The sequence below is a fragment of the Vibrio sp. 1874 genome (genome assembly GCF_033344395.1).
Taxonomy (GTDB): domain Bacteria; phylum Pseudomonadota; class Gammaproteobacteria; order Enterobacterales; family Vibrionaceae; genus Vibrio; species Vibrio alginolyticus.
Genome location: NZ_JAWPOR010000001.1, coordinates 288358 through 346028, shown reverse-complemented (window position 1 = coordinate 346028; position 57671 = coordinate 288358). Strand labels below are relative to the sequence as shown.

Below are 57671 nucleotides of genomic sequence, written 5' to 3'. Positions count from 1 at the left end.
AGCTAGCTTAACCTCAGTAGACTTGCACCGCTTTACATCGGTTGAGATGGACAAAGAGCAAACGTCGACCTATCAACATCAGGAAGGCGGCATGGTATTCATCCATGGTAACCCTCACACGCTAATAAAGTTGGCTGATAGATTTTATGGTGCAAGTGCAGAGCGTTCAGCCGCTACTCTGACGGCCAGTGACTTACGTTTACAAGAGCGCATCAGTCGAATCATCATCGGTTGGCTTGCTCCTGGTGAAATGTGGGACACGGGTGAGTATGAGACCCCAAGAGGTATTGGCATTAACGTTCAATTAAACATTGCGTTTGACGATCATCAAGGCTCAATTCATCTCAAGCTAGATGGTCATCTTATTCAAACGCTAATCGAGCAGCTTGAACTGCAGCCTGATACCGATTTGTTTCAACCTTTCTGTCGTTCTTTAGAGACGACCCCCGTTCGACTGAACGTTGTTCTAAGTAAAAAGAAGATGCCTTTAAGTGATGTGGTTGGCTTACAACCCAACGATATTTTACCTATTGAGCTTCTTAACACGGTTCCAGTAAGCATTGGCAACCAATCTCTATTTACAGGTCGTATTGCCGAGCAAGACGGCCAACTTGTTTTGATCTTTAACCCTGATAAGGAACCGCAGCGATGAGCGAAGCGCTAGAAACTAATGCATTCGACGCAGAAGAACTGAACTTTGATGATTTTCAATTAGAAGACTTTGAAGCCGAAGATACGCTCCAACAAGAACCAGCCACTGCGGAACGTGACCTTAGCTTTTTCAAAAGCATTCCTGTCACAGTCACGCTGGAAGTTGCGAGTAAGGAGATCCCACTTGGGGACTTAATGAAAGCGGGTGAAGGCACGGTTATCGAGTTGGAAAAGCTCAATGGCGAGCCTTTAGACGTGAAAGTAAACGGTTCTCTTATGGGCCACGCTGAAGTTGTCGTTGTCAATGATAAGTATGGACTTCGTCTGATCGATGTACATGACTCTGCATTGAGTGGCGTTGGTCAATAATCTTAGGTAGGCATCACAATGAAAAATCTGAGCGCTTGGCACCGTTGGTTACCTCTTTTGGTATTGGTGTCACTTTTGTTTGCTTTCCCAACAATGGCGGCTGACAACGGCTTAACTATCTTGTCCGTTTCTGATGGCGACACACAACAAGAATACAGCGTTAAACTGCAAATTCTGTTGTTGATGACGGCGCTCAGTTTTCTTCCAGCATTTATTTTGATGGCGACGAGCTTTACTCGAATTGTCGTTGTCCTTGCGATTTTGCGCCAAGCTCTTGGTCTTCAACAAAGCCCACCTAACAGAGTGTTGGTCGGGATCGCTCTCGCATTGACGTTACTGATTATGCGCCCTGTCTGGAGCGATATTTATGAAAATGCGTTTCAGCCATACGACAACGGCGAAATCACGCTAATACAGGCTTTTTCTGTTGCAGAGAAACCAGTGAGAGAGTTCATGTTGGCACAGACGCACCAAAGCTCTCTTGAACAAATGTTACGTATTGCCAATGAGCCTCTCGACCAAAACGTTGAGGATATTTCATTTGCCGTTGTCTTGCCTGCATTTGTCATTAGTGAACTGAAAACCGCCTTCCAAATTGGTTTTATGCTTTTCATCCCGTTTTTGGTCATCGACTTGGTTGTCGCCAGTGTCCTGATGGCAATGGGTATGATGATGCTATCACCTTTGATTGTCTCACTTCCCTTTAAGTTGGTGGTATTTGTACTCGTGGATGGTTGGGCAATGACAGTTGGCACCTTATCTGCCAGCTTCGGTTAACTAGGAGCAGTTATGACCCCAGAACTAACCGTAACGTTATTTTCCGATGCAGTATGGCTGATCATTTTGATGGTTGCCGTATTGGTTGTTCCAGGCTTAATTGTCGGTTTGTGTATCGCCGTATTTCAGGCTGCCACACAAATCAACGAGCAAACACTCAGCTTTTTGCCACGTTTGCTCGTTACCTTATTAATGGTGATTTTTGCAGGTCACTGGATGCTACGTAAGATCATGGAACTGTTTGATTTCTTGTTCCACAACATACCAGGGATGATTGGCTAATGGCCATCACATTTGCAGAGCTCTCGGCGATACTCGGTCAACTCTGGTGGCCGTTTTTTCGTGTGGGGGCCGTATTTATTTCAATGCCTTTCTTTGGTGATGCGATTATTCCTGTTTGGGTTCGTACTTTACTGGCCCTCTCGATCGTTGTCATTACTGGACCGTTAATGCCACCCATGCCACAAGTCGAGTTATTCTCTATGACTTCCCTGTTCCTTGCTTTTGAGCAAGCTATTTGGGGAGTAATGTTTGGGTTAATTTTGCACATGCTCTTTAACGTTTTCACCATGCTTGGCCAGGTGATTTCTCTGCAAATGGGCTTAGGTATGGCGATGATGAATGATCCTATTAACGGGCTTTCTGTCGCCATTTTGGGACGCATATTTCTGATTTTCTCAACCTTGTTGTTCCTCGCGCTAGAAGGACACTTACTCGTCATAGATATCGTGATTCAAAGCTTTGTTGTTTGGCCAGTCGGATCTGGTATCACATCGCTTTCTCTGCAAGGTGTTGTCAATATTTTCGGTTGGATGTTTGCCTCTTCACTAGCTTTGGCTTTGCCCGCTATTGTTTCCATGCTTCTAGCCAACATCAGTTTTGGTGTAATGAACCGAGCCGCACCATCACTTAATGTCTATGCGTTAGGTTTTCCTATGACGATGCTGCTGGGTCTATTCAGCGTATTAATCTCAGTTTCTGGTGTTCCTGGTCGCTACACGGCGCTCGTTCACGACACCATTAGACACTTGAGTAACTTTATGTTGGGGGGAGCATGAGCGATCAATCTTCTCAAGACAAAACTGAAAAAGCCTCACCGCAGAAGGTAAAGAAAGCCCGCCAGGAAGGACAAATTCCTCGCGCGAAAGAGTTTACTACTGCGGTGATATTTCTAGCGGTGGCGCTCTACTTTTACTCTCAGCTTAATAGTATTTGGGAAAGCATGTCGGGGATCTTTCGCTACAACATGATGCTGACGCGAGCCGACCTAGAAAATCCTAAACAACTTGTCGAGCAATTGGGACAAAGTTTAGCGGTCATCATAGACATGCTATTACCATTGTTTACCGTCATTATTATCGTGACCTGTGGTAGTAGCCTTGTGCTAGGCGGCTGGATGTTCCGTCCCGCGAACGTAATGCCAAAGCTCAGCAAAATTAATCCTTTGAGCGGGATAAAGCGCATTTTTTCGACCCGCTCAGTGGTTGAGCTCTTAAAGTCGACGTTCAAAGTAGCCGTGATCTTCGGCATCTTATATGGCTATTTAGACAACCACTTACAGCCATTACTTGGCATGCAAAACCTCCCACTCAGCCAAGGTTTTTCTCTAGTAATGTCAATTCTGTTTGAAGGCTTACTCTTAATGGGCTTCGCCTTGTTGTTATTTGGGGTTATCGACATTCCTTATCAGCGTTGGGAACACCTAAAAGAACTCCGCATGACGAAACAAGAATTGAAAGAGGAATTTAAAAATAATGAAGGTCGTCCGGAAGTAAAGCAACGTATTCGTCAAATACAGCAGCAGTTTGCGCGCCGTAAGATCGATAAAATGGTGCCGACGGCTGACGTGATCATCACAAACCCAACGCACTATGCAGTCGCACTGAAATACGAGCCTTCACTTTCTGACGCGCCCTTTGTCGTCGCAAAAGGTGTAGACGAAACCGCTATGCACATTCAACGTATCGCCCGAGAAAACAAAGTGGAAATCATTAACTCCCCGCCACTTACCCGTTCGATTTATCACACGACGGCGATTGAACAAGCAATCCCAAGCCAACTGTACATCGCAGTGGCACATATTCTTACTTACGTTTTGCAATTGAAAGCCTTTCGTAAAGGTGAGGGAAAAGAGCCAATTCCTTTACCTCATTTTTCGATTCCAAAACATTTGCAGCACTGATTAACCCGCGTTTATCCAAGGACACGAAAGTATGCTTAACCGGTTAAAACAACTTCAAACATCAACCAAAGGCTACGTTGGCATTCCAATCGTCTTGCTAATGATATTAGCAATGGTGATTCTTCCTTTGCCTCCTCTGCTACTGGATGCGCTGTTTACCTTTAATATCGTCTTAGCAATCCTAGTATTGCTGGTCAGCACAACCGCAAAGCGACCATTAGATTTCTCTGTTTTTCCAACTATTTTGCTGGTCGCAACATTATTACGTCTCACATTGAACGTGGCTTCTACGCGAATTGTACTCCTAGAAGGACATAATGGTGGTGACGCAGCGGGTAAGGTCATTCAAGCATTCGGTGAAGTCGTCATTGGCGGTAACTACGTCGTTGGTATGGTGGTGTTCGTCATCTTGATGATCATCAACTTCGTCGTAATCACCAAAGGTGGTGAACGTATTTCTGAGGTTTCAGCCCGCTTTACGTTGGATGCTTTACCAGGCAAACAAATGGCAATTGATGCCGACTTAAACGCTGGCCTTATCGATCAGGAAACGGCTCGCTTACGCCGTAAAGAAGTCGCCAACGAAGCCGATTTTCATGGTTCGATGGATGGTGCATCAAAGTTTGTGCGTGGCGATGCCATCGCAGGTTTGTTGATTCTGTTTATCAATATCATTGGTGGTATCAGTATTGGTGTCTTCGAGCATGGACTCGCTGCGTCTGACGCCTTTAAAACTTATGCCCTACTCACAATCGGTGATGGTCTAGTTGCTCAAATTCCTTCACTACTATTGGCAACGGCTGCCGCGATTATCGTTACGCGAATTAATGATAGCGATAATGGCATGTCGGAAACCATGCAAAAGCAATTACTGGCAACTCCTGCAACGCTATTTACTGTCGCAGGTATTATGGCGGTAATCGGTATGGTACCGGGTATGCCACACCTAGCCTTTTTTGCGTTTGCTGGCGCATTAGCGTTCGCAGGGTGGCGTCAAACCAAGAAGCCAGTGCAAGACTCCCAGATCGAAGAGGTCGAAGCACTTTCACAAGCAATGCAAGACGATGATACACCGCTGACATGGGATGATATTCCTCACGTCCAAACATTATCACTTGCGCTTGGTTACCGACTCGTCCATCTAGTCAACAAAGAACAAGGGGCACCCTTATCACAACGAATTCGCGGTGTGCGTCGAAACCTTTCTGAACAAGTTGGCTTTTTATTACCTGAAGTTCGTATTCGTGACAACCTGAGCCTTAAGCCAAACCAATACACAATTTCTCTAAATGGCGAAGTCATTGAGCAAGGCTTTATTGAACCAGAGCGTTTAATGGCGATAGCGGTTGGCGAAACTTACGGTGAGGTAGATGGCATTTTGGGTAGCGATCCTGCTTATCAGTTGCCAGCTGTGTGGATTGAGCATCAAGATAAAGCAAAAGCACTTAATATGGGTTACCAAGTTGTCGATGATGGCACTGTTATTGCCACTCATATTAGTAAAATCATGAAGACAAACCTTGCAGAATTGTTTACGCACGACGATGTGGAAGCAATAACCCAGCGTTTGACACAACAAGCCCCGAAACTAGCAGAAGCATTAGCAGCAGCACTTAATCCAGCGCAGCAGCTGAAAGTATATCGTCAGCTTTTATTAGACCAAGTGCCACTAAAAGATATTCGCACGATTGCCAACACAATGTTGGAATCCGCGGAAAATACAAAGGACCCGATCCTACTTGCATCTGATGTGCGCTGTGCACTAAAGCGTACGCTTGTTAACTTAATTGCAGGGCAAAAGAACGAGTTAAATGTCTACGCACTGTCTGATGAGTTAGAACAAATGCTACTAACTTCACTGCAACAAGCACAATCTTCTGGTACGGTAACACTAGATAGCTTCCCAATTGAGCCAAACATTCTTGGTCAGTTCCAACAAAACTTGCCATTGATCAGACAACAGCTTAAGCAACAGGGGCTACCTCCGATCCTTCTCGTTATGCCACAGCTGCGCCCTCTTCTAGCGCGTTACGCTCGTACATTTACACAAGGGCTGGCAGTATTGTCTTACAACGAAATCCCAGAAAACAAACAAATCAATGTGGTAGGAAACCTTGGTTAATCTTATTTCAACACATGCGATGTACGAACATTTGGTTGGTCTCGCAGTACAACATATCGTCACGGATGACGATCAATTAGTCTTTGATGCTTTAAAACACAATGATGTCCAACACGCATGCCAAGCAATTAGGGAAGCTCAATCAGGAGAAGTAGAATTCCAACACCTGACGTTGAGATTTGGTATGCGTGGAGAACAAAGTGTCTATCAATTCAAACTCTCTGAACAAATGCAGTACTGCCTGGATTTGTTCAGTCTTTACCTTGCACTAAGACAAACACAATTTCAGTTAGAAGCCTTTCATCACGACTTGATTAGTAATGTTGTCGTGCCGATTCGCGTGGATGCATTACTGTGGGAGCCTGGGGTTTATTTTCTCGAACAGACGATTCAATTCCACTCTTCTGCTTTTCAACATGTGATTCCTTCTCTTCAAGCTGATGAAACGTTATGTGATCGTGATAAAGTCGCCACACTCACCAAAAAGTTAAAAGAGAATGCATATTCACTTTGGTTTGAAGTCGCGACATCGCAAGTGAACTTCGAGCGCGTCGCAGACTTTAGTCCCGATATGATCAAATTGTCAGTCACACTAGAAGATAAAGAAGAAAGACACGCTTTCCTACCTATTGCTAAGTTCTTAAGAAAGCATAAATATACTTGGGTTGCCGGACGTGTAGCGAGTCAAACGGAACTTAACCGCTATCGTTTATTGGGTGCCAGTTATTATTTTGGTTATTTCAGCGATATCCCAACCTCTCTCTCCTTTCAGTCTTTTGATGAGGAATAGTTGAAACTCAACCATTTATATTTAAAACAGCACGATTTATTCGTGCTGTTTTTTTATTTATAACGGATAACCACAAGATCATTGGGCAATAGTTTCTTTAACTTAACTAAAAAATTTAGGCTTATATGATGATTTTCCCGGTTTTCATGGAATACAAATCACTAAAAATCATCAATTTTTATCTTTTTTAGAAATTTTTTAATTTTCAAATTAATCATTAAAGCCGACCGACCGCCTCTAGTTAGTGACAAGGGAATATCCCGAGGCCTGAAAGATATAGTGACTAACTAAGGAGACTAAGATGGCTTTATCAATGCACACTAACTACGCTTCGCTTGTAACTCAAAACACAATGAACACAACAAGCGGACTTCTAAACACAGCAATGGAACGTCTAAGCACAGGCTACCGTGTGAACTCAGCTGCTGATGACGCTGCTGGTCTTCAAATTGCTAACCGTCTAGAAGCGCAAACACGCGGCATGTCAGTAGCAATGCGTAACGCACAAGACGGCATCTCTATGATGCAAACTGCTGAAGGTGCGATGGATGAAATGACAAACATCGTTTACCGTATGAACGACCTTGCTACACAATCGTTGAACGGTTCAAACAGTGCAACAGACCGTGCGTCTCTTAACAAAGAGTTCACACAGCTTACTGCAGAACTAAACAACATCGTAGACAACACTAAGTTCGGTGGTCAAAACCTTCTTAAAGGCGGCGGCTTCGGTGCAGGTGACGTAACATTCCAAATCGGTGCATCTTCTGCTGAAACATTGACTGTAAGCGCAAGCGCAGGTATCGGTGAAATCACTACTATTCTTGCTGATGCAGCAATTACAGATGGTATCGATGACGCGACTAAAGCAAAAGCAGCACTAGACAAAATCAGCGGCGCTGACGGTCTAGTAGAAAAAATTGGTAGCTCTCGTGCAGACTTCGGTGCGAACATCAACCGTCTTGAGCACACTATGGCTAACCTTGGTAACATGGTAGAAAACGTTACAGCATCTAAAGGTCGTATCATGGATACAGACTTTGCAGTAGAGTCTTCAAACATGACTAAGAACCAAATGTTGATGCAAGCAGGTACAACTGTTCTGTCTCAAACTAACCAGCTTCCAAGCATGGCAATGTCACTACTACGCTAATTACTTAGTTAATAGTGCGCTTAATTTAAATCGTCTTAATTATAAAGCCTTCCTATGGAAGGCTTTATTTTTATCTACGAATATAAATAGAGCTCGTATTATCTTTGTGAGATTCAGGCACTCTGAATCCGAATTTCAACATAATATTAAATAAAACCTTATTAAACAGTTCTAATTCTATCGTCTCTAATTTGCTTCCTATTTTACTATCTCTAAGTTCAGGAAAATTGAACTTAGCTTCCTTTAAGATACTAGCTATCTCATCAGAATTGATGCTCTGTTTACTTAATAGTTTTTTGTTAATGAACTCTTCATATGCACGAGCACATTTCATCAATCGCAACGCAAATTCATTCATAACTGACATTCTTTGAAACGTAAAAAATTTAATTTTTAGTGAGAACACTTGCACTTCGCACTATCAAAAATAATATCAGAACGCAATTAATGCACTCTGTAAGAATTATCTGAATCAAGCTGAAGTAAAGGCTGAATATAACGTCTAATTAAAACATCTCTCCTAATTAGAACCGTCAATACAATTAAATATTTTCTTTGTTTAGGTCGCCTTTTCTTATAAGGAAATTACTTTTTCCATGGAGGAAGGCGGAACAAACAAGGTGGAAACACCACTTCCTCCCAAGAAAACAAAATAGCTTTAAACCTTTGTTTTAATTGAATTTAATATACGGCACGCATCTTGCCACTGATAATTAAACTAAGGCGTAGCATTCAAAGTATTCAAGCCAATAAGAGATGAGAGGAGCACACCTCATGAGTTCTTTAGACCCAGTAAAAATGGCAACCCAATTCGCACAATTGGACACAAACCCATTCAAAAACCGTTACCAAGCGCAAGCTAATGTGTACCAGTCACAACTGTCAGCTTTTAATAAAGTTGAAAGCGCACTACGTGATTTTCGTACTGCAATGAAAGAGATGAATAACAGCACAAACAGCATCATCAAAAACAGTGCGACACTCTCTCAAGAAGGTAACTTTACTGCAAACGCGGATGCTAAAGCGCTAACGGGTAACTATCAGATTTTTGTAGAAAAAGTGGCAACGGCGCATCAAGTATCTACAGGAATGCCTGCAGACCTTGAGGCAACGACAGAAGTACCAACTACTGGATCTTTAGAATTCACCATCAACGGTGAAACAATGACTCTAGACTTGTCCTCCGTTGATGTTAATGGTGACGGCACTGCAACGATCAGCGATTTAGCCAGTGCGATTAACAATCACACGGACAACCCTGGCGTTAACGCCACTCTAGTTCGCTCGAATGGTCAAACACACTTTATGCTATCGAGCACTGAGACTGGTGTCGAAAATAAGATCAACGTATCTGCATCGGGTACTGGCCAAGCGTGGTTTGAAGACGCCTTCACCAACCTCAAGCAAATCAACGCTCCGCAAGATGCGGTTATGTGGCTAGGTGCAAAAGACTCAGGCCTGAAACTAACCAACGCAAGTAATACTTTTGAAGGTGTCATCGACGGTGTTGACATTACCGTATCTAAACCGCAAGCCGCGGGAGATTCTCCAATCGGTTTAAAAATTGGAGCTGATAGCGAAGGCACTAAAGAACAACTAGATAAGTTTGTGGAAACCTACAATGCCCTTGTTTCGACTATCGATCAGTACACCCAAATTGGCGGTGAAGATCAGAAACGCGGCGTGCTCGCTAGCGACTCGACATTGCGTTCTATTGAGAGTCAGTTAACGGGGTTAATCCGAGGTGAACACAATGGTATGCGCCTAAGCGAAATCGGCGTGAGCCTAGACCGCAACGGTAAAATGAAAGTTGATCAAGAAAAGTTCAAAGAAGCTCAACAAACAAACAGCGCAGGCTTAGAGGCGTTGTTTAATGGGGATGACGCTTTGCTAGATTCTCTTGACGCGATGGTAGAGCCTTTCTTGAAATTCTCATCAGGTACCTTCAGCACGCGTAAAGACGCAATACAGTCAAGCTTAGACCGAATCAAAGATAAACAAACCAATTTAGAGCGTAAGTACGAAATGTCGTACAACCGCTATCTCAAACAATTCACTCAAATGAATTCAATTATGACCCAAATGAACCAAACCATGTCCATGTTTAATGCTCAAAAATAAGACATTTGGTTCCAAATTTAGGAGAAATATTCATGCTTATGGATTCTGGTTACGATTCGTACCAACAAGTCGATCTCGACGCTCAAGCGGCAGCAGCAAATCCACACCAATTAGTCATCATGTTAATCGATGGCCTACTCGATGAAGTTGAACGTATTCGCGGCCACCTAGCCGCAAATCGTTTGGCCGAGAAAGGGAATGGAATCAACAAATGCATGAACATCTTGATTGGACTAACAAGTGCTCTAGATGATGAAAACGGCGGTGAAATTGCGGAAAACCTACGCCAGCTTTATGACTTCTGCCAAGTCGAACTTTATTACGCTAGCGTGCAAAACGATGCAAATCGCTTGGTTAACGTTGAGCGTGTAATGGGTAACATTCGTGAAGGTTGGATGAATTTTGGACAACAAGCATAAAGTATCGCCAGAGCGATTCCGTCATTTATCTCAGCTCATCCAGTTCGCCGCAAAAACGGCCGATTGGCATGCGCTCAAGCGGTACGACTTGCAGTTGCGAGAGCTTTTGATCAGTCACAAGCCTTTTTTGAAAGATCCTAAGCTTGCACCTGAAATCCAGCGAGCGAAAACAGTGCACGCTAATGCCTTCGCAGTATTAGAGAAGTCGACCAACGAGTTGAAAAAAGAGATGAACATGGTCAATGACCATCAAGAACGCGCTATGGCCTATCAATTAGCAATGACCATGGAGCTAACTCAATGATCATACCTTCTTCAACTCAGCACTCGGGTAATTCGCCAGCTAACAATGAGGGTCACATCAAGCAAGCGAACTCGGTACACGGCTTTTCTCATGGTTTTAAATCAGGGAACAAGCAGAATGGTGAGCAAGACTTTAACTCTGCGTCAGCGGTACCGAGTTTTCACCTTACGGCCTCTACTTTGAACAACGCAAACAAAGTACAAAATCATGGTTTTGATACTGATGACCGCTCAGCTTCAGATCCGGATGCCAACTTGACCAGTACACCAGGGTTAACAGAATCGACTGATCTTGCAGCGCAAGCTCAAGCTTTAACCCAGGGTATGATTACCATGGCAGAGAAGCAGGCTGAGAAACTAGGAAAAGCGTCATCTTTAATGACTGCGAGCGAAGTTAAGTCTGTTACTCAAGATTCGTCTAACGCTATGTTAAACACATCATCAAAACAAGATGTGAAGCAAAGTCTGCCGACTTCATCGAGTTCGCGTTTGCCTATCTCCGGTGCTGAGTTTCAAACTCTTTTGAATCAACCTGTTCAAGGGCAACCAACCGCATCTCTACTTCAAGCACAAGCCCCTACAACACAATCTGCACATTCACCGGTTGCGACGAGTCATGTTCAAGCTCAAGGCTCTGAGTGGGCAGCGGTGCGTGTTGATACCACTGCCGGAAAGTGGGGGGAGCAAATGATGCAAGTATTACATGATCGCGTGACGCTCCAAGCTCAACAAAATGTACAAGAAGCAAAAATCCGCCTAGACCCACCAGACTTAGGGAAATTGGATTTACTTGTACGTGTTGAAGGTGACCGATTGAGTGTCCACATCAACGCCAATGCCGCAGCAACACGAGAAGCTTTAATGCAAGTTTCGGAACGATTGCGTACTGAGTTACAAGAGCAAAACTTCGTTCATGTCGATGTCAATGTTGGCTCTGATCAAAACCAAGGTCGAAATGACCCACATGCAAACGAAGAAGACGCCAATATTTTCGCCGCACGAGAATCTGGTGCATTCCAAACCACGACAACAACTAACTATTCAGAACACTGGCTAAGCACTCAAGCTTAGTAAATCTTCGAGGAAAAAGGTTATGACCAAACAACAAATGATCGCCCTGTTTATCGCCATGATCATCACCAGTGCCCTCGTTTCGGCCGTCACAATTATGGGCGGAATCTGGTACTTAAACAAACACGCTCAAGAGTCACCTGACTCTGGTTCACTGATCGAAGACTCTCCACTGTCTTTTTTGGTCACAGAACAACCGACAAGTAAAGGTCCTAGCTTCCATCCTTTGGACAAAGTCGTTTTGACCGTTAAAGGCAAGAAACAGACTCACTTTGTGATGCTAGAACTGGCAATTGAGACACGCCGTCCAGAGCGTATCAAAGAGATCGATGAATACATGCCTATGGTACAAAACTCTCTATTAAAACTGTTTAGCGACAAAACGTTTGATCAGTTACAGCAAGCGGGTGCCATCGATATTCTGCAAGACGAAGTGAAGCAAACGCTTCTACTCGCTTTTGCTAAAACAGACATCGTCCGAGAAATCGACGATGTTTTGTTGACTAAATATGTTGTGCAATAACGGAGCACAACCATGTTAGACATGAATGTACAAGACACTTACACCACAGAAGAGGAAGTGACAACACCGTCACGACCAATTGATGAAAACGCATTGCTACAACGTCATCAGGTCATGGTAAAACGCGTAGTTAACCAGCTGCGCGTTCATGCCACTTCTCACTGTAGTATTGAAGATATGCAGCAGATAGGCCTTATCGCTCTAGTCGAGGCTGGACGCCGATATGGCGATGTTGACGATCCTCACTTTCCTGCTTTCGCCGTTTGTCGAGTTCGGGGAGCTATTTTAGACGAATTACGCCGACTAGATTGGCGTTCACGTAAGACTCGTCAACAAGCCCACGAGCTCAACGACGTGACTCGAGATCTCACTCGAACGTTAGGTCGAATGCCAACGGATGCCGAAATCATCCAGGCTTTAGGGACGAATGAGCAAGATTATTACAACCGCCAAAATGCCGCTCTCGCAGGCGAGATGCAAAGCCTTGACCAACTGATGGAGAGCAGCGGTGATAGCTACATTGGCGGGCAATACGATGGCATGGAACATGAACATATTCGTCGTAGTTTAGACAGTGCTTTGGGTAAATTACCTAAGCGCGATCAACTGCTCCTGACTCTGTTCTATCAACATGAACTCAACTTACACGAAATAGCTCTGGTATTGGATCTGACACCACCTCGTATATGTCAGCTTCACAAACAAGCGCTGAAACAACTCAACCAATTAATGTCCTCTTAGGAGTCACAAGATGCAAAAGTTTTTTGGAGTGCTCACTATCCTGGTGTGCGTCTTCGGTGGATATATGTGGGCCGGTGGTAGCTTAGGTGCTATCTGGCAGCCAGCCGAATTCCTTATCATTATTGGCGCCGCTGCTGGTTCTCTGATCATCGGTAATCCGCCTCATGTACTGAAAGAAATGCGTCGCCAAGTGCCAGCGACCATTAAAGGTCCAACAGAAGAGCATGAGTACTACATGGAATTAATGGCACTACTCAACAACTTGCTAGAGACAGCGAGAAACCGCGGATACAAGTTTCTGGATTCTCATATTGAGGCTCCGGAGCAAAGCTCTATGTTCCTCGCTTACCCGACGATCGCAGAAGATCATCGCCTAATTTCTTTCATTACTGACAATTTACGTTTAATGGCAATGGGACAGATGTCGCCTCATGAATTAGAGGGACTGCTAGAGCAAGAAATCGAAGCAATACAGAACGAAATGCTTTTACCTTCACGCTCACTACAGCGTACAGCTGAAGCACTACCTGGCTTCGGTATTCTTGCAGCAGTTGGTGGCATCATTATCACCATGCAAGCTATTGATGGCTCAATCGCTATGATTGGTTATCACGTTGCGGCAGCTCTCGTTGGTACATTCATTGGTATTTTCGGTTGTTACTGTGGCTTAGATCCACTAAGTAACGCCATGGCTCAGCGAGTAAAACGTAATATGACTGCTTTTGAGTGCGTTCGTGCAACCTTGGTTGCCTACGTAGCGAAAAAGCCGACATTGCTCGCCATTGACGCTGGTCGTAAACATATTCAGCTAGACATCAAACCAACATTCAACCAAATGGAGAAGTGGTTAGCTGAACAGGAGGGATAATGCAAAAACAAGAGCATGTAGTGTTCAAACGTGCCAAAGTATACAGCCATGATGAGTCGTCTCATGGCGGCGCGTGGAAAGTCGCGTTTGCTGACTTCATGATCGCCCTAATGGCGCTGTTTCTTGTACTTTGGGTTATGCAGGTGGTAGACAAAGAAGAGCGTAAAGCGATTGTTGCCCACTTGCATAGTTCAAGCGTATTCGACAAGAGTTACGGCAACCCATTTGATACGTCACAAAGTATTTCTCCTATCGACTTGGCACAGGACTCTTCTGTGCCAAGTAAACACAACTCCAACCATGTGGTAAGCTCTTACTTTAAAGGTGATGGGGATGGACCAGAAATTGATTCTTTGATTCCTGGTAACTTCGATACTCAAGAGCAACTTGCCGCACTAGCGAAAGTAATTGAGCAAATGACTGCCCAAATTAATGCGCAGGGAAATGTAAACGTCACGGTGACACCACAAGGTTTGCGTATCGTCCTTCAAGATGATTACAAACAGCATATGTTCAGCCGTGGTGGTGCAGAACTTACTCCTTTTTTTGAAGATTTACTGCTCGCACTAGCACCTGTATTTCATCGTGTTAACAACCCTCTGATCATCAGCGGACACACAGATGCAATTCCATTTAAAAAGCGTTTTGGTCGTCAATCTAACTGGGCGTTATCAGCCTCTCGAGCAGACGTAGCAAGAAATACGTTAGTTGAAGGCGGTATGCCGGACGATAGAGTAATGCAGGTAACGGGTATGTCAGATAGAGCGCTGCTTAATCCTGATGAGCCAGATTCTAGCGAAAACCGTCGTATTGAGCTGTTTGTTTTAACGACTCCTGCCGCTAAAGTGCTTGAGACCCTTTTTGGCAACCACCAAGAAAGCGAACTGCAAAAAGCGAAAGAGAAGGCTGAATTCAACCAACCAGTCATTCGTCAAGAAGTCATCAATTACTCCGGCGATACCGCCACCAGCGAAGTAAAAATTCAAGAATTATAATCTTAAAAGGTCACCACTCTGATGGTGACCTCTCTAACCAAAGCCTCTGTTACTGTGACTTTTTAGTTGAGTTCTATATGCACATAACATCATCCGAAAAAAGAAAAAGCGACTTACTAAAGAAAGCCTTTTTATGGCTCATTGTCTTCGATTACCTTTTATTGGCGTTTTTCTTAACTCAGCTATCAAGTATGACACTAAACAGCGGAACCATGATCAGCTTGTTACTTGTTGTTTATAACGTCTTACTTGTTTCGCTATGTTTTCAACGAACCAACAAGCAGGACTCTTACATTATCTACCCTGTTTTGTCCGCAACGTTATTAGCATTTGTCTGCTTTCTTTACTTCTTTTTTTTAATTTAGCTCCCCGACTCGACCATTGATTTTACTTTTACTGCTTTTTCGAAGTGGTCGAGCTGATGAGTCTGAATCCACCACGTAGCCGCTTCCATCAACAGCTCTGGGTCGTCATTTTTATTAGCGAAAAACGCATAAAATGAGAGACCAACCAATTCACCTTTACTCGCGATCTTTTAGTCACAGACCTCTATAATTTTGTCTCTCAGCGAAGCTCTCATTTCTAATCCCTTAACCTAGTACATACTCACTAACCATACGGTTGAAAGAAATCAAATCAAACGAGCCTTTAATTTCAAAACGCACTCTTCCCACCTCACTCATGAAGAACTCGATTTCACAATCCAAATCAAAAGTACCAGAGGTCTCGATAGAAAATGCATTGATCTTACTGTAAGGCAAAGAAGTGTAATCCACTTTTGAGCCGGTAATCCCTTGCACATTTGCCGCTATCACTCGCTTGTTCGTAAACACCACTTGGTCACGAACTGTTTTAAAAGCAGCGAAAATAGTCTCACCATCAATCAAGAACTTAAGGAAGTCTTCTCTGGCATTAGAAACGTCAATCGGCTTAAGCTTAAATACAGAGGAATTGTCGAAATCAATCATAATTAATCCTTTGAGTGGGCGTTAGAACGAATTATCAACGTATCAGATAGCACCACTTTTGCCTACTCGCAACGCACGTTTCTGCTTGATTCGCCCAACAACGAAGCGTCACTCACTTCCACCCTTGCATCCATTGCTCAGAGTCTTTTAGGTCTTGCCAGTTCATCTCTCGGTCGCGTTTACTCATGACTGCCTCGATGACACATCTCACAACGTTACCATCTTCATCTAGTTCCATTTCTGTCACGACAAAATGCTTCTCTTTGTTTTTAGGTGAAATTGCCGTCCATTTACTGTGCAATAGTTTCTTAGGGTGGATTCTGTTCATCGCATTGTACCAATTTAACTACCATGTTGATGTATACGACTGAATACCAAGAGAGAATCAGATTTTGTTTTTGCAAACCTACAAAAGATAAAACCGCAAAAGAGATCACTCCCTTTCGCGGCCCTAACTACAACCCGACTAGGTCTTCTGACCATTCAATCGAGGGTTTAAGTACTGACTTTGGAGCAACTGTAGCCCTTTACCGACCAGAACAATCACTACCGCGCCAATCAGGACAGGCGTGAAGAGAAAACTCCATCCCTGCCCAGACGCCATGATCAAAATTGGATTTGCACCCGCAGGTGGATGAGTGGTCTTCGTAATCAGCATCGCAGAAACACCTAGCCCCGTCGCAATCGCGAGCGTGACCGGCGTGACGTCAACATACTGGCTAAACGCAATACCGATAGATGCCGTGATGAAGTGACCAATGATCACGTTTTTTGGTTGAGCGAGAGGGCTGCTAGACACCCCAAACACCAGTACTGCGGTAGCACCAAATGGTGCCATCAGGAGTACAACCTCCGTCAGTGATACCTCAGCGTAGGACAATACGCCAATAGCCAACGTAGCGCCAAGCCCGGCAACCAACGATAAAATTAAATTATTCATAAACACCTCAAAGTAGACCGAATTGTCTACAAAATAAAATAGACAAATCTGTCTACCTTTGTCAATATGTGTTTATGGAACTTTTTGAGGACGTAGTTATGAACAAAAAGAAACAGTTATTGATCGACACAGCTTTGTCACTGTTTTATAAACAAGGCATCAACTCTATTGGCATCAATGAAGTCCTCAATGTTTCCGGCGTGGCTAAACGCACGCTATATAACCATTTTGAGAGCAAAGAAGCGCTTATCATCGCCGCATTAGAACAACGCCACCAAGTATTTATGGAATGGTTGGAGGAAAAGCTTTCTTCAGCACAAACGTGCGCGGAGGTGATCGATCAGTTATTTACAGCACTCAACGGCTGGTTTCATGGCTCTGAAGAAAAGTTGGGCGAGTTTCGCGGTTGCTTTTTCATCAATACGTCCGCGGAATTCAGTGACGACAGTGGCGAGATCGCAACGTATTGCCGCTACCATAAGCAGCAAGTCAGAGAGCTAATTCAACACTATCTCAAATCAGACAACGCTGCATTACTCGATGCCATTTGCATCATGAAAGAGGGCGCGATCACTACCGCTTACATGACGAAAGAGTACGACAACATCACGAAGAAATGCGTGACCATTTTGCACAAGCTTTAATGCGTTCAGGTATAGTCATTTGCGGATTAAGTATTCAAACGAAAGGCACCAATCGGTGCCTTTTTCTTTACTTAGTGAGTGAACTTACAGCTCGTGCTCAGTACGTGCGATGATGTCGTCTTGCGCATCTGGTGATAGCGCGGTGAAGAAGGCTGAGTAGCCTGCAACTCGCACAACCAGATCACGATATTGTTCAGGGTTCTTCTTCGCTGCTAGCAAGGTCTCGCGAGAGACGATGTTGTACTGCACGTGCCAACCTTTGTGGTGGTTGAAGAAGGTACGAATCAACATAGAAAGCTTGAGTTTATCCCCTTCAGACTCAACCGCTGCCGGGCTTAGCTTCTGATTAAGCAGTACGCCACCAAGGATCTTATTTGCTTGGATCTTACCCACTGAGTTATACACTGCGGTTGGACCTAAACGGTCTGAGCCAGATGACGGGCTCGCACCTTCTGCCAATGGCGTTTTCGCTGTACGACCATCTGGCGTTGCCATGGTTGAAGCACCGAATGGGACGTTTGCCGAGATACTTGATGTACCTGCGTAGTAACCGCCGCCAATTGGACCACGCCCATGACGCGTATTAACGAACTGCTCTAGCTCATCAATGTACACTTGGTAAGCGTCTGCCAGTAGTTGATCTACCGCATCATCATCGTTACCGTATTTTGGTGCAAAGTTGATAAGACGTTGGCGAAGCTGTTCGTTCTCCATGCCATCGAAATCTTCTGCCAATGCTTTTGCTAGCTGTTGTTGTGAGATAAGGGGCTGAGTGATTTGCGCGTCATCGAAAACAAGGTGCTTGATGGCGGCTAGGCTGTTACCCAAGTTCGCGATACCGACTTGCAAGCCAGATACCCAATCGTATTTCGCGCCGCCTTCTTTCACGGTTTTACCGCGAGCCAAACAGTCATCCACCAGCGTTGAACAGAAGATGTCTTGAGCTTGCTGTTCAAGTACGCTGTCGACTACCGTATCAATCTCAATCGATTTACGGGTGTAGTAGCGGATTTGCTCTGCCCAAGAAGCCGTCACTTGCTCAAAGCTCTCAAAGTTGCCTTTTGCTAATGACTTATCGTGTGGCAAGAAAGCTTTACCCGTTGTTGCATCCACACCTTCGTTCAATGAAGCGAGCAGGATACGAGCGAAGTTAATGAAGCTCATGCCCGTACAACGGTAACCCCATTTGCCCGGAACCGCCGTCTCGATACAGCCGATAGAGGCGTAGTTGTAAGCGTCTTCTTTCTCTACACCAAGCTTGATGAATTCAGGGATGACAATCTCATCGTTGTTGAACGCTGGCATACCGAAGCCGCATTTAATCACTTCAATACAGCCCATTAAGAACTCTTGGTTTAAACCTTCATGGTAACGCACACTCAAGTTAGGTTGCGTCGAACGTAACTGACCACAAGATTCCAGAATCGCCCAAGAAAGGGGATTCACTGCATCTTCAGGCTCACCCTTTTCATTCAACTTCTGACCGCCGATACACACGTTTTGATACAGCGGAGAACCTGCCGATGCTTTTGAGTGTGCACCAGAGCGAATCTTGTTTACTTCAAGCAACTTCAACCAGCAGCTTTGTAAAAGCTCTAGTGCGAAGTCTTTCTCAATCGTGCCGTTTTCGATATCGCGAACATAAAATTCGTTGAGGAATTGGTCCATACGACCGAAAGAAACCGAGTGACCGTTCGATTCGATTTGTAGCATCAATTGAACGAAGTAGCTCAATTGCAGTGCTTGCCAGAAGTTTTCCGGCGCATCACTCGCGACATGACGACAGTTTGCCGCAATGCTTTCTAACTCAGCTTTGCGCAGCGGGCGCGTCTCTTCTAACGCCATTTTTGCCGCCAATTCAGCGTAGCTCACCATGTGATCTTGAATCGCAAGCAGTACGATTTCGACTGATTTATAGAACTGCTCTTTCTTCAAGCCTTCAAAGGTCGAAACATCATTGTTAGCACGGTGCTGACGAACATCCTCTAGCAAGCCGTTCATGCCTAGCTTCAAGATTTTTTCGTTATCCACCGCAAGGTGCGCATCACCCGAAGTCATGTTGCCTTCAGCTTTAATGATGGTGCTGGCTAAGATTTCTTGCTGCTCATCAGTGAACAAGCCATAACAACGGTCTTGAACGGTTTTACCGCGCCAGTACGGCGTGATGCTGTGGATGCTTTGCTTATCTTCTTCAGTGACCGCAAAGCCTGCACCAGGGCGGTCAGCTAGCTCATCAATTTCCGCTTCAATCCAACGTACAGTGTATTCTGGGAAAATAGGCGCAGCGCGTACTTTGCTCGCTTGGTTACCGACGATTAGCTCATCGTGTTTAATCCAAATCGTACGAGTGCGTAAGTGCTCTTGCAGTGCTAGCGCACGTTGGACAATCACAGGTTTGTCTTCGTTCGCTTGATAAGCACGAGTGTATGCCTCTGCACGCTCGGTACAGACAGGTGGCGTTACGATATTTACCAGTGCCGATTTGTGCGCTTTGATACGCTCAGGAAGGTAATTCAGGTCCATAGTTAACCTCTTACAATCACGTTAAGTTGGGTGTTTTCGCTTGCGTATTGCATGGCGCTTTCTAGCAGTTCTGGTTTGTTTAATGGCTTGTCAGAACACTCGTAAGGCATATCGAGCAAACGGTATTTATTGATGCCGAGCGTGTGGTACGGCAGCAAGTGAAGTTCTTGGCAGCTTTCTAGTGAAGCCGCAAAATCGATGATGTCTTTCAACTCTTCGATGGTGTCATTGAACCCCGGCACCACGGGAACGCGAATCACAATGCGTTTCGCGATAGGTGCCAGTTTTCGGAAATTGTCTTTGATGCGTTTTAGTGAACCTTTCGCCCAGCTAAGAAACTTTTCTTCATCAGTGTGTTTTAAATCCGCCAACCAGCAATCAATATGCGGCGCGGCTTTTTCGACGTTCTTCCACGGCACATGCATGCACGATTCAATAGCGGTAGAGACTTGGTTGTCATGCAGACGCTGTGCGAGTTCTGCTACCAAATCCGCTTGCATGAGTGGCTCACCACCGGAGAAGGTCACACCACCTTGGCTTTGGTCGTAGAAAGGTTTGTCTTTCATTAAGGTGTCGAACAGCATGTCTGATTTCGCCTCTTCACCGCAGACAGTCAGTGCTTGCGTAGGACAGACGTCTCGCAGCGCGATCAGTTGGTCTTCTTTGATGGCTTTGCGATTGATGATGATCCGGTTGTCGATACGTTGAATACCATCACCCACCGTTTCACTACCCGCTGTAGATTGAGTTGTGGCTTGATAAGCAGAAACGCACAGCTGGCAATCTTCCATGCAGCTTCGCTGATCAAACAACAGTGAATGCTTTTCGCTGCGGCTTTCTGGATTTTGACACCAAGGGCAAGACAAGCTGCATCCTTTAAGAAAAAGAATGGAACGAATGCCATCGCCATCATGGGTAGAGAATCGTTGGATATTGAAATACATCTCTGCTTGCCTCTTGGTCTGTGCTACCGCTGTGTACCTAATTCGCTTCTTTTGCTCGTTGAGTCTTATGAACAGCTTTTCTGTTTTCTAACTGAAAGCTTCATTTGAGCCTTTACAAGTTTCACTTAACTTTCATTTAATGAAATTATTATAGTTTCAAATGAAATTTCAATTGATCAAAATCAAGATCTCGTTCGATTGTCAGATCTATAGTGATCCCATCATCAAAACGAAGATTTTGTTTAAGGTAGAAACCATGATTGAACTTTATTTAGATACTGCTGATGTGGCAGAAGTAAAACGCTTTAACCAGTGCCTACCGCTAAAAGGCGTGACGACAAACCCAAGCATTTTGGCGAAATCAAAACAGGGACTGAATGAAACCCTAGCAGACATGCAAGAAGCACTGGGCGGTACACCTCGCTTTCACGCTCAAGTCGTGAGTTCAACCGTCGAAGGCATGGTGGCAGAAGCACGCCAACTGAATGAATTGCCTTACGATATGGTGGTAAAAGTGCCAGCAACAGAAACCGGCTTGGCAGCAATTAAGCTAATGAAAAAAGAGGGAATTCAGGTTCTTGCTACTGCTATCTATTCAGCTCAACAAGGGTTCCTAGCGGCACTGTGCGGTGCTGACTACCTAGCGCCTTACGTAAACCGCATTGATGCGATGAACGGCAATGGTGTTGAAGTGGTCGCGGATCTTCAATTGTTGCTCGATCAAAACCAACTACCAGCGAAGATTTTGGCAGCCAGCTTCAAGAACACTCAACAAGCGATGGAAGTGATGAAACTGGGCATCGAAGCCATTACATTGCCAACCGATGTGGCGGCACAAATGTTCGCTCACCCAGCAGTAAAACCGGCGGTTGAGCAGTTCGATAAAGACTGGAAAGAGACGTTCGGCGAGAAACTTTCATTTGAAAGCTAATTAAAAGTAAGAACTCAATATCTTAGTCAATAGTAAGGGAATCTTAACTCACCCTGTGCGCCGGTGAGTTTGAGATTCCCTTTTGAATTCATATAAAGAGGTGAGGTTTACAGCAGTTCTCTGTTGGTCAGTGACCAAAGGTACACGCGCTTGAGTAAACTGATTTTGATCCTTTTACGAATACCTCGTTTGGAATGGCGGAGTCGGTTTGGTAGCGCAATGGCTTTCATCTCGTTTTTCATTTCTTTTCCATCCACCAACACAGTAGACCTCCGATGCAGTAAGCCAGCAGATCTTTCCAATCAAATGTGGCGCCCAAAATTACAGCCAGAGGCGATGAAGATTCGATACCAAGCCAAACTGCAACCTGTAACAGTTGCCCTAACTCAACAGCAAACGCAATCAACACCACCAGTGAAACCAGCCAGTTAACGGGCATGGAGAACAAGCTTGCAAGAAAGTAGTAGAGCCAAACCACAACGAGAACATCACCAACTGTCGGACGAATAAAGCTGTCTCGAACATAGAGCGCAATAACGACCAATGCGATAAAACACACCAAGCTTTTCAGTCCATTTTTTACCGAAAATCGCAGGTGGATAGCGCACGTTTCTTCCACCATATTGCTTGGCTGACCAGTAAGAGTGACTCGTTTAAACATCTTCATGATTCGCCTTTGCACTTTCTTCTGCTTTCTTATTTCGTGCGTACCAGTCGATGTTGCGTGTAATAACCATAGTGAAACTCAAAATCGCGAAACACAGTAATGTACCCATGACCAATGCGTAGCTTTCTGCTTGTAGCAAGCCAAACAGTAATCCGTAGAGAGTAAGTAAACACGCTCCGAATATCGCGCCGTGCTTGGTGTTGCTCAACATACCGCTCACGTACACACTTAAAAGCCCCGCCGATGCGACTGCTGACACCACATATGCCCAGTTGAAGCCGAGGTGTTCACTCATCGAAATCAGCAACAGATAGAAAAGCGCTAAAGCCAGACCAATAAAACCGTATTGCACAGGGTGCACCGGACGCGCTTGGAACAACTCCAGTAAGAAGAAACTCGCAAATACTAATGTGATAACCAACAGTGAATAGTTCACAGCTCGGTGAGACTTCAAATAGTGATCAACGGGGTCAATCAAATCTACGCCCATTTGTCGCTGTTCAAGCTCGTGACAAGCGTGATTCGATGACAAACAGCTTTGGAACAGCTGCGCGATATTGGTTGAGAAGTTGTTGCTCGCCCATTGCGCGTTAAATCCATCTTCAGATACTTCTGATGACACCGGTAAGTAATCACCGATAAAGCTTGGATGCGCCCATGTTGAAGAGAGCTCCACTGTTGTTTGACTGCCAATTGGTGTGACTTGAAGCTGTCCCATCCCTTGTAGCAAGAAGTTAAGATCGAATACCAAAGGTTTTGCTGGGTTTAGGTCTGCAAGTGTCAGATCACTGTGGAAGCCTTGTGGTAACTGATTTAACCCCGTTCCCGGTGCGACTTCGATATCAGAGCTCGCCATGGTCATGTCATCCAAACGAATCAATCCACGGCTGTCTTCAATGCCAACGACTAGGCTCATGTTGTCAATATCAAGCCCCTGCAACGCCGCGAGTTCGTCTGCATCAAAAGTGCCTTTCAGTGCCACTTGTGCTTTGTATAAACGCGCGCGGTAAATGCCTCGGTACTTTTCAAAACTGTCCAGATTCGCGCTCATATCAAAAGTGCTAGGTAAAAGAAATTTACGACGCTCTTTAATCTGTACTTTGTCATCTCGGTAACTGGTTTCGGTGTAATTAACCATGATGAATGGACCAATGATGCGCTGTTCGCCGCTGCTGCTGCGTGCGATGTCGTTTCTGACTTCATCTTGGCGATATGAGCGTTCTGAGATCAGCCCTGTGACCATTGAAAGCGGGATTTGCAGTAAGACAAACAAAAACAGCACGAAGGCGAACTTCGTGCCGAGTTGGTTATTGAGGATCTTTTTCATGTTTCATTCTCCATTTGCTGATGGGAGTAATCTAAATCAGCAATTTGGAGAACGAATGGAGCTAATGTGGAGTTTCTATGGAGTTGGTAAAATCAGGGTCACTTTCACGCCAGCATCGACGTTTTCGACTTGCAACTGACCTTTGTGCAGCTTGATCACTTGCTCAACAAAATTAAGCCCGAGCCCAGTGCTCTTAACACCATTTTCCCGAGCGAGGGAGTAGAAGCGCTCGGTTAAACGAGGCATTGCATAGTCGGGAATGTGAGGACCTGAATTGAAAATCGACAGGCACACCTTTTCTTTCGTGACCTCAGTTTTCCATTCAATGCATCCCTCTGAATGAACAAAATCCAGCGCATTGTCCATCAGGTTAAAAACGGCTTGTTTCAGTAAGAAGGCATCACCAAGTACGGAGAGATGGTCATCAATTTGGATTTTGGCAGTGACCGACTTAGCACTCAAACGCGCATCCGCCGACTCAACCACTTCATTGACCATTTGTTCTAGCGAGATAGCTTCGACTTGCTCTAGCTCAGGGCGCTTTTCAAGACGAGCAAGTTCTAGCAACTTATCAATCAATGACTGCATGCGATCGCTCTCTCGCTCAATGTTGCCAGCAAAGCGCGCGACCTTTTCTTCAGGCAACGGCATTTGCAATATTTCACTCGCGCCTTTGATCGCTGATAACGGACTTTTCAGCTCATGAGTCAGCGTCTGTACGTACTCTTCCACATACTGCTTACCATCGAGCTGATTGCGCATTTTCTCTAATGCATCACTTAGCGTGCCGTACTCATAAAAGATACGAAATGTCGGCTTAGAGACCTTTTCACCTTCACCCATTTTGGTCGCGTAGTCTTCTAGCTTGTTCAGTGCTGAGTGAATTCGCCAAGCAAACAATGCCCCTGCCAATAGCACTAAACCACTCATCCACACCATCCAAAACAGCACATTGCGTTTAGAAAGATCGATGAAGGGTTGTACTGAGCGATTGGATTTTGCCACCGTCACGCTGCCAATAATTTCGCCTTTATGATAAATGGGCGCAGCCACGTGCATAACGGTTGAGAGCGGATCTTTCGGGTCTTCGATGGTACTGCGCGCGCCGTATTGACCACGCAACGTGAGATAAACATCGTTCCATTGCGAGTAGTCTTTGCCTACGTCTTGCTGCCAAGAATCCGCAATAACAATCCCTTGTTTATCGGTGATGTAAATTCGATGGTTAATCGCTTTTTTGCCGATTTCCCAAATGCGCGCTTGAGGCTCTCGCTGTCCATAAGCCGTTAATAGTTTGGAGAAGCGATTCTCAGACAACTTGTCATTCGCGACGTCTTCTTCCGCCAATACCGCAAGCAAGTTCGCCATATCCACCAGCGTCTCTTCGGTGGTTTGGCGCACGGTTGGCTTAAGTTCTTGGACAACCGTTTTGCTCACCATGTAAGCCGTCATCCCGACTAAGATGAAGTAGAGAAAAAACAGTCTGAGTCCAAGTGGGATCTTCGGCCAGCGATTCATCATTCACCTTTAATGCAGTAAAAGTAACCAAAGCCACGTTTGGTACAGATGCGTTCAGACATCTCAAACGGCTTCAACTTATGGCGAATGGCTTTGATGTGGGTATCAATATTGCGCTCGTACGCAGCTTCCGGCGCCATGTCAGCAGCGACCATAAGTTGCTCTCGACTCAATACATTGGAAGAGACAGAAATCAGTTTATCGAGGATCTTGAACTCCACCGCGGTCAGCCCAAGCATTTGCCCGCCAACACCGTAGTCGAAGTTCTGCGCAACTAAATCATGGTTCAAATGAGGTTGTTCTGGAACAGCCACAGGCTCTGGTTTGTGCTCCATCATCGGCATTTTGGCTTTGATTCGAAGTTTAATACGAGCCAACATTTCACGCGGGCTAAATGGCTTAGTCACGTAATCATCTGCGCCAATCTCCAAGCCCACTACGCGGTCAATTTCATCGCTTCTTGCAGTGAGAAAGATAATGGGAATATCAGAAAACTCACGGATGGTTTTGCATAATTCAAAACCATTGCCATCCGGTAAGCCTACGTCTAAGACAAGTAACGCTGCAGAGTTATGCTGCAAAAAGGCCAAGCCCTCTCCTGCCGTTGCAAACCACTCTGCGTGGTAGCCATCCATCTCTAATACATGAATCAGGTTCTCTGCGATAGCAGATTCATCCTCGATAATAAGGACGGTGGGTTGTTCGCTCAATGTCTTAGCCTCATTGACGGTGTTTATCTTTATGTTGGTATTATCACTTAATTTGGGGCCAAGGCTAGTGGATTGATGCAGCAAAGGCGCAGTTCGTGGATAATACTAATCAAACACACTTCTATTCAGCATAATAAATTTATCACTTAGATTAATGAGTCACCACAATTGTGGATACAATGATTTCAACCATTGATATGAACAGTGTTCATTTTAAACTCAAGTTATCAATTCGATTTTATTTAAAGGACAGTCACTGATGAAAAGAGCGCTAATCCCCCTGGCTTTACTGACTTTGCTCTCAGGTTGCGCTAGCATGTCTCCGGATGAGTGCAAAACGGCAAACTGGTACAACGTAGGTTATCAAGATGGCCGAGACGGCAACGATCCAAGCATTATCAATAGCTATACCGAAGACTGTGGTGAAGCGGGTGTGATACCCGACCGAGCGAAATGGAAAGAAGGCTTTGATAAAGGCACTATCCAATATTGCTCACCAGACAATGGGTACACTGTCGGTATCGAAGGCAAAGAATATTACGGTGTATGCAGCAGCAAAGAGTTTATTGAGAACTACCAGTTAGGTCATCAAGAATATCAACGCCAGCAACGCATCCAACAAATCGATACTGAAATCTCGGTCATCGATAATCAGCTTGATGGCAATCCAGACAAAGATAATGCCAAGAGACTGAAAGAGAAGAGAAAGCGATTGGCTGACGAGCGTTCAAGCCTCTTGTCGCCAACCATCAACTTGAATCTGAATTTCTAAATCGATTGGATTTAGCTTCTAAAAATTCATGGCCCTAGCTCAGTTCTAGGGTCATGAATTGACTGTTCGGATCGAGTTCGTAATCCCCGAACGGCTCGCAGTACACAAAGCCATGCTTTTCATACAACAGGCGCGCTGGTTTAAAAAACTCCATCGAGCCCGTTTCTAAACTCAAGCGCTGCAAACCTTTTTGCTTCGCTTGCTCAATCACATGAATCAATAATTGAGATGCCACACCTTGGTTTCTTGCCGTAGGCGTGGTGCGCATGGATTTCAGCTCCGCGTGTTGGTCATCCAACTCTTTAATCGCCGCACACCCAAGCAGTTGCTCACCTTTCCATCCGGTCCAAAATGTCACTTCTGGCGCTTTGAGCTTATCTAAATCTAACGCATGCACGCTTTCTGGTGGTGACGTGGCGTACATGTCCTGTAAATGTCCTTCCAACAGCGCAATCACTTGCGGCCGTTCTAAATTGTCGATTTCAATTCTCATCTTTCCATCCTTGGCTTTTAACTATCTAAGTCACCTTAAGTATATGTTTTAAAATTAAATGTCCATCCCAAAACTCAAAGATACCTAGGTTTGTACAAAACTAAGGCGATTGAATAATAGAAAAGCCCCAGCACAGATATCAAAACATCATGTGTTGGAGCTTCATTTGCATTTCTATGTAAGCCTATTCGTAAAGTTCTGGCGTACTTTGTAACTGCTCACTAAATTTGAAAATATCGTCAATTGAGTCGATTGGATGGCGGGTTTCTGTTTTAGCTTCATCAAAGAGGCCAATGTACTTTTGTTTGGTATTGAACCAAAGGCGACATAATGGCTTCCGATTGTTGTCATCAAGCAGGATACCAAAATAACTTTGCGTATCACGGGCGCACACTCGCTGTACATCAACTTGTTGTCGCAATATCGCCTTAACTACATTAAAACCCTCGATCTCTTCATCTGTCGTTTGAACTTTGGGTTTATCTTGAGCAGGTTCGACGGATTCTTCAAAGGTGTTAACGCTATCGTCTACCTTGATCGGTGCTTTATCATCTCCACCAATTGCAGATTTCAATCGAGCATTAATGCTGTCGTTCAAGAATTGTTTTAGGGCCTTCGTTGTAATATCCATGAACTGTGCTTTGACTTTTGCGGTTTGGACGCCATCGTACACTTTTGAAGTAAAGAATTTTACAAACTCCTCTTCAGGGTTCTGAAACTGTTCATGAAGTGCTTTTTTAATTTGATTGAGGTACTTGAGTTCACCGGCAGCATCAACTACAGACTCAACATCAAAAGAAGACTTTGTAAGCTTTTTCACTTCGGGAATTACGTGCTCATCAAGATTGGCAAGATCCAAAGTCAAAAACGGCTTTTCATCCATTTTATTTGGAGCGTCTAAGTCCGTAAAAAACTGATATTCAGATCCATTAGTTAAAATCGCAATACGTGCATTGGTTACTGAAAAATACCGAAACAATTGATTAGCATGTTTAGTGGCCAATGGCTCACCAAATTTTTTACACTCGATAAGAATTTGTACAACCCCATCTTTAATGAGCGCGTAATCTACTTTTTCTCCCTTCTTAGTAGCAATGTCAGCAGTAAACTCAGGGATAACCTCATTTGGATTAAAGACATCATAACCTAATACAGAGTGCAAAAATGGCATTACTAATGCGTTTTTTGTTGCTTCTTCTGTAGCTAAACTCGCTGATACTTGGGGAATTTTTTTGGAAAGAGCTTGAACTCGTTCTATAAAATCCATAATACACTCCATCATATTGTTCATTTAAACACTTAAAGTATATATGACACTGGTATCTTAAAATGTTGTGTAGTTAAAAGTTTGAATGCCATATGCAAACACTCACCCAACAGCGAACTTAAAGCGGTTGTCTCATAATGTGCTGCGGTCCAACGGGGCCGCCGTGGTAAAGCTCATTGGTATCTTCAAACCCTGATTTTAAATAGCACTGATAAGCAGGTATGTTGCGGCAATTCACGGTGAGATAAAGCGCATCAAACTCGGGATAATGGCGTTTGGCGAAATCGGCAAACTGTTGAATGGCTTGCTTGGCGATGCCTTTGCCTTGATGACGGTGATCCACCAGCAAAGCACGTACGCCTAAGCTGTTTTTCGGGCAAAAATCGTATTTCTCACTGTAAGCTGCATCAAATAGAAAAAAGCCAACCACATCATCGTCTGTCAAAATCAGATGCGGAAGTTCTGTAGGTTCAAGACGCGTAAGCATTTCACCCACATCCGCGACCGTAAACTGCGATTGCTCTTCTAGCACGCTAAGTTCGCAAGTTTGTTCATGTCGCTCAGGCGAATACTTTTCAATAGTAATCATAATCTTCCTTGTTGTTTTTATGCTCAATTCATACAGGGTATGTCGTAAATAGAAATACCTAGTGTCGTATTTCCCACTCGCAGGCAAACGTTTAGCACTCTATTATCCTCGCCATTCGATAGAGAGGTTTCCATGTCCCGTTTTTTACTTTGTAGTTTTGCACTCGTTTTACTCTACCCTACTGCCATTGATTTGTATCTTGTTGGTTTGCCTCAAATTGCGTCAGATCTCAATGCCAGTGAATCTCAGTTGCATATTGCGTTTTCGATCTATTTAGCTGGCATGGCTACCACCATGTTATTCGCGGGGAAAATTGCAGACTCTGTGGGACGAAAGCCTGTTGCCGTCGTCGGCGCGATGATCTTCGTGCTCGCGTCTTTTCTCGGCGGAATGGCTGAACAACCAAACGCTTTCTTGATTGCTCGCTTTTGCCAAGGCATCGGTGCTGGATCTTGCTATGTCGTCGCGTTCGCGATTTTACGCGACACGTTAGACGATGAACGCTGTGCGAAAGTATTGTCGATGCTCAATGGCATCACCTGTATCATTCCAGTGATCGCACCCGTGATTGGTCACTTGATTATGCTGAAATTTCCTTGGCCGAGTTTGTTTACCACGATGGCAGGAATGGGCATTCTCGTCAGTGTATTGGCCATTTTTGTTCTCAAGGAATCACTACCCAGCCAACAATGTGAAGAACAGACAACGCCAGAGAGCCATCAAGAGACTTTCTTCGAGCGATTTTTTATCAGTAGGCTGATCATTACTGCACTTGGAGTGACCACCATCCTGACCTTTGTTAACGCTTCACCAATTGTTGTGATGAGTATGCTTGGTTTTGATCGCGGTGGCTATTCTTCCATCATGGCGGGGACTGCGACGATCAGTATGTTGATTTCGTTCTCGGCGCCATTGGCATTGGGGATTTTCAAGCAGCGAACCTTAATGATGAGCTCTCAAGGATTGCTCGTTTGTTCAGCCATCGTGCTCAGTGCAGCCCATTTCCATGATGGACAACCTTTTTACTATGTTTTCGGACTTGGGCTGATTTGCGCAGGCTTCGCTTGTGGCTTTGGCGTGGCCATGAGCCAAGCGCTCAGCCCATTCTCTCAACAAGCTGGCGTGGCAAGCTCGTTACTGGGCATTGCTCAAGTTTGTAGTTCCGCGTTCTATATTTGGTTTATGGGTTTCATCGGCGTTACTGCACTGAATATGTTGGTGTTTATCTTAGTGCTAGGTAGCGTAATCAGCCTTGCTCTAATACTATTGATTCCAAAGCCTGTTCACGATACCCATTATGAAGAAATCCCTAGCGCGACTTGATTTAAACTTACTGTTCACTCTGCAATTATTGTTGCAAGAGCAAAGCGTCTCGAAAGCCTCGAAAAAGCTGAACGTTACGCCCTCTACCGTAAGTAAGTCGCTCAACAAACTTCGTCATTGGTTCGATGATCCTTTGTTTGTCAAAACACCTAAAGGTCTTGCGCCAACGCCCTTGGCGCAAAGCATGGAGCAAGATCTTGAAGAATGGCTGCAAATTGGCTGCCAGATTGCAGAAAAACGCAGCGATATTACGCCTAAAGGAGTGCGTTTTGATATCACGATTGAGTCGCCATTAGTGCTCACAATGCTGGACAGACTCATCGTCGCTATCCACCAGCGATACCCTGAAGCGAAAGTAAAAACCAGTAACTGGGATTACGACTCACTCGACGCCATCATTCGAGGCGAGGCGGATATCGGTTTTACCGGCCGAGAAAGCCACCCTAGATCGAAAGAGTCGTTGGATCTTCTGCCTTATTTCTTGGATTTTGAGATTCTATTTTATGACCTGCCGATGGTGTATTTACATAAAGATCATCCGGCATTACAGCAAGAGTGGAATCTCGAGACCTTTCTGAGCTACCAACACATCAATATTGTTTGGGAAAAAAGTGAAACTTGGGCGTTGGATGAAGTATTAACGGAACTAGGGCTACAGCGCTCTATCGGGCTGACGATGTCCAACTTTGAGCAATCTCTTTTTATGGCAGCGCAGCCGACGCATGACATGATCACCACCGCGCCGCACTATTGCAAAAGTTACACAGAAAAGCTGCATCTCGATTTGGTGTGCTTGCCAATTCCATTAGACCAAGCTCAACAAGACAAGTTACTGATTCCATTTACCATGATTTGGCATAAACGCAATGCGTACAATCCCAAATTGAAGTCATTGTACAAACAACCTTCCCAACCACAGTAAGACTCAGGCTAAGGTCAGGTTTTCTCTGGTTATTTTTAATGACTTTCTTGCTCTGATAGCTATAACTAATCACTTTATCAACTAATAAAAATGTTCTTTTGGATCTACACTAGCTGTTCATTTACACGCTAAGGATCAAGGATGTCGACCTTTTTACTCACTGCCATTGCAATGCTGGCGTTCGCTGCCAATTCATTATTGTGTCGAATTGCCTTGGCAGAAGGGTTAATTGATGCAGGAAGCTTCACGCTCGTTCGATTGATATCTGGCGCGATTACCTTAATCGCAATGCTTGTCGTGAGAGGCCAGTGGAAAACCGATCGGCCAACTTCTCGCTTTCGCTTTTTTGCTGGCGTGGCGTTATTTGGTTACGCTGCCCTTTTCTCTTTCGCGTACTTACAACTGGCGACAGGAACCGGTGCTTTGCTTTTGTTTGGTGCCGTGCAACTGACGTTACTGGCAATCTATTGGTGGCAAGGTGAGCGCTTTCAGTTTCTCGAAATCATCGGTATCGGCCTTTCGATTGTTGGCTTTGTTTGGTTAATGTTGCCATCTGCCACTCGCCCCGATATCAGTTCTGCACTTCTCATGTTGATTTCTGGCGTTTGCTGGGCTGCGTTTACTGCGCTCGGCAAACAAGCGCCTTCTCCAAGTAGTGGCATCACGTGGGGATTCATCGCTGCATCTATAATTGGCATACTCCTATCACCATTGATGCTGTCCTCAATCCACCTTTCTTTGAGCGGAGTGTTGCTCGCTATCGCATCTGGTGCCATTGCCTCTGGCCTTGGTTATACGCTTTGGTACCAAGTCGTACGTAAGCTCTCTTTGCTTCAAGCCGCCGTCAGCCAACTTTCCGTGCCAGCCATTGCTTTGCTACTCGGCAGCATCGTACTCCACGAGCCTCTTTCACTGCATATTCTTTTAACCAGCGGCATCATTCTTGGTGGGATCGCTTTGGTTTTTTTATCTCGATCCAAAAAAACAAACGAACAATCGGCAAGCCGATAAAAAGTAATAACTTTCCCTCTCAAGTACCCATTCATCATCTATGCTTTTTAAAGCAGTAAAGCTCATTGCAGATGGTACAAGTGGTCTGCTTTGGTACCAGGCGAAGAATATAAGGTGAGAATTGGCTCACACAATACAACGATTTTGTTTCAAAAATGAGAATCGTCACAGATCGCGAATTTGCTCGTTTTAGGCGTTTCGCCAATAACGCCAAGGGCTAGCACGAGATCAAGCCAAATACGCACTTTTTGTTTTGACAAAGGGTTTACAAAGCACACTTTTTCACCCGCTATATTCCGCCCCCCGAATTTATTCAGAACAAGATTCTGATTATTCATATAAGAAATTCATCAATTTATAACGATAAGCCTGAGCAAACTTTGACACTATGAACGACAAAATAAAATTCGCTATTAAAGTATCGCTTAGCCTGACTCTGGCTTATCTGATCCCGTTTGCCATGGGTTGGCCGCAAGCATCGACGGCCGCAACCACAGTGATGCTGATTGCATCCACAGGCAGTCGTCGTGAATCACTCGCCAAAGGTACCTTACGCGTGTTTGGTACGTTGGTTGGCGCCGTCGTTGGCTTGTTACTGGTGGGATTGTTTGCTCAAGACCGCTTGTTGTACATGCTGAGCGTGTCGGTTGTGGTCTCATTCATTTTTTACTTCCGTAATGCCTATCAAAAAGATCCTACGCTACTCATGCTGACCGGTGTGATGACGTTGATGATGTCCAATGGCGGTGACGCAGAAGGTGCGTTCCTTTATGGCGTTGACCGCGCCTATATGACGGTGTTTGGGGTGGTGGTTTACACACTCGTGGGGACTTTCTTATTCCCGACCAAAACAGAACAAAACCTAAGGCAGCTCATCGAACAACTCAACCAAGCACAACGCGCGTTGTTCTCCGCTATCTTGCAAAATTTCGAGCAAAAATCGGCAGGGCAAATCTCTCCTCAAGAAGACGGAGAAGAAAATCCAGAAGCGGAAGAGCCACAACCTAGCGTGGACACTCTCATCGAACAGATGTTTGCCGCTCAAAATGCACTCGAACAGCGCTTTGCCACGGTCAGTGTGGAATGCAGCGACGTGTCGGCCTACATGAAAGAGTGGCGCTTGGCAGTTCATTTGAACAAGCAGGTAACGCAACAATTGACCGTCGCGGCGCACAGCCACTTTAGCCACCAGCAAGACCGTGAAAGCATCAGCAACTTTGATCAAGCCGTGGCGGAAATTGACGCGCTATTTGATACCTGCCAACAAGTCTGGGAAAAAAAAGAACCCGCTTATCGTGCTCAGGAATTCAAAGTCAAATACAACCAAGCGTTGCTTGAAGACGCAGCTCACCTAGAGAAAGGCTCTGCGCTTACGCTTGGTCACCTATTGGAACTGATGCATCAAAACTTGTCGCGTTTAGCGGAGAGCATTAGCTGTATTGACTCTGTGACGAACAATGTCTCCTTTGACGTGCCACTGCCGAAACCGAAAGGCAAGTTTCTATGGTGGGACGCAGAAAACTTTAAAACCGCGGTCAAAACCTTTGTCACTTATTGGGTTGCTGGACTGATTTGGATTTATTTCAATCCACCAGGCGGCTATTCATTCGTGGTCTTCTCGACCATGTTTATGTCTTTGCTGTCGTTCGTGCCTGTGCACCCAATTTTGTTGCTTGTGCTGTTCACTTTCGGCTTCTTGTTCGCGGTGCCTTCTTACGTCTTCATTCTTCCGCAATTGGATCTCGGGTTAGAACTTGGCCTGTTCATCTTTATCTACACCTTTATCGGCTTTTATCTGTTTAACGGGCCAGTGACGATTTTCTATATGATTGGCTTGTTTGTTCTTGGTTTAGACAACAACATGTTTTATCACTTCGGGATCCTCATGACGATCATGCTGTTGTTCTACATGGTGGTGTTCATGATTATTTTCGCGCACTACTTCCCGTTTAGCTCACGACCAGAACACCTCTTTTTGACCATAAAAGAACGCTACTTCCGACATACCCGAGAGCTGTTCACTACCTATCAACAGCAGTCCAGCTCGGTTATTACGCCGCTCAAACGGGCCTTGCACTTGGTGACGCTCAATGTCTCATCGAAAAAGCTCAAAGTCTGGGGTTCGAAAATCAACCACAAACACTTTGATAAAACCACGCCAGAAGCGATTGGCGCGTTTAGCAAAGCGTGTGATGTACTCAGTAATCACATCAACATCTTAATGGCCGCCGAGAAAAAGTTGATGGCCAATCCGCTGATTACTCAGCTTCGTCAACAACACCGCGATTCCATCATTCCTTTGATGGCAGGCGCTTTAGCCAGCCATCAAGCAACACAAGAACTCGACTCCGTATTCGACCAATACAGTCAGGATTACCAAACATTCGAAGATAAACTGGAAGATTTTTTTAGTGAGTTGGATTTATCTGACTACGCTTATTCAGAGATAGCCGGTTTTTATATCTTGCTGAATTTAAAACGGAACGTGTTCGAAGCAATCAAGCATTGCAAGCAAACCTACGAGGATATCGATTGGGTGAACTTACAACAGAAGCGTTTTTAAAGGTGGGGATATGATGCTTCCAAAACTAACCAAACCAAGCCTCGCCATACTTTCTTTGCTCGGACTCAGTGCGTGTACCACGGTAGGACCAGATTATGTTCATCCAAAGCAGGCGCCACTGCCAAGTGACTGGTCGGTGCAAAAAGCAGCCAAAGATACGCAGCAATCAGAGCAACAGCTACAACAATGGTGGCAGCAATTTAATGACTCAACTCTTAATCAGCTGGTTGAGTTGGCGAGCAAACAAAACCTCGATTTAGAAGCCGCAGGGCTACGAATTGTCCAAGCACGTTCATTGCTTGGTATTTCGACTGGCTTGCAATACCCACAAGTTCAAACCGTGTCAGGAAACCTAGCGCGTGCCTACGTAAATGATCAGGGCGTGAATAACGCCACTTTGTCGTTTGATGCTGCTTGGGAAATGGATGTTTGGGGCAAGTATGCTCGCGGTATTGAGTCGGCAGAAGCGGGTTACTACGCATCCATCGCATCGTATCACGACATCATGGTCACCATAACCGCCGAAGTGGCGCGCAATTACATCAACTATCGCACATTCCAAGAACGTATTTTGCTGTCTCGCCGCAATATCGAGATTCAAGAGCGTGTCGTACGTATTACTCAGGTGCAGTTCGACTCTGGCAACGTTACAGAATTGGACGTTCAACAAGCTAAAAACCAACTCTACACCACCAAAGCAGCGTTACCGAGCCTCGAAGTGGCAATGAAGCAATCACGTACTGTGTTGGCTTTGCTACTGGGTCTGTTACCAGAAGAAGTAGATCGACTGCTACAGTCGGATGGGATGCACAAGCAAATCGCTGAGTACGAAGCCCAGTTCAAATCGACGGGCAGAAAATCGGCGCTATCGGGCACCGACGAGCGTTCCATTGTGCCACGTCCACCGCTTTTGGATACGCAAGTGGATGCTAACTTAGTGATGCGACGTCCGGATTTGCAAGTCTCTGAGATGCAAGCTCGCGCGCAAAGTGCGCAGATTGGCGTGGCAGAAACCGCTCTGTACCCAAGCTTTTCGTTGTTCGGTTCCATCGGTATCGACAGTACGGTTCCCGATGGCAGCAGTTTCAGTTTTAGCGATTCGCTCACCATGGTGGTTGGCCCAACGTTCAGTTGGAACATTTTCCAATACGGACGCGTGAAAAATAACATTCGTTTCGAAGATGCTCGCTTCCAAGAAACGCTGACGAACTACAACAAAAAGGTACTGCAAGCCGTTAATGAAGTCACCAATGCAATCGAAGCGTATGACCTGTATTTGCAGCAAAAAGATTTACGCTTGCAATCGGTCAACTCTTCCATTCGTGCGTTCAACATATCCATGACACAGTACGAAAACGGACAAATTTCATTCGAACGTCTGCTTAACTCGGTAGAAAAAATGACCCGCGCAGAAGACAGCTACGCAACGATCAAAGGGAACGTGGCGAACCAAGTTGTGGCACTCTATAAAGCCCTCGGTGGAGGCTGGCAAACCCAAACAGGCAAACCTTTCATCAGTGAATCGATTGCCACGCAGATGACAGAGCGCACTGACTGGGGAAGTTATTTAAATGAAGAAAACCGCGTATTGCCGCCTTTGCGACTCGAAACTCCGGCTGAGACCAGTGATGAAAACAAAACGGAGGATCGGTAATGCCTCATGAACTCTCTTGGGGAGACGTTTACTTTTCTCCTACGCTACTCGTGCTCTTTCTCGCCGTCACGGCCACGTGGATAACGGTGATGATATTGAACAAGACACGTTTGTCTCGCTTCATCGCTTTTCCGTCTCTGACGTTTATTGCCATCATGGTCGGTTATGTGGTGGCCATCGACAGCTTTTATATTCAATTTTAGGTGCCAAACAAGATGAAAAAACTATTCGTAATCGCACTCAATCTTGTCATTCTTGGTGGCGCAGCTTGGCTCGGCTATCAAAAGTTTGAGGAATACTTTAATAACCCATGGACACGAGATGGGCAAGTGCGTGCTAACGTCATCAAAGTGGCTCCTCGCGTATCAGGCCCAATTGTAAATGTCGCGGTGCAAGACAACCAAGAAGTAAAAACGGGGGATTTACTGTTTGAAATCGACCCTGCGACTTACCAGGTTGCGTTATCTCAAGCCGAAGTAGCACTGGAGCGCTCCATTGTTAGCTCTCGCGGTAAAAAAATCGAATATGACCGCTTAAAAGACATTCGTGCCAAAGACCGTGGCGCAGTTTCGCACAAGGATCTGATTCGTCGTGAAATCGCTTACGAAGAATCGCTACTGCAAATCAAATCTGCAGAAGAGCAACTAAGATCAGCACGCCTTAATCTCAGCTTTACCAAAGTTTATGCGACCGTCGATGGTTTTGTATCTAACCTCGATATTAGAAACGGTACGCAAGCGGTCGCAAACCAACCACTGCTCGCACTGATCGACAAAAACAGCTTTTGGGTATTTGGTTTCTTCCGTGAAAATCAACTTGCGCAAATCGAACCTGGCAGCCAAGCGCGTGTCACTTTGATGTCACACCCAGACACGCCAATTGACGCGACGGTTGACTCGATTGGTTGGGGTATTGCGCCCAAAGACGGCACGGTCGGCTACAACCTTCTTCCAAACGTAAACCCTGTTTTTCAGTGGATTCGCTTAGCACAACGTATTCCGGTGCGAATCTCCCTACAAGAACTTCCTGAAGATGTTGATCTTCGATTCGGGCTTTCTGCGTCCATCATGGTGATGAAAGAGTCATCCGCAGAAAGTGAACAATAACTAAGTGAGAAGAGCCATGGTCATTGGTAAAAACCTCAAAAACATTAATGAAGAAAACAACTTCTTCTATCTAACCTTAGCGCTAGTGATTTTGTTGCTAGGGAGTGCGATGGCACAAGTCGTAGGTGAAGGGACGATTGAACACATACTTCAGGCTTTCACGGTTCTGACGTTTATCGTCTGTTTTGCGAGCCTTCGCTTTGACAAAACCTGGTCTCGTTTCCTCTATAGCCTGTTTGGTGTTTGGGTTCTTGTGATTGTGATCAAGACCGTTTTCAACATCAGAGAGATGAATGTGGTGATGCTTGCCCTCACCTTTGCGTTCTTTTTCGGCACTTTTAAATCCATCGCAAGACAGATTCTTTTCACCGGCCATGTCAACAGCAACAAAGTCATTGGCTCGGTAGCGCTTTTCTTGCTACTTGGTCTGATGTGGGCGATTGCCTACCTCATTCTGCTTGAGTTTTCGCCTGAAGCCTTTACCGGTATGGAAGCGATTTCTTGGGGGCAGAACTTCTCCAATGCAGCGTATTTCAGTTTCGTTACCTTAACCACGCTCGGTTATGGCGACATTAGTCCTCTAACACCACTGGCTCAAGTCGTGGTGTATTTAGAGGCCATCACAGGTGTTTTTTATATGGCGATTGTTGTTTCAAGTCTCGTCAGTTCTAACATTGATCATCAGGTAAACAAAAATGGATAAACAATCGGTAAAAATCGACAGTAAGCTTTTCATCAGTAATATGGTGGAATCAGCAATACGCATTGGCTTGATCTTTGTCTTGCTGATGTTTACGTACGACATCATCAAACCCTTCATACTTCCGGTTATTTGGGGCGCTATTATAGCCGTCGCTTTAATGCCGCTTACCCAAAAATTGCAGCGTGTATATGGTGGTCGCAGAGGTCTGGCAGCCACAACCATTGCTTTACTTGGTATTGCCCTCCTTGTCACGCCACTTGTTATGGTATCAGGCTCCATTGTGGATGGTGCAACGCACGCGCTTGAAGTACTACAAAATGGTCAAGTGAAAATACCAGGGCCAAAACCTTCCGTAGCGGATTGGCCTATCGTGGGTGATAAGCTCTACGAAGTGTGGACCCTATTCGCTACTAATCTTGAGCAAGCGATTCAAACCTTTATGCCACAAATAAAGGCAGGACTCACATCTTTACTGGGTACACTGGGGGGCGTATTGGGAAGTTTACTGCTTTCAATCTTGTCACTTGCGATTGCAGCAGGTTTCATGACGTACTCTGAATCTGCGGCATCAGGCCTAAGAACCATCGCGATTCGTACCGCTGGTGAAAACGCAAAAAGCTGGACCACGCTTATCGCAGCGACAATTAAAAGCGTACTGCTTGGCGTAGTCGGTGTAGCGGCGATTCAAGCACTGTTGATCGGTGCTGGTTTCTTCGTATTTGGCGTTCCGGCAGCAGGTTTACTCACACTGCTTCTAATGATCTTATGTATCGCTCAGCTCCCGGCGTTGCTCGCAGTGCTACCTGTGATTGGCTTCATGTACATGACCCAAGACACCTCAACAGCAACCATGTTTACTGTTTGGGTCGTAGTTGCGGCTCTTTCTGAAAACCTGTTCAAACCAATGTTAATGGGACGTGGCGTCGACGTGCCAATGCCTGTGATTCTGCTCGGTGCCATCGGTGGTATGCTTTTCTACGGCATCGTTGGTCTGTTCTTAGGTGCCGTTATCCTAGCAATTTGGTATGAGTTATTTGTTTGGTGGTTGAGCATTGAGAAAGCACAACAGCAAGAAGAAATGGCAGAACAACAAGACGCTTCTGATGACCAATCAGAACCTGGACACGGTGCTGGCATTTAATAAATCAATAAGTTAGAAAGAAATTTAATCTATAACTTATGATATCAAACCGCTGCATTTCAGCGGTTTGATTCTATTTGGATCACAGTTTCGTCGTAATAAATGCGATAAAAATGACGTTCTTGTTAAATTTTCATACTTATTACACTTGGGAGTTGCAATCGGGCAATGAACGATGCACTCTCGATGACCACTAATTTGCTTAGGATAAAAACAATGAAATTGATCAAGCCTTTAACTTGTGCGCTTGCTCTCGCAATGAGTGGCATGGCATTCGCAGATGTAACCGTGAGTGTTCCTGACAACGTTTCAGTATTAGCGGCTAACGGTGAAAAAGCAGATCTTTCGGGTGGTTTTTTCGCCTCTGAGAGAACACTGACGTTACCTGATGGCCTTAACCAAGTCGTATTTCGTTTCGCCCCTTACTTCAACCAAGGTAATGACCGTTTAAGTGTTGAAAGCGATGTTATCGTTACACGATTTGACGCGACCAATGCCGAACTCACTCTACAAATGCCAGAATACCGCAACCTACGTGATGCGGAAGAGAAGATCAAAGACTTAGATTGGAAACTGGTTGATGATTCTGGCAACGCAATCGCGGTTGACCAGGACAAGCTGCTCAAACCGGGTATGCAAATCGGTCGTGATTACGTACGTGAAATCGCAGATTACAACCAGGCTGGCGGTGCAGCAGCCGTGGCTTTTGCTGGCGCAGCGACCATGCAGCCAGTCACGCTTCCTGCAAAGGTTCCTGCGGATATGAAGCAAGTGAGAGCAACTGCGGTTAAAGCGGATTCGACAGCTGAAGAGATGCTGCACTTCTGGTACCAAAAAGCAGACGCAGAAACCAAAGCTCGCTTTAAGAAATATGTTAATCAACAGTAAATCTGGTTAACTTTATCGATATTAAAAAAGCCACTTCACGTGGCTTTTTTGATCAAAAATTAGGAAGCTTGGACAACTTTAGTATTGGCGATCAAGTCATGCAACAATCGTCGCTCCGGATGAAAGAACAACAATGCCAAATTTACCAACGGGATCCCCGGAATGAGCATCTCCAGCAAGTAGCTAATAACAAGCCTTAACCCTGCTGTAACTTTCGTTGCCTTACTATCATTTTTCATTACAACTTTAATACCAATCATGCGCATACCAATGGTTTGCCCATGACTCAATGCATTCCAGTTGATCATTAAAACCGTTGGTAAAGAAAGCAAGTAAAACGCCTGAGTTTCACGAACAAGCGTGAGGTTATCTGCTAAAGAGAGCTGAAAGTCGTTAAGAAAAGAGTTAATACTCAATGCGATGATTAACACGACCACCATCGCAAAGAGCAGGTCGATAAAACCAGCAATGATTCTCTGTTGCTTGCTCGCGATAAAAGCATACATGGACTTCAGTCACCTCAATGTAATTGGTTAAGCGAGAATGACTGAGTGTACAGACGCGCAATTGTGAGCGCAGTTTAGGTATTGCCAACATAATATTCAACTAAGAACATACTAAATCGCGATCGTATCTCAAAAGTAATCATTACATCTTGAGCATAACCGTATCAATTTAACAAAACGCTACCAGTAACGTTCGTAAATGATATTTCCCCCAGTTTGATGGCGATACTTTTCCAAGCCTAGCTCTTGTAAAACGGGCACGGTATCTTTGATCATTTGTGGATTCCCACACATCATGACAAAGCTACGCTGAGCTGAGAATGGCGCATCAGCGGCGTTGGACAGTAAACCCGATTCGATGAGTTCAGGAATTCGGCCTTGTAATTTACCGTCAACCACTTCCCTGCTGACTATCGGTATATACTTTAATCTGCCTTCATATCGTTGCTGAAGCTGTTCAATTAGGTATTTATAAACCAGATCTTTTTCGAAACGAACGGCATGAACCAGCACAATGCGCTCATTGTGAGGCGGTAAGTTTATATCATCCAGCAGCGACAAAAACGGTCCAATCCCCGTACCTGTAGATAGCAGCCACAGGTCATGAGCCTGTTTAGGAATAGAATCATGGATTAAATCGCCATGTGCGGTGGTACCGACATAAATGCTATCACCAGATTTAAGCTTTTGGAGCCGTGGAGAAAGTTGTCCTTGAGGGTCGGCTACTATTAGAAACTCCAACCAATCGAATTGCTCGCTTGGCGCATTAACCACAGAGTAAGCGCGGCTGATCGGCTTACCTTCATCATCAAGCAAAGCAAGCTTGGTGAATTGGCCAGCTTTAAAGGAAAGAGGCGCGCCAGATATTCTCAAACTGAACAGCTCACCTGTCCAATCGATGCGTTTCTCAACTCTTGCGAGGTTGAAACCTTTGAGTTCAATCATGAGACACCTCCTATCTGGTTACTCTTAGTTAAACTTACGCCTTCAACTCGATTATGTAAAGTTTCTGGTTTACATAATCAAACCACTATTTCATTTCACATTTTAAAAACAATTTTATTACATATTAAATGATTACATCTAGAATAAATGCTCAAAGTGATAAGTCGCGTCGCAATTTGTGGCAAAGCAGATGAAAAAGGAGCAATAGAAATGGACACACTGTTAAAGGACTTTCCCGTTATCACAGAGATAAAAGTCGCATGGGGTGAAATGGATGCTCTGCAACACGTTAATAACGTGGTCTATTTTCGCTACTTCGAGACCGCACGTTTAGATTACTTCAACAAAATTAACCTGCTGGTCGACCTGCAGACCTCGCAAATTGGGCCAGTACTGAGCGAGACTCAATGCCGCTACAAATTGCCTGTTACTTACCCAGACACGCTATTAGTCGGTTCTCGCGTAATCGACATGCAAGAAGATCGCATCACGATGGAGTACCAAGTGCTGAGTAAGAAGTGGGGTAAAATTGCGACCATCGCGACCGCCACTGGTGTGATGTTTGATTTTAAGAACAACGTTAAAGCTGCGATTCCAGACTACGTTCGCCAGTCGATTTTAGATTTGGAAGGAACTGTGGGTAGCACGCATCATTTAGAGTAGCAAGAAATGAGAGATTAAAGGCGAGGTTCCCGACAGCGATTCTTCATCGCTGTCGGGAATGATGCTGAGGTACCATTCCAACTTACGCAATAAGAAAACTAGCGTCATTCTAGCGAGCCATAGCGAGACTAAGAATCTACTTACCGCTTGCTGCAGACCATAAAGCCATGAATAAACTCAATACAATCTGAGAGTAGATTCTGAATCACGCTCGTTCCTCGCGGTTCAGAATGACGGTTCGAGTTTGGCTCTGACCTCTACAAAACCATCTAAAAAAGCGATTTTCCAGATAAGCCTAAGTGACCATCCGGAAAATCGCTTTAGGCGTATCAGCAGAGCGACTCTTCCAGCCTACGCGATAAGAAAAGCTGCGTCATTCTAGCGAGCCAAAGCAAGACTAAGAATCTACTTACCGCTTGCTGCAGACCATAAAGCCATGAATAAACTCAATACAATCTGAGAGTAGATTCTGAATCACGCTCGTTCCTCTCGGTTCAGAATAACAGTTCGAGTTTGGCTCTGAGCTCTACAAAACCATCTAAAAAAGCGATTCCAGATAAACCTATGTGACCATCCGGAATCTCGCTTTAGACGCATCAGTAGAGCGACTCTTCTAGCCTACGCGATAAGAAAAGCTGCGTCATTCTAGCGAGCCAAAGTGAGACTAAGAATCTACTTGCCGCTTGCTACAGACCATAGAGCCATGAATAAACTCAATACAATCTGAGGGTAAATTCTGAATCACGCTCGTTCCTCGCGGTTCAGAATGACGGTTCGAGTTTGGCTCTGACCTCTACAAAACCATCTAAAAAAGCGATTCCAGATAAACCTATGTGACCATCCGGAATCTCGCTTTAGACGCATCAGCAGAGCGACTCTTCCAGCCTACGCGATAAGAAAAACTTCGTCATTCTAGCGAGCCATAGCGAGACTAAGAATCTACTTACCGCTTGCAGCAGACCATAAAGCCATGAATAAACTCAATACAATCTGAGGGTAGATTCTGAATCACGCTCGTTCCTCGCGGTTCAGAATGACGGTTCGAGTTTGGCTCTGACCTCTACAAAACCATCTAAAAAAGCGATTCCAGAAGAACCTAAGTGAGTCACTCGGAATCTCGCTTTAAACGTATCAGCAGAGCGACTCTTCTAGCCTACGCGATAAGAAAAGTGGCGTCATTCTAGCGAGCCAAAGCGAGACTAAGAATCTACTTGCCGCTTGCTGCAGACCATAGAGCGGTTAGCAGAATGTCTCAATATACAGCGCTTCGACTTTGTCTCTTGCCCATTGCGTTTTACGCAAAAACTTCAGAGAAGATTTGATCGACGGATCTTTCTTAAAACAGTTCACACGAACGCGCTCATACATGCCATTCCAACCAAAGTGTTCAACTAGTCGGGTGACGATTTTCTCTAAACTCAACCCGTGAAGTGGGTTATTCGGCTGCTGTTGGCTCATGCTATTGATCCGGTAAAGTGAAGTTGCGCGCTAATCTAACTCAAACTCGCCGTGCAACCTAATGTTTTAACCTTGAATTGGCCTACGACTCTCCCCTATAGTAGCCCAAACTTCTTAAAAGCCCTTTTCACAATGAAAGCCCTCAACGACCTCAATATTTTTGTCGAAACCGCGCGCCAAGGCAGCTTTTCAAAAGCCGCTAACAGCATGGACATGACACCTGCCGCCATTAGCGCATCGATTAAGCGTCTTGAAGGGCAAATCGGTTTCCCGTTGTTTGTGCGTTCCACCCGAAGCCTGCGTTTAACCTCAGAGGGCGAACTGTTTTTAGACAAAACCACGCAAGCGTTGGCAACATTGCAAGAGGGGTTGGATCAGATCTCAAGTGCGCGCGGGGAGTTGTCTGGTCAGCTGCACATTACTGCACCCTCCGATTTTGGTCGCAATATGTTGCTCGATTGGGTGGATGAGTTCATCGATCTCTACCCAAATGTTTCCATTAAACTAGAGCTGTCCGATAGCTTGACGGATATGTATACCAAGCCTGTCGATATTGCGATTCGCTACGGCGAACCGGCCGACTCCAATCTGGTCGTATTGGCATTGTGTGGGTCAAACGAACGGATATTATGTGCATCGCCAGAGTACGTAGCTACACATCCAGAACTCACCTCTCCTGCCGATTTAACGCAACACAATTGTTTGTGCTATATGGTCGCGGATTCGGTCTACAACAAATGGACGCTCACGCGTGACGGCGAGAAAGAACAAGTCGTGGTCAGCGGTAACTTGATGAGCAACGATAGTGACTTGCCACATCGATTAGCGATCAAAGGCAAAGGCATTGCGAATAAATCATTGATGGACATTAGCCGAGACTTAATCGAGGGAAGATTGGTACGAGTGTTACCAGAGTGGGATTGCGGCCCAGTGCCGCTCTACATGGTATGTGCCGATCGTCGATTATTGACGCCAACGATTCGGACTTTCCGCGACTTTATCCAACAAAAATGCTGCCAGCAACGCGCCAACGTGCTGGCAACCTTCTGTCATTAGGCGATAAATCGAAGAGGACGAATCTGGGTATATTCAACCCAATCATTCTCTTCCAATGTTTCAAGAAACGTCGCCATATGCGGGCTTTGCAAATGCTTATCCAAGGCCTCTTGCGATGCCCAGATTTCTTGGAACATAAATAGGCCATCAACTTTTTCGTCGAGATACAACTCGTATTGGCAACAGCCTTCTTCTTTACGAGTTGGCTCTAGTAAACCAGCAAGCAAATTCACCACCTGATCCTTACTATCTGGATAGGCTTTCACTTCTGCGACTAAGTGGATCATCGTTTTATCACTCTTTTGCGATTTATATATTGATTACGGGGTTCTACGTCACCTGCAAGTAAGCTCGAATTAGATCTCGGTGAATACGGTTTCTGCGTCCCAGCGAGACTTTGGCGTTTTCGCGTTGAAGTCATCTTCCGCGTGGTAGCCAAGCGGCACGATCACAACACTGGTATAACCTTTTTCACGCAAGCCAAATTCTTCATCCAGCACTTTTGGATCAAACCCTTCAATTGGTACTGCATCGATTTCTAACGTCGAAGCACCCAACAGCAACGTACCCACGTTGAGGTAAACTTGTTTCTCCATCCAATGGTTTGCATCTTTCAGATCAAAACGGTGCATGTTCACAAAGTAGCTACGACCACCGCGTACAGCCGCTTTCGCTTCTTCAGTTGGGAATCGACCATCTTTTTCTTCTTGCACCATTAGCGCTTCAATGTAGTCGTTATCAATGCCTGTTTTCGCACAAAACACCAATACGTGAGAAGCGTTGAGAATCTTCGCCGCGTTAAATGCGTAGTTCTCTTGCGCCGCTTTAGCGATGCGCTGTTTGCCTTCTTCTGTGCTTGCCAGAATGAAATGCCAAGGTTGAGAGTTCACACTCGATGGACTAAAACGAATCAGCTCTTTAACTGCATCGATTTTTTCTTGAGATAGCTTGCGCGTTGGGTCAAACACTTTCGTTGAGTAACGAGATTTTGCAGCTTGTACGATATCCATGAGGCTCTCCAATTAATGAGTTTAAGCTGAGTAACAGCATAACCTCATGAGATAAAGGGAAAAACCGATTTCGATTAAAAACATTTTCAAAATAAATTTGAAAATAAAACGATAAGAAAGGCTTTGAGCGTTCTCACTGAACTTCTTCATCTTTTCGGCAATAATGCATGTTTGCTCGCAACCAAACTCAACTCATGCTGCCTCAAGATAACGTTATTACATCCTTTCTGTGCAAAAAGCTCGGTCACAATCACCTTCGAATTGCCGGCGAATATTGGCACATTGAGAAGTTGGTGGCCTTGCAATGCATGATGTTGAAAGAAGCGCCTAACCTCCAAGAAGGGCTGCTTTGGTGGAGTAAAAGTGTCTCATTATTCGACCGCCGTTTGTACGTCACATTGCAACATGGTGATGCCCAAATCCATCTGCAAGTCGAATGTAGAACGGCCGATATGCCAAATTGGGCGGAGTCGGTGTTTGGCTTGCTCAAAATGCAGTTGGAAATGCTTGAGCTAAGCGAATCAATACAGGTACAAGTTCACGCCAACAATCCACTCGCGGCCGATATTTTTCTAGAGGAAACGCAAGATTCTAAAACGAGTTCAAACGTGTTTGACTTGGTGAAACATGTTTATTTGCTGCTTTCTCACCAGCCAATTGAACAACCAGAATTACTGAGTGTTTTGAACGCCTTGTTCATCAAAAACAGCAATTACGCGCTCAAGTTAGAGCAAGCGGCAAGGCAACTGGGCGTCTCCAAACGCACCTTGCAACGTCGACTGCAAGAGAAGCAAATGAGCTACTCTCAATGCGTTGATTTCGCTAAAAGAAAGCAAGCACTCACTTTGCTTGCCGACACCCAACTCACAACGCAGCAAATCGCCTATCAACTTGGTTACGAAGAACCATCGAACTTTCACCGCACTTTTCGTCGTTGGTATCCGTTTTCCCCCATGCAGTATCGCCAACAATGTTTGGATAACCGAACTCAACTAAATCAACAACCGATCCGCTTGTACTACGCCAAAGCCAATACCTTCGACGATAACCACATCGACCAACCTGTCGGCAAAATATGGATGGAAGTGGACAATATTGCGTTTGAAAAAGTGGTCTCGGTAGAATGCCGTGACCGTGATGGCGCATGGCGGCGCTATCCCGCCTTCTTCGAGCGTTTTTTAAGTCATGGCACCGAACTCTGGGCGACGACCGAACTTCCGGTGGCGCATCCCCTTACCTTTCGCCTGTGTTATGAAGTCGATGGGGAACGTTACATTGAGAATAACCACCAGCGTGATTATGTGGTTTCTAAGGGGCTTTTAATTGGCGCAACGGAATATATTGTCCCGACTCGGCAGCTTATTAATATTGGGGCGCAATACACGCTCTTTATTGAACTGGCATGCCGACTTGAAAACGTTGTGAGGATTGACTGTTACGCCGATGATGACCCCACACCTCACGCAATGCGCTTGACCCAACACTCGCAACATTATGCTTGTTGGGTGCTGCAATTATCGCTCACTCAAACTGCAAAGCAGTGCCGTTTCCGCCTTTATGATGAATCCGACAACGAGCTCGCGAAAGAGCATTACCCGATACAATATCCTATTGTGCAACCGCTCAATTAAAACTGTCGGTCAGATCAAAACCATCACTTCGTGACATCATTTCACGTCTTTTTTGGCGTGAGATGACACTCTCAATTTCAAACCTTTGCTTTATCGTTTCTGCATTGCTGCATAACGGAGGCAAAAACTGTGTTTGAAACTCTACCTAACCCAATGAATAAAATAAAAATACTTCCTTTAGCGATCGCTCTTGCTCTTTCTGGCTGTGGAAGCGACGAAACCACACCAGTCGATACAGGCAGCCACGTGGCATCTCCTGATTGGCAAGATCAAATCATTTACTTCCTGATGATCGACCGTTTTAACGACGGCGACAGCGCTCTTAATGATCAAGGGCAAAACGAATTCGATCCGACTTCGGATAAAAAATTTAGCGGCGGCGACCTCGTTGGTGTGAGTGATAAGTTAAGCTACATCGAAGATCTCGGTGCCACATCGATCTGGATTACTCCGCCAGTTGCTAACCAATGGTGGGATGCAGAGCAAAACTACGGCGGATACCACGGGTACTGGGCGCGCGATTTCCAAAAAGTGGATGAGCACTTTGGTGACATGGAAAGCTACCAAGCGTTAGCACGCGAAGTGCATGCGCGTAACATGTTCTTAATTCAGGACATCGTGACCAACCATGTAGGCAACTTCTTCACCTACGATGATCCTTACAGTTATGATCCAAGCCTACCTTGCCAAGGCTTCCGTTTGATTAAAAATGCACTACCCGCCGGGCAAGAACTGCCGTACCCACTCAACATGAACGAGTGTAAAACAGACGGCACAGGCAGCTACCACTGGACGCCGACCATCACCGACCACAACGATCCAGTACAAGAAAAAACCTGGCAGCTCTCTGATTTGGATGACCTTAATACGTCCGATCCTGAAGTACGCGCTTATCTAAAAGAGAGCTACCGAAAATGGATTCGCGAAGTCGGCGTCGACGGATTCCGTATCGATACGGTGAAGTTTGTTGAACATGATTTCTGGAATGACTTCCTACACGCCGACGATGGTGTGATGACGCAAGCGGTTGATACCGGTCGTGACAACTTCCTCACTTTTGGTGAAGTATTCGAAACATCGACGCCATACCACACCGAAGGCGAAGAGAAGATGCTGACTTACATCGGTGAAAATGGCTCACCGAAACAGCTAACCTCGGTACTGAACTTCCCATTGCAAGCGACCATGACGCGCGTATTTGCAGCAGGGCAACCGACCGACTATTTACGTTTCCGTCTTGAGAAAATGATGGAGATGTTCCCGAATCCATACATCATGCCGAACTTCATTGATAACCACGACATGCCGCGCTTTCTGTCGCAAGGTAGCGTGAATGACATGAAACAAGCATTGATCACCATGATGAGCGTACCGGGTATTCCTGTGATTTACCAAGGTACAGAACAGGCGATGTCAGCGGCGCGCGATGCTATGTTCGCCGGAGGGTACCGTGAAGATGGCAACTACGTAGACTCGTTCGACCAAAACAGTGAGATGTACTTGTTTATTCAAGAACTTGCCAAGCTACGCACTGAAAACAAAGTCATGACACGTGGCGAAATGAAGGTGATTGGCAGCGACAAAGCGGGCGCGGGCGTGTTCGCCTTTACCCGAACGTTGGATACCGACGAAGTCTTGGTGGTCATGAACACATCCAACTCGCCGATGTTGATGAACCAACTCGATGTAGAGCAAGCGGGCGGTACCGTCTTCAAACAGCAAATCATGTCGAACTGGGCAGACGCTCCAGAGCAGTTAGTCGCCGATGAAAACGGTCATGTAACCCTAGAGCTACCAGCCAAGTCTGCAGTGATTTACTCAAAAACAAGCAGCAATCAATCTGTAGATACGCCAGACCTCAACATCCAACTAGCGCAAGATTGGGAAGGAAAAACCATCACTGGTGATATTGTTATCGCGGGTAGTGCGAACGCCAACGAGAAGTTGAACCTTGTCGTCGATGGTAACTTGGAAACAGCACAAACCATTACTGTAGGCGCTGATGGTCAGTTTAGCGTCACGCTGTCGACTCGTCACTTTGCAATTGGCGAACAGCAACACCGCTTCGCGATTTACTCCACCGAGAAAAAAGCAGGCATCGAGGACGTGAATTTTGTCTCCAACCTAAGCTGGTCAAACACACCGGATGACACCATTGATGATGCAGGCGATGCACAAGACGGCATGGGCGGCCCTAATGGTAACTACTCGCTACCAACTGATCCAACGTTCGACAAAGACAACAGCCAACTCGAAATCAATAAAGCAGAAGTGTTTACCGTTGGCAGTAACGTACGTTTGACCTTCACTATGGACAAAATCACCGACACTTGGTTACCACCAAACGGCTTCGACCACGTAGGTTTCACCATCTTCATTGATTTACCTGAAGAAGCCGCAACCAACTTGTCTGAGCTACCGAAGATCAACGCTTCTATGCCAAGCGGAACCTGGAGTCGCAATGCGGTTGTTTTTGGCTGGCAAAGCTCTATTTACAACACCAAAGGAGCAAATGCGACGACATGGGGAGAAGCCGTAACGCCAGCACCAACAGTGACAGTAGACAAAGCCAACAACACCATTTCAATGGACTTTGCTAGCGATGCACTAGGCCGCCCAGATTCGCTCGATGGTATCCGTTTCTATGTCACGACTTGGGACTTAGACGGTCTTTCAGCAACTTACCGTCCGCTAGAACAAAACAAAGGCCCTTGGAACTTCTCCGGTGGCGCATCGGATGAAAGTAAGATTTGGGACGATTTACCAATCATCACCTTGTCGGAATAAACCGTTAAAAAAGACACCGCCCAGCGTTATGACTGGGCGGTCATCAACAAAAGAATGCAGAAAGAAACTTCTGCTCGTTTTTATTCTAGCTAAAGAATGATTTCACCCACAGCACCAAACTGTCCCAAAGCTGACCAAACCACGAGCCCTCTTCTACCGCTTGGCTGCTGACCAAGGGATAACTCGCCACGGTACTGTCATCGCTTTTCCAAACGACCTTACCAATCTCATCTCCTTGCGCGATCGGCGCAATCAACGGTTCATTTAACACCACACTCTTATCAAGCCCAGCCGTCATTGAACGAGGCAGAGTGAGATAGGCATCTTTAGCAAAGATCGCCTCAACTTGATTAGCATTTCCCTTCCAAACGCGAACTTTAGACTCAACTTCCCCCTGTTTAGCAACTTGCTTGGTGTCATAAAAGCGAAAACCATAGCTGAGTAGATTCTTCGATTGGCTGATCCGAGCCTGTTTACTTGGCGTACCCATCACCACCGAGATAAGGCGCATTCTTCCTTCTTTGGCCGAGCTCACCAAGCTGTATCCGGCATTGCTGGTGTAGCCGGTTTTTCCCCCGTCGACATCAATGGAATTGTCCCACAACAACTTATTGCGGTTGTACTGCGTAATGTCGTTCCACTTGAAGACTTTCTCACTGTATAGCGCGTACACATCAGGAACATCGCTGATGATCGACTGCATGAGTCTTGCCATATCGGTTGGTGAGGTTTGGATGCCATCACTATCAAGACCATGGGAGTTCACAAAATAGGTGTCTTGCAGTCCTAATTTCTCCGCCCAACCATTCATCAAGGCGACAAAGCCGCGTTCACTGCCTGCAACATGCTCAGCCAGTGCAACGCACGCGTCATTTCCTGATTGGATGATCACGCCGCGCATTAAGTTCGCAACACTAATTTCATCTTTCGGTTTGATGAACATTTTAGAAGAACCGGGAAACTTGGCCGACCACGCGTTTTCACTCACGGTGACAACATCATCCCATTTCAAACGCCCCGCTTTGATTTCTTGTCCAACTACATAAGCGGTCATCAACTTGGTTAAACTCGCCGGAGCAAGGCCTGCTCGCCCGTTATGCTCGGCAATAATGGCACCGGATTGAAAGTCCATTAATACGTAGCCTTTTGCCTGTAACTGAGGTGGGTTGGGCGTAACAACGGCAAAAGTAGGTACGCTTATTAAACAAGTCACAATTGTCCATCGAGCCAGTGACACTTTCATCCGACTTCCTCCATGCTCTTACTTTGTCGCAACTCTATTGAGCATAGCTCACTCAACCAGTTGCACCAGTCGCTAATCGTTTCATTTTCTTGAACTTACATTGATTTGATCAAGGTATAGAACTGAAGAGGCAATTGGGAAATAGCATTGGTTCTTCATGCCATTCGCAGTAAAGTAGCGCTACCCCTCAATAAGGAAATAAAGATAACAATGAACGCTCAATCATTTATCGACGCAGGATTGCATTACACTCCCCACAGTTTTACCGTTCCTCTGGATTACCAAGACGCAAGCAAAGGCACCATTGGAGTCTTCGCCCGTTCGGTTTGCCTAGTTGGCGATGAAGAATCGACCAAACCTTGGTTGGTTTACTTTCAGGGCGGGCCTGGCTTTCCCTCTCCACGTCAAAACGGCAATAACGGCTGGGTAAAACGCGCGCTGCAAGAGTACCGAGTTTTGCTTCTCGACCAGCGCGGTACGGGCAATAGTTCGGTGATTAATCATCAGACTCTGGCTCATTTCACACCACAGCAGCAGGCCGAGTACTTAAGCCACTTTCGAGCGGATAACATCGTGCGCGACGCGGAATACATTCGTGAGCAATTTGGCGTCGAAAAATGGGCGATCTTAGGTCAAAGCTTTGGTGGTTTTTGCTCCCTCACCTATTTGTCTTTGTTCCCAGACAGCTTGCTACAAAGCTACATTACAGGTGGCGTGCCATCAGTCTCGCGTCATGCCGACGATGTGTATGAAGCTACCTTCAAACGCACCATGGAGAAAAACCAAGCGTTCTTCCAACAATTTCCAAGTGCGCAACAACTTTGCCAAAACATTGCGAATCACTTGCTGGAAAACGAAGAGTACCTACCAAATGGTCAACGCTTCACGGTGGAGCAATTTCAACAAATCGGCATCAACTTTGGTGTGAGTGATACTTTCTTGCCAACTTACTATTGGCTAGAAAGCGCGTTGATTGAAGTGAACGGCAAACCACAACTTCGTTATGAGTTCTTGAACGATATGTTGGCGCAGCAAAACTTCCAAACCAACCCGATCTACGCCATTTTGCATGAATCGATTTACTGCCAAAGCTTCGCGTCGAATTGGAGTGCGCACCGCGTTCGCCAAACCCGACCAGAGTTTAATTATGAATCTGGTAAGCCATTTTACTTTACGGGGGAAATGGTCTTCCCATGGATGTTCGACCAATACGTTAACCTCAAGCCACTAAAAGACGCCGCAGAAATATTGGCAGCGAAAGAAGATTGGACTGCGCTGTACGATCAAACACAATTGGCTCAAAACAAAGTGCCTGTCAGTTGCGCCGTTTACGCCGATGATATGTTTGTTGAAATGGATATCAGCCGAGAGACGCTCGCGTTAATACCAAACTCAAAAGCGTGGATCACCAATGAGTACGAGCACAACGGTTTACGTGCCGACGGTGAACGTATTCTCGACAGGCTCATTGCCATGGGCAAACAGACCGCAGCTACGTTGAAATAAGCACGGCAGACGTTAGAAAAACGCCTTTTTAGTATTTGATGAAAAGGCGTTTATAGCGGTTTATGAACTATGGCGATCAGTCATTCACTCTTTGTCCCTAAACCTTTATCCCTCACCACCTCATGTATAAAACTGCGACATGTCCTTTCCTTGTCAATGACTCCGGTGATTATTTGGTGCTTCTTGCGCCTAACTTTTTTGAAGGGCCTAAAACAGAATAACAGCATAAATTTAAACCAAAAGTATCGGCCCCAACCTACCTAACTCACTATAATTAATGCTTGTAATTTGAACACATAGCGGCTTCACCTGCGGACATGCTCCCCCTATCAAAGACCGCCAGGCCCCGCCTACTCATAATATCCGTATAATTTGTCCGTATTTCCGACTAGTTTAGTCAGGTATACTTCGTGCCGCTAAAATTTTAAGGTCGTTGACCACCTGTATTTTTAAAGGAAACCTCATGAGTCAGTATGTAGTTTGTGCGCTGTACAAGTTTGTTGAGCTGAATAACTATCAAGAGCTACGCGAGCCATTACTTGCGTTGATGGAAAAACACCATATTCGCGGAACATTACTACTGGCAAGTGAAGGTATCAACGGCACAGTTGCATCTGATCGTGCAGGTATTGATACGCTACTGGAGTGGCTAAACAACGAACCTCGTTTGACTGGCACCGTATACAAAGAGTCGTATTCTGAGACCCAGCCATTCAATCGCACCAAAGTGAAATTGAAAAAAGAGATCGTAACATTAGGTGTTGAAGGTATAGACCCTCGCCACGTAGTGGGTACTTACGTGAAACCTCAAGAGTGGAACGATCTTATTGCTGATCCTGAAGTGTTTGTTGTCGATACACGTAATGATTACGAAATCGAGATCGGGACATTCAAAGGCGCTGTAAACCCAAATACTGAAACCTTTCGTGAATTCCCAGACTATGTAAAAGAAAACATGGACCCGGCAAAACACAAGAAAGTTGCGATGTTCTGTACCGGTGGTATCCGCTGCGAAAAATCAACGGCTTACATGAAAGAACAGGGCTTTGATGAGGTCTACCACTTAGAAGGCGGCATTCTTAAATATCTTGAAGAAGTTCCTCAAGAAGAGAGCATGTGGGAAGGCGATTGTTACGTATTTGACGGGCGTGTTGCAGTGAACCACCAGCTAGAAAAAGCAGATTACGATTTATGTAACGCTTGTCGTCTACCGATCACTGAAGAAGACAAACAGTCAGAATTGTTCGAGCAAGGCGTGAGCTGTCCAAAATGTCACGGCACACACTCAGAAGAACAAATTGCTCGATTCCGCGAGCGTGAAAAACAAATTGTTCTTGCAGAGCAGCGAGGCGAGCAGCATGTTGGTGGTGAAAGTGCCAAGCAAAGAGAAGCCCGACGTGCCGCTAAGTACGCGCAAAAAGAAGCGCAGCGTAAACAAGACTAAGCCCAACTCTCCTTATATTTAGCGAGCTGCCGTAAGGTGGCTCGCTTTTACTACGCACCAATACTCTTTCAATACAATTTTGTATCCCTCACCAATACCTCTAGTTTATTGTCTCTTTTGCCTTCGGGTAGCCCCACCATTTCATCATAAGCACTTTGATGCACTAAAACCTGCTTATTTGCCTTGATATTCCTGCACTTCTTTTGCATCTCGATCAGGGAATGAGCCCTCAAAAAGATACCGTTGTCATCAGTGATAAATTGCGCTTCTCCATCAATCACGACAGATGCCTGGTACAATGCGAGATCAAGCGAATGAATGACCAATTTGTCTACATAGAAGTATTTTTGTAACTTACTCAATGGTATTGCCATGTATCACCTCCCTGAAAGTTACCTCTACGTTTTGTAGAATAAAACCGATCATTGGATGAGATTTCTTCGGTTTACTTGCGTACAACATCGGAAACAAAGAGGATTCCGATGCAAACAATCAATGTCGTGTGGTTAAAGCGAGATTTAAGGCTGACTGACCATCAACCACTAACTCAAGCATTATCAACAAAGCACCCAACTGTGCTTTTGTATATTGTTGAACCATTGCTATTGAACAACCCACACTATTCTGAGCGCCACTGGCGATTTGTTTGGCAATCACTGCAAGACATGGATGAAACGCTCAAAGCGTATGGGCATCGAATCACGGTGCTGTTTGACGATGCCTTAGCATGTTTCCAATCAATTCAAGCGCAATATCAAATCAACGCTGTTTTTTCTCACCAAGAAATAGGACTCAACTGCACCTTTGAACGAGACCGACAAGTTGCCGCTTGGCTGTATGAGCAGAACATCGACTGGTTTGAATTCGAACACGGTGCTGTAATCAGAGGTGCAATAAACCGGCAAGGTTGGGACAAACATTGGGACTCTGTCATGAGAGCCTCAATAAGCCCTATTGAGCTCCAAACCGACTTATTGCATTCATTGGATGCAGAAGCTCTCGGCTGTTCGTTTTCGCCACCATCATCCTGGCTATCAAAATGCAAAGGAATGCAAACGGGAGGAAGCCGGCTCGCTTGGAAAACACTAGAGGACTTTTTCCATCGTCGAGGTCGTGATTACTATCGAAGCATTTCTAGTCCCACAGCCTCACGCACAGCCTGTACTCGACTTTCTCCATATCTCGCTTGGGGTAACATATCCTTGCGTGAAGTTTATCAATACCTTTTGAAACACTGGCAAGTCGCTGGATTTCGTCGCAGCTTAATTGCATTGTCTTCACGGCTTCATTGGCACTGTCACTTCATCCAAAAATTCGAATCGGAATACGACATGGAGTTTTACTGCGTTAATCGGGCTTACGAACCATTGATTAAACAAAGTAGTACTTTCGATGAAGAAAAGTTAGCAGCATGGAAATCCGGGCATACTGGCGTACCTTTGATTGATGCCTGCATGCGCTGTTTGCACCACACTGGTTACATTAACTTTCGCATGCGTGCCATGCTGGTTAGCTTTCTTACTCACCACATGAACATGGATTGGCGAGTAGGTGTAACGCATTTAGCGCAACTATTTCTCGACTTTGAGCCTGGAATTCATTACCCACAATTCCAAATGCAAGCAGGAGTAACCGGGACTAACACAATCCGTATTTATAATCCGATCAAGCAAGCCCAAGAACATGATCCTAACGGTACGTTCATCTACAAGTGGGTGCCTGAGTTACAAATGGTTCCTCCCCCTCTTTTATTCGAGCCCTGGACAGTGACACAGATGGAAGCTGTCATGTATCAGTTGCAGCCAGATAGCCGTTACCTTGCACCTATTATCGCACCAGACAACACAGCTAAGGCAGCAAGAGAGCGCTTATGGGCGTGGCGGAAACGAGCCGATGTGAAACAAGAAGGCAGACGAATTCTTGCGCGACATGTTAGGCCCTCAAAAGAAAGTAGGACGCGATGATCATCTTTCAATCACGATGCGTACAAATGCAAACACACTCCAGGGAACCCGTTGTACCCTCAACTAGTAAGGAACACACTATGTTCAAACGTATCTTAGTTATCGCGGCGACACTGATGGCGACATTATTTTTTATGCTTCCCGTCAAGGCTCATGAGCATGGCATGATGAAAGCCGATATTGTCGACGTTGCCGCTGAAAACGGCTCTTTCAATACGCTTGTTGCTGCGGTAAAAGCAGCGGGCTTGGTTGACACTCTCAAAGGGGAAGGCCCATTTACTGTTTTTGCACCAACGGATGACGCTTTTGCAAAACTGCCAGACGGCACAGTCGACATGCTCTTAATGCCGGAAAACAAAGACAAGTTAGTATCTGTTTTGACTTATCACGTCGTCCCAGGGAAAGTGATGGCTGCCGATGTTGTTAAGCTAGACAAAGCGACTACGGTTCAGGGGCAAGATGTGATGATTAAAACCATGGGCGATAAAGTCATGGTTAACGATGCAAATGTCATTGCAACCGATGTGAAAGCTAAAAACGGTGTCATTCACGTGATTGATACTGTCATCATGCCGAAATAACACCATTCAAAGGGCGGTACACTCCGCCCTTTAGACAGAACTTCTTCCACCCTTAGCACGATTCCTCTCCACTTATCCCCAACCCCCACTCATTCACCATGACTATAAAAAGGATAAAAACAAAATTAAAATCAATACCTTGCAATACGACACTGCACAATATTGACGAGGTTAAGATATCGTTATCT

Annotated in this window: 60 protein-coding genes (1 of these 60 running past the window's edge); 39 read left to right on the top strand and 21 right to left on the bottom strand. The window is 45.3% G+C overall.

Annotated features, from left to right (window positions below):
- The 9 genes from R8N46_RS01585 to lafA form a co-directional block, all read left to right on the top strand.
- Positions 1-652, top strand: the 3' portion of a protein-coding gene (locus R8N46_RS01585) for a FliM/FliN family flagellar motor switch protein (RefSeq protein WP_005375039.1). The gene continues 167 nt to the left of window position 1, outside the view; the window shows 652 of its 819 coding nt (coding positions 168-819); its start codon lies beyond the left edge, outside the window; it ends in the stop codon at positions 650-652.
- Positions 649-1020 carry a flagellar motor switch protein FliN gene (gene fliN, locus R8N46_RS01580; RefSeq protein WP_005375038.1) on the top strand — a complete coding sequence of 124 codons (372 nt, stop codon included), beginning with the start codon at positions 649-651 and terminating at the stop codon, positions 1018-1020. Before R8N46_RS01585 ends, fliN begins: the two co-directional genes overlap by 4 nt.
- A gap of 18 nt (positions 1021-1038) precedes the next feature.
- Positions 1039-1797, top strand: coding sequence for a flagellar type III secretion system pore protein FliP (gene fliP / locus R8N46_RS01575; RefSeq protein ID WP_005375037.1), 759 nt, complete (start codon positions 1039-1041; stop codon positions 1795-1797).
- A gap of 12 nt (positions 1798-1809) precedes the next feature.
- The gene (fliQ, locus tag R8N46_RS01570) at positions 1810-2079 is read left to right on the top strand and encodes a flagellar biosynthesis protein FliQ (protein WP_005375036.1); all 270 of its coding nucleotides are present in this window, start codon (positions 1810-1812) and stop codon (positions 2077-2079) included.
- Positions 2079-2855, top strand: coding sequence for a flagellar biosynthetic protein FliR (gene fliR / locus R8N46_RS01565; RefSeq protein WP_005375027.1), 777 nt, complete (start codon positions 2079-2081; stop codon positions 2853-2855). The genes fliQ and fliR overlap by 1 nt, the downstream gene beginning before the upstream one ends.
- Entirely contained in the window at positions 2852-3979 is a 1128-nt protein-coding gene (gene flhB / locus R8N46_RS01560; RefSeq protein WP_005375025.1) for a flagellar biosynthesis protein FlhB, read from the top strand. Before fliR ends, flhB begins: the two co-directional genes overlap by 4 nt.
- 31 nt (positions 3980-4010) lie before the next feature.
- A complete protein-coding gene (gene flhA / locus R8N46_RS01555) occupies positions 4011-6101 on the top strand; it encodes a flagellar biosynthesis protein FlhA (RefSeq protein WP_005375024.1) in 2091 nt (696 codons plus the stop codon).
- Between the two features lie 19 nt (positions 6102-6120).
- On the top strand, positions 6121-6891 hold the full coding sequence (locus R8N46_RS01550) for an EAL domain-containing protein (RefSeq protein WP_005375023.1): 771 nt from the start codon (positions 6121-6123) through the stop codon (positions 6889-6891).
- Between the two features lie 301 nt (positions 6892-7192).
- Positions 7193-8044, top strand: a complete 852-nt coding sequence (gene lafA, locus R8N46_RS01545) for a lateral flagellin LafA (protein ID WP_005375019.1) — start codon at positions 7193-7195, stop codon at positions 8042-8044.
- 70 nt (positions 8045-8114) lie between these two features.
- On the opposite strand, the gene R8N46_RS01540 is transcribed toward lafA, so the two are convergent.
- Complete coding sequence (locus tag R8N46_RS01540) at positions 8115-8402, bottom strand: hypothetical protein (RefSeq protein WP_005375016.1); 288 nt, start codon at positions 8400-8402, stop codon at positions 8115-8117.
- Positions 8403-8818: 416 nt separating this feature from the next.
- Between R8N46_RS01540 and fliD the strand changes: the two genes are divergently transcribed.
- From fliD to R8N46_RS01495, 9 genes are all read left to right on the top strand, one after another.
- On the top strand, positions 8819-10165 hold the full coding sequence (gene fliD, locus R8N46_RS01535; protein WP_005375015.1) for a flagellar filament capping protein FliD: 1347 nt from the start codon (positions 8819-8821) through the stop codon (positions 10163-10165).
- A gap of 32 nt (positions 10166-10197) precedes the next feature.
- Positions 10198-10584 carry a flagellar export chaperone FliS gene (gene fliS / locus R8N46_RS01530; RefSeq protein WP_005375014.1) on the top strand — a complete coding sequence of 129 codons (387 nt, stop codon included), beginning with the start codon at positions 10198-10200 and terminating at the stop codon, positions 10582-10584.
- Entirely contained in the window at positions 10568-10888 is a 321-nt protein-coding gene (locus R8N46_RS01525) for a hypothetical protein (RefSeq protein WP_005375013.1), read from the top strand. The genes fliS and R8N46_RS01525 overlap by 17 nt, the downstream gene beginning before the upstream one ends.
- Positions 10885-11958 (top strand): flagellar hook-length control protein FliK, encoded by a 1074-nt coding sequence (locus R8N46_RS01520; RefSeq protein ID WP_115386812.1) that lies wholly within the window; start codon positions 10885-10887, stop codon positions 11956-11958. The genes R8N46_RS01525 and R8N46_RS01520 overlap by 4 nt, the downstream gene beginning before the upstream one ends.
- Before the next feature lie 22 nt (positions 11959-11980).
- Positions 11981-12481 carry a flagellar basal body-associated protein FliL gene (fliL, locus tag R8N46_RS01515; protein ID WP_005375011.1) on the top strand — a complete coding sequence of 167 codons (501 nt, stop codon included), beginning with the start codon at positions 11981-11983 and terminating at the stop codon, positions 12479-12481.
- A 12-nt stretch (positions 12482-12493) separates the two neighbouring features.
- Entirely contained in the window at positions 12494-13222 is a 729-nt protein-coding gene (locus tag R8N46_RS01510; protein ID WP_005375008.1) for a FliA/WhiG family RNA polymerase sigma factor, read from the top strand.
- 10 nt (positions 13223-13232) lie between these two features.
- Positions 13233-14090 carry a flagellar motor stator protein MotA gene (gene motA / locus R8N46_RS01505; protein WP_005375006.1) on the top strand — a complete coding sequence of 286 codons (858 nt, stop codon included), beginning with the start codon at positions 13233-13235 and terminating at the stop codon, positions 14088-14090.
- The gene (locus R8N46_RS01500) at positions 14090-15085 is read left to right on the top strand and encodes a flagellar motor protein MotB (protein WP_115386813.1); all 996 of its coding nucleotides are present in this window, start codon (positions 14090-14092) and stop codon (positions 15083-15085) included. The genes motA and R8N46_RS01500 overlap by 1 nt, the downstream gene beginning before the upstream one ends.
- 77 nt (positions 15086-15162) lie before the next feature.
- The gene (locus tag R8N46_RS01495) at positions 15163-15450 is read left to right on the top strand and encodes a hypothetical protein (protein ID WP_005375002.1); all 288 of its coding nucleotides are present in this window, start codon (positions 15163-15165) and stop codon (positions 15448-15450) included.
- Here R8N46_RS01495 and R8N46_RS01490 read toward each other — a convergent pair.
- The 4 genes from R8N46_RS01490 to R8N46_RS01475 form a co-directional block, all read right to left on the bottom strand.
- Complete coding sequence (locus R8N46_RS01490; RefSeq protein WP_250654691.1) at positions 15447-15617, bottom strand: DUF6500 family protein; 171 nt, start codon at positions 15615-15617, stop codon at positions 15447-15449. The two genes, R8N46_RS01495 and R8N46_RS01490, sit on opposite strands and share 4 nt — an antisense overlap.
- A gap of 58 nt (positions 15618-15675) precedes the next feature.
- Complete coding sequence (locus tag R8N46_RS01485; protein WP_005386881.1) at positions 15676-16053, bottom strand: PH domain-containing protein; 378 nt, start codon at positions 16051-16053, stop codon at positions 15676-15678.
- Between the two features lie 112 nt (positions 16054-16165).
- Positions 16166-16381: a TIGR02450 family Trp-rich protein gene (locus tag R8N46_RS01480; RefSeq protein WP_005374999.1), complete on the bottom strand. Its 216-nt coding sequence runs from the start codon at positions 16379-16381 to the stop codon at positions 16166-16168.
- Positions 16382-16519: 138 nt separating this feature from the next.
- Positions 16520-16993, bottom strand: coding sequence for an HPP family protein (locus R8N46_RS01475; protein ID WP_115386814.1), 474 nt, complete (start codon positions 16991-16993; stop codon positions 16520-16522).
- A 98-nt stretch (positions 16994-17091) separates the two neighbouring features.
- Between R8N46_RS01475 and R8N46_RS01470 the strand changes: the two genes are divergently transcribed.
- Positions 17092-17637 carry a TetR/AcrR family transcriptional regulator gene (locus R8N46_RS01470; RefSeq protein WP_115386815.1) on the top strand — a complete coding sequence of 182 codons (546 nt, stop codon included), beginning with the start codon at positions 17092-17094 and terminating at the stop codon, positions 17635-17637.
- An 84-nt stretch (positions 17638-17721) separates the two neighbouring features.
- Here R8N46_RS01470 and R8N46_RS01465 read toward each other — a convergent pair whose 3' ends face one another.
- Positions 17722-20160: a formate C-acetyltransferase/glycerol dehydratase family glycyl radical enzyme gene (locus R8N46_RS01465; protein ID WP_213972108.1), complete on the bottom strand. Its 2439-nt coding sequence runs from the start codon at positions 20158-20160 to the stop codon at positions 17722-17724.
- 2 nt (positions 20161-20162) lie between these two features.
- A complete protein-coding gene (locus R8N46_RS01460) occupies positions 20163-21104 on the bottom strand; it encodes a glycyl-radical enzyme activating protein (protein ID WP_213867893.1) in 942 nt (313 codons plus the stop codon).
- 256 nt (positions 21105-21360) lie between these two features.
- Here R8N46_RS01460 and R8N46_RS01455 point away from each other — a divergent pair, with 256 nt between their 5' ends.
- Positions 21361-22035: a fructose-6-phosphate aldolase gene (locus tag R8N46_RS01455; protein ID WP_206953154.1), complete on the top strand. Its 675-nt coding sequence runs from the start codon at positions 21361-21363 to the stop codon at positions 22033-22035.
- 238 nt (positions 22036-22273) lie between these two features.
- On the opposite strand, the gene R8N46_RS01450 is transcribed toward R8N46_RS01455, so the two are convergent.
- The 4 genes from R8N46_RS01450 to R8N46_RS01435 form a co-directional block, all read right to left on the bottom strand.
- Complete coding sequence (locus R8N46_RS01450; RefSeq protein WP_031781079.1) at positions 22274-22702, bottom strand: DUF2809 domain-containing protein; 429 nt, start codon at positions 22700-22702, stop codon at positions 22274-22276.
- On the bottom strand, positions 22689-24029 hold the full coding sequence (gene creD, locus R8N46_RS01445; RefSeq protein WP_005386904.1) for a cell envelope integrity protein CreD: 1341 nt from the start codon (positions 24027-24029) through the stop codon (positions 22689-22691). Before creD ends, R8N46_RS01450 begins: the two co-directional genes overlap by 14 nt.
- A gap of 75 nt (positions 24030-24104) precedes the next feature.
- Positions 24105-25547 (bottom strand): two-component system sensor histidine kinase CreC, encoded by a 1443-nt coding sequence (gene creC / locus R8N46_RS01440; protein ID WP_213874404.1) that lies wholly within the window; start codon positions 25545-25547, stop codon positions 24105-24107.
- Positions 25547-26257, bottom strand: coding sequence for a response regulator (locus R8N46_RS01435; RefSeq protein WP_031781081.1), 711 nt, complete (start codon positions 26255-26257; stop codon positions 25547-25549). Before R8N46_RS01435 ends, creC begins: the two co-directional genes overlap by 1 nt.
- A 259-nt stretch (positions 26258-26516) precedes the next feature.
- On the opposite strand from R8N46_RS01435, the gene R8N46_RS01430 reads away from it, so the two are divergent.
- Positions 26517-27029 carry a DUF2799 domain-containing protein gene (locus R8N46_RS01430; protein WP_017634421.1) on the top strand — a complete coding sequence of 171 codons (513 nt, stop codon included), beginning with the start codon at positions 26517-26519 and terminating at the stop codon, positions 27027-27029.
- A 34-nt stretch (positions 27030-27063) separates the two neighbouring features.
- Here R8N46_RS01430 and R8N46_RS01425 read toward each other — a convergent pair whose 3' ends face one another.
- The 3 genes from R8N46_RS01425 to R8N46_RS01415 all read right to left on the bottom strand — a co-directional run bounded on the left by R8N46_RS01425 (position 27064) and on the right by R8N46_RS01415 (position 29378).
- Positions 27064-27522 (bottom strand): GNAT family N-acetyltransferase, encoded by a 459-nt coding sequence (locus R8N46_RS01425; protein WP_005386911.1) that lies wholly within the window; start codon positions 27520-27522, stop codon positions 27064-27066.
- Between the two features lie 184 nt (positions 27523-27706).
- Complete coding sequence (locus R8N46_RS01420) at positions 27707-28789, bottom strand: type I restriction endonuclease (protein ID WP_053303885.1); 1083 nt, start codon at positions 28787-28789, stop codon at positions 27707-27709.
- 118 nt (positions 28790-28907) lie between these two features.
- Positions 28908-29378 (bottom strand): GNAT family N-acetyltransferase, encoded by a 471-nt coding sequence (locus R8N46_RS01415; RefSeq protein WP_005386917.1) that lies wholly within the window; start codon positions 29376-29378, stop codon positions 28908-28910.
- 132 nt (positions 29379-29510) lie between these two features.
- On the opposite strand from R8N46_RS01415, the gene R8N46_RS01410 reads away from it, so the two are divergent.
- The 10 genes from R8N46_RS01410 (at position 29511) to R8N46_RS01365 (ending at position 40689) form a co-directional block, all read left to right on the top strand.
- Positions 29511-30701, top strand: coding sequence for an MFS transporter (locus tag R8N46_RS01410; protein ID WP_213972107.1), 1191 nt, complete (start codon positions 29511-29513; stop codon positions 30699-30701).
- Positions 30676-31623: an HTH-type transcriptional regulator YidZ gene (gene yidZ, locus R8N46_RS01405; protein WP_213972106.1), complete on the top strand. Its 948-nt coding sequence runs from the start codon at positions 30676-30678 to the stop codon at positions 31621-31623. Before R8N46_RS01410 ends, yidZ begins: the two co-directional genes overlap by 26 nt.
- Positions 31624-31764: 141 nt before the next feature.
- Entirely contained in the window at positions 31765-32634 is an 870-nt protein-coding gene (locus R8N46_RS01400) for a DMT family transporter (RefSeq protein WP_137283012.1), read from the top strand.
- 388 nt (positions 32635-33022) lie between these two features.
- Complete coding sequence (locus R8N46_RS01395; protein ID WP_151515291.1) at positions 33023-35197, top strand: FUSC family protein; 2175 nt, start codon at positions 33023-33025, stop codon at positions 35195-35197.
- Between the two features lie 10 nt (positions 35198-35207).
- On the top strand, positions 35208-36851 hold the full coding sequence (locus R8N46_RS01390) for a TolC family protein (RefSeq protein WP_033906682.1): 1644 nt from the start codon (positions 35208-35210) through the stop codon (positions 36849-36851).
- On the top strand, positions 36851-37054 hold the full coding sequence (locus tag R8N46_RS01385) for a DUF1656 domain-containing protein (protein WP_005374946.1): 204 nt from the start codon (positions 36851-36853) through the stop codon (positions 37052-37054). The genes R8N46_RS01390 and R8N46_RS01385 overlap by 1 nt, the downstream gene beginning before the upstream one ends.
- A gap of 12 nt (positions 37055-37066) precedes the next feature.
- Entirely contained in the window at positions 37067-37957 is an 891-nt protein-coding gene (locus R8N46_RS01380) for an HlyD family secretion protein (RefSeq protein ID WP_213969268.1), read from the top strand.
- A 16-nt stretch (positions 37958-37973) separates the two neighbouring features.
- Positions 37974-38660 (top strand): potassium channel family protein, encoded by a 687-nt coding sequence (locus R8N46_RS01375; RefSeq protein ID WP_047102392.1) that lies wholly within the window; start codon positions 37974-37976, stop codon positions 38658-38660.
- A complete protein-coding gene (locus tag R8N46_RS01370; protein WP_005386936.1) occupies positions 38653-39801 on the top strand; it encodes an AI-2E family transporter in 1149 nt (382 codons plus the stop codon). The genes R8N46_RS01375 and R8N46_RS01370 overlap by 8 nt, the downstream gene beginning before the upstream one ends.
- Before the next feature lie 216 nt (positions 39802-40017).
- Positions 40018-40689, top strand: coding sequence for a DUF2057 domain-containing protein (locus R8N46_RS01365; protein ID WP_213969267.1), 672 nt, complete (start codon positions 40018-40020; stop codon positions 40687-40689).
- A 59-nt stretch (positions 40690-40748) separates the two neighbouring features.
- On the opposite strand, the gene R8N46_RS01360 is transcribed toward R8N46_RS01365, so the two are convergent.
- Positions 40749-41195, bottom strand: a complete 447-nt coding sequence (locus R8N46_RS01360; protein ID WP_005374936.1) for an RDD family protein — start codon at positions 41193-41195, stop codon at positions 40749-40751.
- Between the two features lie 180 nt (positions 41196-41375).
- Positions 41376-42140 carry a ferredoxin--NADP reductase gene (locus R8N46_RS01355; protein ID WP_017820554.1) on the bottom strand — a complete coding sequence of 255 codons (765 nt, stop codon included), beginning with the start codon at positions 42138-42140 and terminating at the stop codon, positions 41376-41378.
- A gap of 210 nt (positions 42141-42350) precedes the next feature.
- Here R8N46_RS01355 and R8N46_RS01350 point away from each other — a divergent pair, with 210 nt between their 5' ends.
- Entirely contained in the window at positions 42351-42803 is a 453-nt protein-coding gene (locus tag R8N46_RS01350) for an acyl-CoA thioesterase (RefSeq protein ID WP_213969266.1), read from the top strand.
- 1239 nt (positions 42804-44042) lie between these two features.
- Here the strand turns inward: R8N46_RS01350 and R8N46_RS01345 are convergent.
- Entirely contained in the window at positions 44043-44261 is a 219-nt protein-coding gene (locus R8N46_RS01345; protein ID WP_005374929.1) for a VF530 family DNA-binding protein, read from the bottom strand.
- A 132-nt stretch (positions 44262-44393) separates the two neighbouring features.
- Between R8N46_RS01345 and R8N46_RS01340 the strand changes: the two genes are divergently transcribed.
- Positions 44394-45317, top strand: a complete 924-nt coding sequence (locus tag R8N46_RS01340) for a LysR family transcriptional regulator (protein WP_005484216.1) — start codon at positions 44394-44396, stop codon at positions 45315-45317.
- On the opposite strand, the gene R8N46_RS01335 is transcribed toward R8N46_RS01340, so the two are convergent.
- Complete coding sequence (locus tag R8N46_RS01335) at positions 45314-45604, bottom strand: putative quinol monooxygenase (protein ID WP_005374925.1); 291 nt, start codon at positions 45602-45604, stop codon at positions 45314-45316. The genes R8N46_RS01340 and R8N46_RS01335 overlap by 4 nt on opposite strands.
- 69 nt (positions 45605-45673) lie before the next feature.
- On the bottom strand, positions 45674-46327 hold the full coding sequence (locus tag R8N46_RS01330) for an oxygen-insensitive NAD(P)H-dependent nitroreductase NfsB (protein WP_005384588.1): 654 nt from the start codon (positions 46325-46327) through the stop codon (positions 45674-45676).
- 167 nt (positions 46328-46494) lie between these two features.
- Here R8N46_RS01330 and R8N46_RS01325 point away from each other — a divergent pair, with 167 nt between their 5' ends.
- Positions 46495-47958, top strand: coding sequence for a helix-turn-helix domain-containing protein (locus tag R8N46_RS01325; protein ID WP_171345529.1), 1464 nt, complete (start codon positions 46495-46497; stop codon positions 47956-47958).
- Between the two features lie 129 nt (positions 47959-48087).
- Positions 48088-50745, top strand: a complete 2658-nt coding sequence (locus tag R8N46_RS01320) for an alpha-amylase family glycosyl hydrolase (protein WP_213972105.1) — start codon at positions 48088-48090, stop codon at positions 50743-50745.
- An 85-nt stretch (positions 50746-50830) separates the two neighbouring features.
- On the opposite strand, the gene R8N46_RS01315 is transcribed toward R8N46_RS01320, so the two are convergent.
- The gene (locus tag R8N46_RS01315) at positions 50831-51988 is read right to left on the bottom strand and encodes a D-alanyl-D-alanine carboxypeptidase family protein (protein WP_029803147.1); all 1158 of its coding nucleotides are present in this window, start codon (positions 51986-51988) and stop codon (positions 50831-50833) included.
- Between the two features lie 210 nt (positions 51989-52198).
- On the opposite strand from R8N46_RS01315, the gene R8N46_RS01310 reads away from it, so the two are divergent.
- Positions 52199-53494, top strand: coding sequence for an alpha/beta fold hydrolase (locus tag R8N46_RS01310; protein ID WP_213972104.1), 1296 nt, complete (start codon positions 52199-52201; stop codon positions 53492-53494).
- A gap of 463 nt (positions 53495-53957) precedes the next feature.
- On the top strand, positions 53958-54938 hold the full coding sequence (locus R8N46_RS01305) for a rhodanese-related sulfurtransferase (protein WP_017634441.1): 981 nt from the start codon (positions 53958-53960) through the stop codon (positions 54936-54938).
- A gap of 68 nt (positions 54939-55006) precedes the next feature.
- Here R8N46_RS01305 and R8N46_RS01300 read toward each other — a convergent pair whose 3' ends face one another.
- A complete protein-coding gene (locus R8N46_RS01300; protein ID WP_033906677.1) occupies positions 55007-55312 on the bottom strand; it encodes a DUF6482 family protein in 306 nt (101 codons plus the stop codon).
- 108 nt (positions 55313-55420) lie between these two features.
- Between R8N46_RS01300 and R8N46_RS01295 the strand changes: the two genes are divergently transcribed.
- Positions 55421-56902, top strand: coding sequence for a cryptochrome/deoxyribodipyrimidine photo-lyase family protein (locus R8N46_RS01295; protein WP_213972103.1), 1482 nt, complete (start codon positions 55421-55423; stop codon positions 56900-56902).
- Positions 56903-56982: 80 nt separating this feature from the next.
- Complete coding sequence (locus R8N46_RS01290) at positions 56983-57483, top strand: fasciclin domain-containing protein (RefSeq protein WP_062730898.1); 501 nt, start codon at positions 56983-56985, stop codon at positions 57481-57483.
- The last annotated feature ends 188 nt before the right edge of the window (positions 57484-57671 follow it).

What these genes read in the sequence shown, in the direction of transcription:
- fliN (WP_005375038.1), top strand. Translation starts at nt 649, where the DNA reads ATGAGCGAAGCGCTAGAAACTAATGCATTCGACGCAGAAGAACTGAAC.
- fliP (WP_005375037.1), top strand. Translation starts at nt 1,039, where the DNA reads ATGAAAAATCTGAGCGCTTGGCACCGTTGGTTACCTCTTTTGGTATTG.
- fliQ (WP_005375036.1), top strand. Translation starts at nt 1,810, where the DNA reads ATGACCCCAGAACTAACCGTAACGTTATTTTCCGATGCAGTATGGCTG.
- fliR (WP_005375027.1), top strand. Translation starts at nt 2,079, where the DNA reads ATGGCCATCACATTTGCAGAGCTCTCGGCGATACTCGGTCAACTCTGG.
- flhB (WP_005375025.1), top strand. Translation starts at nt 2,852, where the DNA reads ATGAGCGATCAATCTTCTCAAGACAAAACTGAAAAAGCCTCACCGCAG.
- flhA (WP_005375024.1), top strand. Translation starts at nt 4,011, where the DNA reads ATGCTTAACCGGTTAAAACAACTTCAAACATCAACCAAAGGCTACGTT.
- R8N46_RS01550 (WP_005375023.1), top strand. Translation starts at nt 6,121, where the DNA reads ATGTACGAACATTTGGTTGGTCTCGCAGTACAACATATCGTCACGGAT.
- lafA (WP_005375019.1), top strand. Translation starts at nt 7,193, where the DNA reads ATGGCTTTATCAATGCACACTAACTACGCTTCGCTTGTAACTCAAAAC.
- R8N46_RS01540 (WP_005375016.1), bottom strand. Translation starts at nt 8,402, where the DNA reads ATGAATGAATTTGCGTTGCGATTGATGAAATGTGCTCGTGCATATGAA.
- fliD (WP_005375015.1), top strand. Translation starts at nt 8,819, where the DNA reads ATGAGTTCTTTAGACCCAGTAAAAATGGCAACCCAATTCGCACAATTG.
- fliS (WP_005375014.1), top strand. Translation starts at nt 10,198, where the DNA reads ATGCTTATGGATTCTGGTTACGATTCGTACCAACAAGTCGATCTCGAC.
- R8N46_RS01520 (WP_115386812.1), top strand. Translation starts at nt 10,885, where the DNA reads ATGATCATACCTTCTTCAACTCAGCACTCGGGTAATTCGCCAGCTAAC.
- fliL (WP_005375011.1), top strand. Translation starts at nt 11,981, where the DNA reads ATGACCAAACAACAAATGATCGCCCTGTTTATCGCCATGATCATCACC.
- R8N46_RS01510 (WP_005375008.1), top strand. Translation starts at nt 12,494, where the DNA reads ATGTTAGACATGAATGTACAAGACACTTACACCACAGAAGAGGAAGTG.
- motA (WP_005375006.1), top strand. Translation starts at nt 13,233, where the DNA reads ATGCAAAAGTTTTTTGGAGTGCTCACTATCCTGGTGTGCGTCTTCGGT.
- R8N46_RS01500 (WP_115386813.1), top strand. Translation starts at nt 14,090, where the DNA reads ATGCAAAAACAAGAGCATGTAGTGTTCAAACGTGCCAAAGTATACAGC.
- R8N46_RS01495 (WP_005375002.1), top strand. Translation starts at nt 15,163, where the DNA reads ATGCACATAACATCATCCGAAAAAAGAAAAAGCGACTTACTAAAGAAA.
- R8N46_RS01485 (WP_005386881.1), bottom strand. Translation starts at nt 16,053, where the DNA reads ATGATTGATTTCGACAATTCCTCTGTATTTAAGCTTAAGCCGATTGAC.
- R8N46_RS01480 (WP_005374999.1), bottom strand. Translation starts at nt 16,381, where the DNA reads ATGAACAGAATCCACCCTAAGAAACTATTGCACAGTAAATGGACGGCA.
- R8N46_RS01475 (WP_115386814.1), bottom strand. Translation starts at nt 16,993, where the DNA reads ATGAATAATTTAATTTTATCGTTGGTTGCCGGGCTTGGCGCTACGTTG.
- R8N46_RS01470 (WP_115386815.1), top strand. Translation starts at nt 17,092, where the DNA reads ATGAACAAAAAGAAACAGTTATTGATCGACACAGCTTTGTCACTGTTT.
- R8N46_RS01465 (WP_213972108.1), bottom strand. Translation starts at nt 20,160, where the DNA reads ATGGACCTGAATTACCTTCCTGAGCGTATCAAAGCGCACAAATCGGCA.
- R8N46_RS01460 (WP_213867893.1), bottom strand. Translation starts at nt 21,104, where the DNA reads ATGTATTTCAATATCCAACGATTCTCTACCCATGATGGCGATGGCATT.
- R8N46_RS01455 (WP_206953154.1), top strand. Translation starts at nt 21,361, where the DNA reads ATGATTGAACTTTATTTAGATACTGCTGATGTGGCAGAAGTAAAACGC.
- R8N46_RS01450 (WP_031781079.1), bottom strand. Translation starts at nt 22,702, where the DNA reads ATGAAGATGTTTAAACGAGTCACTCTTACTGGTCAGCCAAGCAATATG.
- creD (WP_005386904.1), bottom strand. Translation starts at nt 24,029, where the DNA reads ATGAAAAAGATCCTCAATAACCAACTCGGCACGAAGTTCGCCTTCGTG.
- creC (WP_213874404.1), bottom strand. Translation starts at nt 25,547, where the DNA reads ATGAATCGCTGGCCGAAGATCCCACTTGGACTCAGACTGTTTTTTCTC.
- R8N46_RS01430 (WP_017634421.1), top strand. Translation starts at nt 26,517, where the DNA reads ATGAAAAGAGCGCTAATCCCCCTGGCTTTACTGACTTTGCTCTCAGGT.
- R8N46_RS01425 (WP_005386911.1), bottom strand. Translation starts at nt 27,522, where the DNA reads ATGAGAATTGAAATCGACAATTTAGAACGGCCGCAAGTGATTGCGCTG.
- R8N46_RS01420 (WP_053303885.1), bottom strand. Translation starts at nt 28,789, where the DNA reads ATGGATTTTATAGAACGAGTTCAAGCTCTTTCCAAAAAAATTCCCCAA.
- R8N46_RS01415 (WP_005386917.1), bottom strand. Translation starts at nt 29,378, where the DNA reads ATGATTACTATTGAAAAGTATTCGCCTGAGCGACATGAACAAACTTGC.
- R8N46_RS01410 (WP_213972107.1), top strand. Translation starts at nt 29,511, where the DNA reads ATGTCCCGTTTTTTACTTTGTAGTTTTGCACTCGTTTTACTCTACCCT.
- yidZ (WP_213972106.1), top strand. Translation starts at nt 30,676, where the DNA reads ATGAAGAAATCCCTAGCGCGACTTGATTTAAACTTACTGTTCACTCTG.
- R8N46_RS01400 (WP_137283012.1), top strand. Translation starts at nt 31,765, where the DNA reads ATGTCGACCTTTTTACTCACTGCCATTGCAATGCTGGCGTTCGCTGCC.
- R8N46_RS01395 (WP_151515291.1), top strand. Translation starts at nt 33,023, where the DNA reads ATGAACGACAAAATAAAATTCGCTATTAAAGTATCGCTTAGCCTGACT.
- R8N46_RS01390 (WP_033906682.1), top strand. Translation starts at nt 35,208, where the DNA reads ATGATGCTTCCAAAACTAACCAAACCAAGCCTCGCCATACTTTCTTTG.
- R8N46_RS01385 (WP_005374946.1), top strand. Translation starts at nt 36,851, where the DNA reads ATGCCTCATGAACTCTCTTGGGGAGACGTTTACTTTTCTCCTACGCTA.
- R8N46_RS01380 (WP_213969268.1), top strand. Translation starts at nt 37,067, where the DNA reads ATGAAAAAACTATTCGTAATCGCACTCAATCTTGTCATTCTTGGTGGC.
- R8N46_RS01375 (WP_047102392.1), top strand. Translation starts at nt 37,974, where the DNA reads ATGGTCATTGGTAAAAACCTCAAAAACATTAATGAAGAAAACAACTTC.
- R8N46_RS01370 (WP_005386936.1), top strand. Translation starts at nt 38,653, where the DNA reads ATGGATAAACAATCGGTAAAAATCGACAGTAAGCTTTTCATCAGTAAT.
- R8N46_RS01365 (WP_213969267.1), top strand. Translation starts at nt 40,018, where the DNA reads ATGAAATTGATCAAGCCTTTAACTTGTGCGCTTGCTCTCGCAATGAGT.
- R8N46_RS01360 (WP_005374936.1), bottom strand. Translation starts at nt 41,195, where the DNA reads ATGTATGCTTTTATCGCGAGCAAGCAACAGAGAATCATTGCTGGTTTT.
- R8N46_RS01355 (WP_017820554.1), bottom strand. Translation starts at nt 42,140, where the DNA reads ATGATTGAACTCAAAGGTTTCAACCTCGCAAGAGTTGAGAAACGCATC.
- R8N46_RS01350 (WP_213969266.1), top strand. Translation starts at nt 42,351, where the DNA reads ATGGACACACTGTTAAAGGACTTTCCCGTTATCACAGAGATAAAAGTC.
- R8N46_RS01345 (WP_005374929.1), bottom strand. Translation starts at nt 44,261, where the DNA reads ATGAGCCAACAGCAGCCGAATAACCCACTTCACGGGTTGAGTTTAGAG.
- R8N46_RS01340 (WP_005484216.1), top strand. Translation starts at nt 44,394, where the DNA reads ATGAAAGCCCTCAACGACCTCAATATTTTTGTCGAAACCGCGCGCCAA.
- R8N46_RS01335 (WP_005374925.1), bottom strand. Translation starts at nt 45,604, where the DNA reads ATGATCCACTTAGTCGCAGAAGTGAAAGCCTATCCAGATAGTAAGGAT.
- R8N46_RS01330 (WP_005384588.1), bottom strand. Translation starts at nt 46,327, where the DNA reads ATGGATATCGTACAAGCTGCAAAATCTCGTTACTCAACGAAAGTGTTT.
- R8N46_RS01325 (WP_171345529.1), top strand. Translation starts at nt 46,495, where the DNA reads ATGTTTGCTCGCAACCAAACTCAACTCATGCTGCCTCAAGATAACGTT.
- R8N46_RS01315 (WP_029803147.1), bottom strand. Translation starts at nt 51,988, where the DNA reads ATGAAAGTGTCACTGGCTCGATGGACAATTGTGACTTGTTTAATAAGC.
- R8N46_RS01310 (WP_213972104.1), top strand. Translation starts at nt 52,199, where the DNA reads ATGAACGCTCAATCATTTATCGACGCAGGATTGCATTACACTCCCCAC.
- R8N46_RS01305 (WP_017634441.1), top strand. Translation starts at nt 53,958, where the DNA reads ATGAGTCAGTATGTAGTTTGTGCGCTGTACAAGTTTGTTGAGCTGAAT.
- R8N46_RS01300 (WP_033906677.1), bottom strand. Translation starts at nt 55,312, where the DNA reads ATGGCAATACCATTGAGTAAGTTACAAAAATACTTCTATGTAGACAAA.
- R8N46_RS01295 (WP_213972103.1), top strand. Translation starts at nt 55,421, where the DNA reads ATGCAAACAATCAATGTCGTGTGGTTAAAGCGAGATTTAAGGCTGACT.
- R8N46_RS01290 (WP_062730898.1), top strand. Translation starts at nt 56,983, where the DNA reads ATGTTCAAACGTATCTTAGTTATCGCGGCGACACTGATGGCGACATTA.